Raw genomic sequence first — 56,013 nt, 5'->3', positions numbered from 1 at the left:
TGAACGACGTACTGTGGAACAGCGAGCGCGACTGCCGTTCGCTCGAATAGCGCACCGCGACGATCCGTTCGCCGTCGGTCGCGCAGATCGTCATGTTGAGCGGATCGGCCACCCGATGCCGCGCGGCGGTTTCCTCGACCACGCCGGCCATCCGCTCGAGCGCGGGCAGCGGCGTCTGCTCGAGGCCGTACGTGAGCGCAAGGCGGAACATCAGCTCGGAATCGGTCGAGCCCTCGAGTGTCGGGAACAGCGCGGGATCGACCTTCATCGTCAGGTCGCGGCGCAGTTTGTGGAAGTCGCGGATCAGCCCGTTGTGCGCGAACAGCCAGCGGCCGTGGCGGAACGGGTGGCAGTTGGTTTCCTGCACGGGCGTGTCGGTGGCCGCCCGGATATGCGCGATGAACATCCGCGAGCGGATCGCGCGTGCGGCCTCGCGCAGGTTGCGGTCGTTCCACGCAGGATGCACGGAGCGGTAGCGGAACGGCAGTTCGTCGGGGCGCCCGTACCAGCCGATGCCGAAGCCGTCGCCGTTGGTGGTCGTGGCGCCCAGCTCCGAATGCAGGCTCTGGTCGATCAGCGAATGCTTCGCACGGAACAGCACGGTCTCGAGGTGGATCGGATTACCCGTGTAGGCGAGCCAGCGGCACATGGAGCGCTCCTTCGCGATGGATCCTCCGCGCATGGTAGCCGACTTTGCGACGCGTCCGTGCCCGTGCGCGCCCGGCCGGCCATTCTGGCAGGTACGCCGGCCAATCTTCATACCTCGTTCGCCCGGATGCGCGAGGCGCAACCGGGCGGCCATGCAGCCATGCAGCCATGCAGCCGGGCGCCGCCGCGCGCGGGCAGCGCCGCGGCCGTCAGGTTCAGTCGCCGAGCGCGTCCATCACGCGCGCCGAATAGACGAGCGCGGCGCCCGCGTTCAGTGCCACCGCGACGCCGAGCGCTTCCGCCACTTCCTCCTTCGTCGCGCCATGCTTGACGGCTTCCGCGGTATGCACGGCGATGCAGCCGTCGCAGCGCGTCGTGACGGCCACGGCGAGCGCGATCAGCTCGCGCGTCTTGGCGTCCAGATGGCCCGTCTTGGCGCCGGCGCCGGACAGCGCCTTGTAGCCGGCCAGCGTATCGGGCGACAGCTTGGCGATCTCGCCGATGCGCGTCGAGAGTTCCTTCCGGTATTCGTTCCAGTTCAGCATGATGCGTCCTTTCGAGAAGTGGTGAGGAGTGCGGCGGGTGCCGCGATCTCGGGCGATGCACGGCTATTCTGATCGTTCGCGCGGAGGGTTTCGATACGCCGGCGCGTGAATTTTTTGCGCAACCGCGTCATTGCTGCCCCTGGGTCAATGGTTGCCGCCGGGCCGCCGCCGTGCGCAGCGGGAAATGCAACAGCGCGAAATGTAAGACTGTGGGCGTTGCCGTCTTTGCGGGTGTCAAAGCTGCTACCATGCGCGAAACGCAACTCAACGAAAACGTTTTCGAACAACAAGAAAGAGAGGGCAAAGCAATGAACCAGACCACCATCCAGCAGCCGTCGTTCGCGTTCGTGGCCGCGTCGTGGGCCGCGCTGCTCGCCGGTTTCGCGGCGTTCCTGATCGGGCTCTGGAATGCCGGCATGCAGCTCAACGAGAAGGGCTACTACTTCACCGTGCTGGTATTCGGCCTCTATGCGGCGATCTCGCTGCAGAAGACCGTCCGCGACCGCGCGGAAGGCATTCCCGTCACCGCCATCTACTTCGGCCTCAGCTGGATCGCGCTGCTGCTGTCGATCGCGCTGCTGATCGTGGGGCTCGTCAACGCGACGTTGCAGTTGAGCGAGAAGGGCTTCTATGCGATGTCGTTCGTGCTCGCGCTGTTCGGCTCGGTGGCCGTGCAGAAGAACACGCGCGACCTGCAGAGCGCAAAGCCGCGCTACAGCGAAGCCGATTCCGCGTCGTCCGTCCAGGAGTGACGGCCGCGAAGCGGGTGCCCGCGAGGCCGCCCGCTGCGTGACGACGGTCGCTCCGCATTGGCCGGTGCGCCCCCGGGCTGCCCGCCCGATCGTTTCATCCATGCCGTCGCGCATGACGATGGAGATATTCCGAATGGCAGACATTACAGAAGCCGCGCCGGGCACGTGCGCGGCCGCCCGTGCCGTGGCGCCGAAAGCCGCGCTCGTGCTGGAGACGAACAACCTGCGGGGCGGCGCGGGCCTCGCGCAGGCTGTCGACAGCCTGAAGCGCCTCGTGTCGGCGTTGTCCAGGCAGACCGTGCCGCCCGCGGCACTCGCGCAATGGATCATCACGCACGACGGCTTGCCGGCCGACGCGTGCGCGCAGATCGCCGCACTGGCGGGGCGCCCGGTCGACTTCGTCGAGATCGGCGCGAGCACCGGCTACTACGATGCGAAGAACGACGGCTTCGATCGCGTCGACGCGGACCGCTGCGACATCGTCGTGTTCGGCGATGCCGATTGCCGGCCGGCCGACGACTGGCTCGAGCACCTGCTGGCGCCGTTCGCGCGCGCCGGCGACGATGCGCCCGTCGCGGTGGCCGGGCGGACCAGCTATGCGCCGAACGTGCTCGGCACCGCGCTGACGTCGATCGATTTCATGTATTTCCCGAGCCCGCTGCGCGACGGCGCAACGCGCAACTTCTACGCGAACAACGTCGCGTTCCGGCGCGACGTGTTCGCGCAATTCCGCTACGAGCCGCTCGACGGCGTCTATCGCGCGCATTGCCAGGTGATGGGGCTGAGGATGCAGGCGGCCGGCGTCGCCGTCGAATTCGCGCCAGGCGCGCATACCGAGCATCGGCTGCCGGACACGCATCGCGAATCGCTCAAGCTGCGCTGGATGCGCGGCGAGGACAGCGTCGGGCTGACACCGTATCTCGTGAGGGCCTATCTGCCGCGCGGGTGGCAGTGGCTCGGCCGCAGCGGCCCGCTCGGCCCGTTCTGCGTGATGGCCATGCGGCTCGGCTACAGCCTGCGCGCGCTCGATCGCCAGCAGTTGCCGCCATTGGGCGCCGGCCGCTATCTCGCGGCCGTCGGCGTCACGATCGCCGCGTCGGCCGTCGATACGCTCGGCGCGCTCGTGCGCGGCTTCAGGCCCGGCAGGCGCGCATCGGCCCGGCGCGATCTCGAAGCACTGTCCTATCACCGTCATTGAAGCACCGCCGCGCCTCGCGGCGCGGCCGCGATACGCCGCCACCCTGCATCCATTCCGACGACGACCATGCCCTCACTCGCCACCCGTATTGCCTGTCTTGCCCTGTTTGCCGTCAGCGCCGGCGCCCATGCCGCGCCGGTCGATCATGCGGGGCGCGGGATTTACCATTTCGCGTCGCAAAGCGGCTGTCCGTTCGCGAGCGCTGCTGCGGAGGAGTGCAATCGCGTCGCCCTCGATGCGCCCGACGTGCATGCGAGCATCGATACCGACGCACGCGCGATCGTTTTCTCGAGCGACGCGACGCGCCACCCGCAGGACGTGCTCGGCGACGTACTGCTGCAGGGCACGGGTATCGACGCCAGCGGCCGGCGCGTGCCGCTGAGCGTGCACGTGCTGCTGCGCCGCGACGGCGCGAAATGGGACCGCGACGTGTACGTCCACGCACCCGTGCACGGCCGCTTCACCGATGTGCGGATCGATCCGTATCGCGTGCGCGTGAAGGAGGGCGACGCCGAGCGCGACGTGCTCACGCCGGACGAAACGCAGGCGCTGTTCGCGCATCCGTCGCTCGCGTCGCGCCTTGCGCGCCATCTGGTGCAGGTCAGTGCGACCGATCCGAAGCAACCGTCCGCGGACGACATCACGATCTCACTCGGCGTCAGCGGCCTGGCGAAGTCGGTTGCGCGCGCAAGCTTTACGTCGAATGCGCCGCGCGACGCCGACGTCGGGCATGCGCTCGCCTCCGGCACGTGGTCGATCCGTTTCGATGCGTTGAGCAATCACATTCCGGTCTGGGTCGCGCAGCGCGAGTTGTTCCTGTTCGGCCTCGACGGCAGCGCGCTCGTGAAGGACATCCGCGAGCGCGGCTTCCGGAAGAACGACCGGATCGAATTCGGCGCGCGCGACGGCAGCGGCTATCTGCGCGTGAACGGCCGCGAGGCGGCATTCGCCGGCGCGTCCGCGTCCGCGCATGCGTTCATGCAGGAAAGCTTCGTCGGCCTGATCCTCGGATGGCGTCGGGATCCGGCCGCCGCCGCGGGTGCCGCGACGAAATCCGCAGCCGCGCGCGGCGTGCCGGCATGATCGCGACCGGCGAACTGCCCGCGGTGCACGACGCGCGTTTCGGCTGTCTCGATGCGCCCGTGCCACGCGGCGCGGCGCGGGTGCGCGCGTATCTCGTCGATCGCATCAAGCGGGCCGCGATCCGGCGGCTGCATCGCAGCACGCATGGCGAGCGCTGGATGCTGCGCGTCTACCTGATCGGCGAGGAAGCGACCGAGTGCGCGTTGCACGAGGACTGGGCCGGACAGCCGCCGGATTGGCTCGCGCCGCGGATCGAGCAGCATCTCGCGGACGAGCGCCGTCACGCGGCCGCGTTTGCCGATGCGCTGCGTGCACGCGGCGTCGCGGCGTCGACCGGACCGCACGAGCCCGACTGGCTGAGCCGGCGCAAGATCATGCGATGGCGCGGGCTCGCGCGGCGCCACGCGCCGCATTTCGCGCAAGGCGTGCTCGTGACGGCCTACGCGACCGGCCTGTGCGCGGAACAGATGGCGATGCGCGTGCTCGCGCGCCACTGCGCGACGATCGGCGCCGCGCATCCGCTGTATCCGCTGCTCTCGCGCGTGCTCGCGGACGAGACGCGGCACGTCCGGCTGTGCTCGGACACGCTGCGCCGGCTTGTCGCGCCGTCCGAGGTCGTGCATCTCGCCGCATTGCTGAACGAGATCCGCGCGATCGAAGCCGGTTTCGGCGTGAGCGGCGCGCTGGCGATGTACGCGGCCGGCTGGTTCCAGTCGCTGCGCCCGCGCGCATGATGCCGCGAATCGTCTATCTGGCGACCGCCGATGCTCGCGGCCACCTGATGCGCGCGCAACTGCTCGTGCATGCGTTGCGCGCGGCCGGTGCGCAGGTCGACGTGCTGACGACGTCCGATGAAGGGCAGGCGTTCCTGGCCGCGTTCGGCATCGACGCGGCCGTGCTGTCCCGTCACTACGCGGTGCAGTTCGACGAACGGCAGAACATGCTGCGCGACGCGACCGATCGCAATGTCGCGCACTACGTGTTCAGGCCGACGCGCATGCTGCGCGACATCGCGCGGCTGCGGACGCTCGTTCGCGATGCGGCGCTCGTGATCAACGATTCGTTTCATCCGGCGCTGCTGTTCATGGGCGCGATGCCGGGCTGGCGGCGCCGTGTCGTTCACGTGTACGGCGGCAGCCTGCGCCGCGCGCTGACCGCGAATTTCGATGCACGGCTGCCGCCGGTGCTGGCGCGCGCTTTCGCGCGGATCGTCGACTGGCAGATCGATTCGGCGCTGGGCCGCATCGAGCACGATTTTGCGTACGAGGTTGCCGACGCCGCGCAGCGATCGCACCCGCATTGCCGCTTGCCGACGCCGGTGCCGGTCGTGAACGGGCCGCCGGTGTGCGAGCCGGCGGCCGCGGCCGTTTATCTGAATCCGCACTTTCGCGACGTCGCGCTCGCCGATGCACTGTCGGCCGGCATGCGCGACGCCGGGCTCGCCGCACACCGCGTGGGCGAGGGCTACGCCGGGCACGACGGCTGGAGCGGCGTTGACGCCGACTGGGCGACGCGCGCCGCGCACGCGCCGCTGATCGTATCGGCGCCCGGCATGGCCGCGCTGTCGATCGCGCGCGTGTATCGCCGCCCGATCCTGCTCGTGCAGTCCGACCAGCCCGAGCAGGCGAGCAACGCCGCGCGCGCGGCACGGCTGCAGCTCGTGCATCGCGTCGTCACGTGGCGCGGCGACGCGGCCGCGTTCCGGCGGGAGGTCGGGCAGGCCGCCGCCGCGCTGATGCGCGATCCCGGCACGCCGGCCGGGACGAGCGCCGGCCGCGAACAGGCGCGTGCGCGCGTGGCCGCATGGACGTCGCGCATCCTCGCGCTGCCTTTGCAGGCCCGTGCACGCGATTTGGATACGCGATGCGAGGCACCGGCGCGACGATGAACAGGCTTTCGTTTCGAGACGACCGTCGGGCCGCTATCCGCCAGATGCTGGCCGCGACGTTCGGCATGGCAGCCGGCCTCGCGATCTTCTTTCTGCTGGAGCGCGGCGTCACGCCGCGCTACGTGTTTGCGACGGCGCTCGACGAGCGGATTCCGTTCGTCGCGGCGTCGTGGTTCGTCTATGTCGGCTTCTTCCCGTTCGTGATCGCGCTTGCCGGGCAGGCGCGGCCGGCGGCGTTCGCCGCGTTCAGGGACGCCGTGCTGATCGCGTTCGGGTGCGGGGTCGTCTGCTTTCTGCTGTTTCCGGAAGCCGTGCCGCGGCCCGACGTCGCGGAGATCGGCAATGCGTTCGTGCGCCATCGCCTCGCGCGCATGTGGCAGCTCGATCTCGCGGCCAACGGCTTTCCGAGCCTGCATGTCGCGGTGACCTGTCTCGCCTGCCGGATGCTGGCGGAGCGGCAACGGCGCGCGGCAGCGGCGATCGGCCTGCTGATCTGCGTGTCGACGCTGACGCTCAAGCAGCATACGGTTGCCGACGTGCTGGGCGGCGTGGCGCTCGCGGCGGTCAGTGCGCTGTGGGTCGAACGGCGTTCGCTGCGCAGGGGGCTCGCGTGACGGATGTCCTGCTTCACCCTGCCGGGTCGAATGCCGGGCTCGCTCGGTTCGCGCCCGATGCCGCGCTGTTTCGCGTGAGCGCGTTGCGCGTCGGCGCGGCGCTGGCGGGCGACTGGCTGATGATTGCCGCTGCATTCGCGCTGGCGGTCGCGTTCGCGCATCCGCTCGGGTATGCCTGCGCCGCGATCGTGATCGCGCGCAGCCAGCTCGCGCTCGCGGTCATGATGCACGAGGGGGCGCACGGATTGCTGGCGCGGAACCGGCGCTGCAACGACGCGCTGGGCCAACTGTTCGCGGCCGGCCCGCTGTGGCTGTCGCTGCGCACCTATCGCGCGGGCCATCTGAAACACCATCGCGCGCCGATGCAGCCGGACGATCCCGTGGCGCTGCTGTTTGGCGTGCACGACTATCCGGTGACGCGCGCGCGGCTGATCGGCCGCCTGCTCGCGTACGCATGCGGGATCGGCTACGTGACGAGCGTCGTGAAGCTCGCGCGCGGCGAGTTTGCGCATGCGTTGCCGAAGGTCGGGAAGTCGCGCGCGTATGCCGTGTGGGAGGTCGCAACGATGCTGACCGGCAACGGCGTGTTGCTGGGCGCGCTCACGCTCGCCGGACATCCGCTGCTGTACGTCGGGCTATGGATCGTGCCGTCCGTCACGCTGCTGCCGCTCGCCGGGCAGGTGCGCGCGATCTTCGAGCACGCGGGGCTGCCGGCCGGCGACGACCAGAGCCGCAACGCGCGCACGATTGCGCGGCGTTCGTGGCAGACGTTCCTGTTCGGCCCGCACGCGATTCATTTTCATATCGAACATCACCTGTTCCCGCGCATGCCGTTCCATCAGTTGCCGGTCGTGCACCGGCAGCTCGCGCAGCGGCGGTTGCTGCCGGACGGCAATCTGTACGCGGGATACGGTGCGGTGCTGCGCGACGTGAGCGTGCGCTGATGCGTCCCGTCGCGCGGTGTTTTCCAATTTCCAGGAGCAAGCCAGTGAGAGTCGATTTCAAGCCGCGGGTCCTGCATCGGGCGGCGCTTTCCGTGGCGCTCGCAGTGCTGGCGGCCGGTGCGGCCGCGCAGACGGCGCCCGCGAAGGCCGGGGCGCCCGCCGTCATTGCGGTCGGGAACGGCCCCGCCGGCATCGCGTTCGGTCCGGACGGCAAGCGCCTGTACGTCGCGAGCAACGGCGACAACACCGTCGCGGTCATCGACGTCGCGGTCGGGCAGCGCATGCGCGATCTCGGCGATCGCCCGGCGAAGGCGCCGAAGGACGGCTGTCCCGACAATTTCTGTCGCGGCGTGGGGGCGACGGGCATCGCGATCGCCGCCGACGAACGTCATGCGTACGTGAGCTCGATGCGCCCCGATTCGCTGGCGAGGCTCGACCTCGACAGCGGGCAAGTCGACAGCGTCGCGAAGGTGCAGCGTTTTCCGCAAGCCGTCGCGGTGTCGCCGGACGGTGCGCGCGCCTATGTGCTGAACGTGGTCGCCAATTCCGTATCGGTCGTCGATCTCGCGACGTTCCGCACGCTCGGCAAGCCGATTGCATTGAGCGGCGGGAACGCCGCCAATCAGCCGTTCGGGCGGCCGGCGGCGCTCGCGCTGTCCGCGGACGGCCGGCGCCTGTTCGTGACGAACGGCGTGGCGGGCGGCATCGACGCCTTCGATACGCAAACGCGCGCGCAGGTCGGCACGATTCCCGATGCCGATGCGTATGACCTCGCGGTCGAGCCGGGCTCGGGCAATCTGGTCGCGCTGTTTCGCGACGGTATCGCGGCCTACGACGCGAACACGTTGAAGCCGCGCCAGGCCGCGCAATATTGCCGCGCGTTGACGAGCTATCACCTCGCGGTCAGCCCGGACGGCCGCATGGTGGCGTTCAGTCTGCCGCAGGAGAACACGGTGCTGGTTGCCGATCGCGCCACGGGCATGCTGCGCGCCGCCTACCGCACCGGCGAATGGCCGCTCGCGCTGGCGTTCAGTCCGGACGGCAGCCGGCTCGCGGTGCTCAATGCGAGCCAGGACGGCAGCGTGTCGCTGTTCGACGTGCGCGATCCGGGGCAACTGGCCGGCTATGTGGCCGCCAGCGGCGAGCTGTTCTGCCGGCCGGCCGCGCAGGCCGCTTCGGAGTGAACGACGGGAATCGTCCGGCTTGCAGTGCGCGATGCGCGTGCCGGCAGCGGGCATGAATGGAATGGCAAGGAGAAAAGGATGATCCGGATGACGAACGGATTCAGCGTGCGTATCGCCACCTGCGCGGCCGTGGCCGTGCTGCTGAGTGCATGCGGCAATGTTCCGCTGGCAGGCGGGCCGTCGCTCGAATGGGTGGCCGGCACGCCGGGTTCGGAGGGCAACCTCGACGGCGCAGGTGCGGCCGCGCGTTTCGCCGGCGGCTTGCGGCTGCACGCGGATCGCGACGGCGGCGTGCTCGTGGCCGACAAGTACGCGTCGACCGTGCGGCATATCGATGCGCAGGGCCACGTGACGACGCTGGCCGGCCGCAGCGGCGTGCGTGCGTATCGGGACGGCGCGTCTTCCGTTGCGCGCTTCGACCAGCCGGGCGATGCGGTGCGCGCGCCGGACGGCACCGTCTACGTGGCCGACGCCGGCAATTCACTGGTGCGCGCGATCCGTCCGGACGGCACGGTTGCCACGATCGCGGGCGTGCCCGGCCAGTCGGGCGATGCCGACGGTCCGCGCGGGGTCGGGCAGCTCGATCACCCGGACGTCATCGCACTGGACGGGCAGGGCCGGCTCTGGACGCTCGAGCAGTACACCGGCCATCTGCGCATCGTCGGCACCGACGGTTCGGTGGCCACATGGAAGCAGCCCGACGGCGATTGCATGCCGGCGGGAATCCGCGCGATCGCGGCGAGCCCGGACGGGGCGATCTGGATGACCGACGGCAAGACGTTCGGCCACGTAACGCCCGCCGGTTACACGCCACTGGTGTCGTGCGGGGCAGCCGATGCGCCGGGCGGCGCGAATGCCGCGAGCGACGCAGCCGCCGCGGCCGAGGCCGCCGCCGTGCGCGTGCCACCCGAAGCGGGCCCGGTTGCGGCGCTGGCCGGCAGCGTTCCGTTCATCGGGGCCGCGCCGGCGAGCGGGCATGACGAGAACACCGCAGCGAACGACACGCGCGACGATCCCGACTACCTTGCGCTTGCGTTCGATGGCGCAGGGCGGATGATCGCGGCCACCGCACGGTCGATCGTGACCGTCGGCGCCGACGGCAAGCCGGGCGCGACCGTGCGTATCGCGCAGCCGGAGTCGCGTCGCGGCGGTTCGGGCGATCGCGATCTGACGTCGCTGGCGGTCGACGGATCGGGCCGCCGGCTGGTGACGACCGGCAGCGGCGAGGTCGTCCTGCAGGCGGCGCCGGACGGCCGCCTGCTCGCGTACGCGGGGCTGAGCGGCAGCGGCGACGCGTTGCCGGCGGCCGAAACGGCCGACGCGAAGGTCGTCCGCCTGCCCGGTTCGGTCGACGACGATTTCGCGATTGCCGCCGACGGTACGATCTACTACGTCGACCGGCTCGACGACGCGATCTACCGGATCGCGCCGGACGGCAAGGGCGAGCTGTGGGCCGGTGCACCCGACGACAAGGGGCGCGCCGACGGGCCGCGGCTGAACGCGCGTTTCCGCTATCCGTCGGGGCTCGCGCTGGATGCGGCGGGCAACCTCTATGTCGCGGACAGCGGCAACGCGCTGATCCGGCGGATCGATCCGCAGGGCAACGTGCAGACCGTGAGCGGCAAGGCCAGCGACGAGACGCGGGTCGACGGCCCGTTCGCGCAGGCGACCTTCTGGCGGCCGCGCTACCTGCGTTTCGATCGCGATGGCCGGCTGTACGTGCTCGACGACAGTCCCTATGTGGCCGGCACCGGTGCGAGCATCCGTCGGCTGGATTTCTCGACGGGAACGGTGACGACGGTGGCGCGCGAGGCGCAGCAGTACAAGATTCCACGCGAAGACGTCGAGCGTTTCGTCGCGAGCAGGCGGCGGCCCGGCAGCTACGAGGATCTGGCGATCGGACCGCAAGGGCAGTTGTACGTGCTGAGTCGCGACGTGGTCTGGCAGATCGACCCCGCGACCGGCGCTCACCGGATTCATTTCCTGCCCGGGCCGTGGCCGGCCGCGGAGCACGCGTACTACGGCGCGCTTGCCGGCGCGAAGTCGCGCGACGAGGAAGACCGTCTGACGAACAACCTGATCAGTTGCGACTGGACGTGGTGCATGCCCGACCGGATCGCGGCCGATGCGAACGGCAACGTCTACGTGAGCGACAGCGGCAACCACACCGTGTTGCGGATCGACGCGCGGGGCGACGCGGCGGTGATCGCCGGGCAGCTCGGGCTGCGCGGCAATCGGCCGGGCGCACTGCCGGGATCGCTGAATCGTCCGGCGGGCATGGCCGTCACGCCGCAGGGCGATCTGCTTGTCGAAGTCGGGGAGAAGGGAATCGTGCGGTTGCGCGCGCCGGGCGCGGCGGCGGCCCAGGTGCCGGTGGCGGCAGCGACGGCGGAAGGGGCCGTGGCGGCGAGCGGGCGTCAGCCTTGATCGCCGGGGCGATTGCCGCCTGCCCGCCGGCGGGCGGGCCGTGCGTCGTCCGGACGTGGCAGGCCTGATGGCCGGCGTAGCGCGCAGATTCAATTGCGTTGCGCTGGCGCTCGGCGCGCTCGCGGCGTTCTGGAGCGTGACGTCAATCGACGAGCAACTTGCTTTCATGCGGACATCGGTCGCCGTCCAGGGGACGGTCGTCCGGTTGAACCACGGCGCACATCACCCGCAGATCGAGTTCGTGACGCGAAGCGGCGAGCGCGTATCGTTTCCGGGGAGCTTCGTGTCGACGGAGGTCGGCGATACCGTTCCGGTTCGCTACGATCCGGCCAGGCCGCGGATCACCGCGCAAGTCGATACGTTCACGAACAACTGGCTCGATTCGCTGATGGCGATCGCTTTCACGATCGCGCTTCTTTATGCCGGCCTGACGGGCCAATCGCTGCTTTCGCGGGCCGGCGGGACCGGACGCGGTTGAGCGCGCGGCGGGCTTGCAGCCGATGGTGCGCGAGTTCCGGCAGGGCGGGGTGCAAGGGGCTGGCGGGTCGTGCCTGGTTCGAACGCGTGCTCGCACTGCCGAGCCCGGCTGCACCAGGCGACAGACGCAAAAAAGCCTCCGCAGGGGAGGCTTTGATTGCACTATCGAAGATAGTTGGTAGGGTGGGAGGGACTCGAACCCTCGACTCTCTGATTAAAAGTCAGATACTCTAACCAACTGAGTTACCACCCCACGTTCTTGAAACCTGTCACTGTCAGGTCGTTGCCTCAACAACTTGGCTGCGACCCGAAGAGCAAAAGATTATAGTGGCGGGTTATTGGTCTGTCAACAACCCGCCGCCATAATTATTTGATGGTTTCGAGCTTGCCCTGTGCCGTCTGCGCTGCATTCGACCCGGCATACTGCGAAACGACCTGCTCGTACGTCTTCTTCGCGGCCGCTTTCTGGCCTTGCTCGAGCTGGTTCGTGCCGATGGCCACGAGCGCATCGGCCGCACGCGGGTGCTGCGGGAACTTGCTGACGATCCCTTGCCACGTTGCAGTCGAGCCGCGGTAGTCGCGCAGCGCGTATTGCGCATTGCCGTACCAGTACTGTGCGGTCGGCTGGTACGGACTCTGCGGATACTTCGCGATGAACGCGCGGAACGAAGCCGCCGCCGCCTTGAAGTTGCCGTTGCGGAACTGCTGCTGCGCCGCGCTGAGCGCGTCGGTTTCACCCGGCTGCACGGTGCCTTCCACGCCGTCGATCGTCGCCTGCTGCGGCTCGAACTTCTTGAGCCGCGTGTCGAGATCCTGGTAGTACTCCTTCTGCTGCCGCTCGAGCGTCGTCAGCCGGTTCGTCAGGTCCTCGTTCTCGCCGCGCAGCGTCGCGACCTGCTGGTTCAGCTGGTCGATACGGCCGGTTTGATCGATGATCGTCCGCTGGGCGGCCGACAGCTGGCTGGCCAGGTTGTCGCTCTTGCTGCGCAGATCGAGCACGGCGCGGCGCGCGTCGTTGTCGTCGAACATGCCGGCGTGCGCCGGCGCGGCCGACCACGCCGCGCCGGCGACGCAGAATGCTGCGGCAATGCGCAGCCAGGATACACGGTGCGTCATACGGCGATTCTTCCGTTACTTACTGTTGGTAGACGAGGTCGGCGCGACGGTTCTGCGCCCACGATGCTTCGTCGTGACCCGTTGCCTGCGGCTTTTCCTTGCCGAGGCTCACGGCTTCCATCTGCGAATCGGACACGCCGAGCAGTGCCATCGCACGGCGGACGGCTTCCGCACGCTTCTGGCCCAGCGCGAGGTTGTACTCGCTCGTGCCGCGTTCGTCGGTGTTGCCCTGGATCAGCACGTGGCGCTGCGGGTGGCTCTTCAGGTACTGGGCGTGTTGCTGCATCAGCGGCTGGTAGTCGTCCTTCACCGAATAGCTGTCGAAGTCGAAGTAGATGCTGCGCTTCGCGAGCGGGCTGTTCGGGTCGTTCAGCGGATCGACGTTCACTTGCGCGACATTGTCGGCGCTCGGCTGGGTGCTGACCGCGCCCGCGTTGTTCGCGTTTTCGTCGAGCTTCACGCCCGACTTGCACGCTGCGAGCGCGCTGATCATCATCACGGCCAAGGCCAGACGAGCTTTATTCGACATCATGGTTACTCTCCTTGTGGTCATTGCATGAAGGGCCCCCACGACGGCTCACGAACGGAGCCGCCCTGGACGGACAGGATTTGCGGCGGCGCGCTGCCGTCGGAGGGCACTGCAGCCAGAACGTTGCGACCACCCGACTGGGTGGCGTACAGAAGGTACTGGCCGTTTGCCGCGAAGCTCGGCGATTCGTCGCGATTCGTATTCGTGATGGCGTTCGCCGCGCCGGTCTGCAGATCCTGCACGTACAGCTTGAAGCCCCCACCCGTACGGGAGATATAAGCGAGCAGCTTGCCGTCCGGGCTCACGCGCGGGCTCGTGTTGTAGCTGCCGGTGAAGGTCACGCGCTGCGCGCCGCCGGCGCTTTCGCCCTGCGCGGACATCCGGTAGATCTGCGGCGCACCGCCGCGATCGCTCGTGAAGTAGATCCAGCGGCCGTCCGGCGAGTAGAACGGCTCGGTGTCGATCGAGCCGCTCTGCGTGAGGCGGCGCAGGCCGCCGCCGGTCGAATTGACCGTGTAGATCTGCGTGTTGCCCGTCAGCGACAGCGCGACGGCGAGCGTGTTGCCGTCCGGCGACCACGCCGGCGCGCTGTTGTTGCCCTTCTGGTCGGACACGATGTAGCGGCGGCCGGTCGGCAGGTCATGGATGTAGACGATCGGCTTCTTGCGCTCGAACGAGACGTACGCGACCTTGGTGCCGGTCGGCGACCAGGACGGCGAGATGATCGGCTCGGTGCTCGACAGCGCGATGCGCGGGTTCTGGCCGTCCGAATCCGAGATCTGCAACTGGTAACGGTTGCCGGTCTTGATCACGTACGACAGCCGCGTGGCGAACACGCCGCGCACGCCGAGCAGCTTCTGGTAGATGTAGTCGGCGATCTTGTGGCCGGCCGTGCGCAGCGTGGTGTCGGTGGCCGTCAACGACAGGCCGCCGAGGCTTTGCTGCTTCACGGTGTCGTACAGGATGAAGTTGACCTTGTACTGGCCGTTCGACTCGCGGTTGACGCTGCCGGCGACGAACGCGTTCGCGCCCTTGGCCTTCCACGCGCCGAGATCGACCGATGCGGTCTCGGGGACGGGCGTGCTGCCTGCGTCGATGTTGGTGAATTTGCCGCTGCGGGCGAGGTCGGAGCGGACGATCGACGTGACCTGCTGCGGCAGGTTCGCCTCGTTCGTGAAATTCGCCGTGGCAATGGGGAACTGGGTCGACCCGACACCGGTGATCAGCACGTTGACCTGGGCGTTAGCGGCGCTGCCCGCCGTAATCAGACACGAGGCCACGAGTGCCCTGAAACCTAGCTTTGTCATCAAACTCATGCTTCTTGCTTCCCGTATGACTTGAATCGCTGCGCAACCGCAGAGACAGTAAAAATACCCGATTCGTTCCCGTCTGACAGCGATGCCCGGAGTTTAAGCGCATTTCCTTTCACTCCGCAGCCCTGAAGGTAATCGTAATGTCCGACGGGGTACGACCGTTAGAATCGGGCGGCAACGGGACCGACGCGCGGATCGCGTTGATCACGGCTTGATCCCACCCCGAATTCCCGCTGGAGCGGGAAACCGATGCGCTCAATACGTCACCGGACGGCGTGCACCGAATCTTGACGACGGTGGTCAGGCCTTCTCGCTCGCCGCTCCAGAAGATGTTCGGTTTGACGCGGCGGCGCACCTTGTCGGCATAGCCGGGCGTCGCGGCATTGCCGCCGGAACCCGTGCCCGTGCCGCTCTTCGCGAGGCCTTCGCCGCCGCCTTCGCCGCCGCCGGACAGGCCCTGCATCTGCGCGAGACGTGCGCTGCGCTCGCGGTCGAGCTTCGCGTTCGCCGCCGCAGTTGCCTTCGCATGCGCTGCGGCTTCGGCCTTCGCCTTGGCCTGCGCTTCCGCCTTTGCCTTCGCGGCCGCGTCGGCTTTCGCCTTCGCCGCCTGCTGCGCGTCGAGCTGCGCCTGCTTCTGGAGTTTCTGCTGTTCGAGCTTCTGCTGCTCGCGCTTTTGCTGTTCGGCGAGCTGCTGTTGCCGGAGCTTGTCGGCCTGCTTCTGCCTGTCGCGCTCCTCGGCCTTCTGCGCGGCGAGTGCGGCGGCCTGTTGCGCCGCGAGCTGCGCGCGCCGGGCGTCCTCTTCCTGCCGGGCCTTCAACTGCTGCGCGCGGCGCTGCTGCTCGAGCAGCGCTTCACGCGCCGCCGCTTCCTGCTGCCGCTTCTTCTGCTGCAGCGCGATGTCGGCCTGCTCGTCGCGCACCGGGGGAGGGGGCGGCTCGGCCTTCACGGGCGGCGTCACGACCGGCGGCACGACGGGCCGCGGCGCGGGGACGTCGGGCACTTCGGTCCACAGCTCGGCTTCGGAGCCGGCCGGCGTGCTGTTCTGCCATTGCACGCCGTGATAGAGGAACAGCGCGAGCAGCACGTGCATCAGCGCGGCGAGCGCGAATGCGCGCCAGGTGCCGCGCTCGCGGGGAGGCTGAGGCGGGTAGGCGGTGCTGCGGTTGGGTTGCTGCCGGTTCATTGCGATTTGACGAGGAGGCCGACGCGCTTGACGCCGCGCGCCTTCAGATCGGACATCACGGTCATGACTGCATCGTACTGCACGGTCTTGTCGGCCGCGATGACGACCGGCTGGTCGGGATGGTCGGCCTGCCGGGCCGCGATGAAGCTGTCGAGCTCGGCCTTCGTCATCGTGTCTTCCTGGGTCGCGCCCGAGTCGCCCTTGTACTTGACGCTCATCGTGCGGTCGGCCTTGATGTTGACGACGACGGGCGGCGTCTGCTCCTGCGGCGCGGCGTTGCCGACGGTCGGCAGGTTGATGATCGACGGGGCGACGAGCGGTGCGGTGACCATGAAGATCACGAGCAGCACCAGCATGACGTCGATGTACGGCACGACGTTGATGTCGGCCATTGCACGGCGCGAGCGGCCGCCGCGCATGCTGGATCGGATGGGGCTTCCTGCCATGGCGCGCTCCTTACTGGGCCTGACGCTGCAGGATGTTCGAGAACTCTTCGATGAAGGTCTCGAAGCGGATCGCGAGGCGGTCGATGTCGTGCGCGTAGCGGTTGTACGCGACCACCGCCGGAATGGCGGCGAACAGGCCGATCGCGGTGGCGACGAGCGCCTCGGCGATTCCCGGCGCGACGTTCGCGAGCGTCGCCTGCTGTACGTTCGCGAGGCCGCGGAACGAGTTCATGATCCCCCAGACCGTGCCGAACAGGCCGATGTACGGGCTGACCGAGCCGACCGACGCGAGGAACGCGAGGTTCGCTTCGAGCACGTCCATTTCACGCTGGAACGACGCGCGCATCGCGCGGCGCGCACCGTCGAGCACGAGGCCCGGATCGCTGATGCGCTTTTCCTTCGCCTTCAGGAATTCGCGCATCCCCGATTCGAAGATCCGCTCGAGCGCGCCGATCGTGTGGCGGTTGTTGGCCGCGCTCTGGTAGAGCGCCTGCAGGTCGCCGCCCGACCAGAAATCCTTCTCGAAGCGTTCGGTCTGCGCGCGTGCGCGGCGGATCGCGAACCACTTGCGGAAGATGAAGGTCCACGACATCAGCGACAGCAACAGCAGGAGTCCCATCACGGCCTGGGCCAGCACGCTCGCGTTGAGGACGAGGGAAATGATCGACAGGTCTTGAGAAGTGTTCATAGAGGTTTGAGTAACGTCCCTTCGGGGGTGCCCGGCAAGGGCGTCCGGTCTGCGTACGGCGCGGCGCGCCGGCCATGCCTGACGCCGAACCTTGCTTAGTATCGAATCAGAAAGGCAAGTTCATGGGCTTTGTCTAAACGGCGCTCAGACGCGCTGCGTTGACAATACGGTGTGCCCGGTGTCGACGGCGGGCCCGCGCTGCAGCGCGGCGAGCACGGCCGGCGGGATGGCCGCGGGCCGGATGCCGGTACGGTCGACGCAGCCGAGGCGGATGTGCCCGGCCACGAGCAGCGTGTCTCCGCACCAGGCTTCCTGCGACAGTTCCACCGACGCGCGGCCGATGCGTTCCGGCCGGTTCGTGATCGCCAGCGTGTCGTCGAGTCGCGCCGGCGCGCGGTAGTCGAGCGACGTGCTGCGGACGACGAAGATCGCGCCGGTATCGTCGGCGAGCCGACGCTGGTCGATGCCGCACGCGCGCAGCCATTCGGTGCGGGCGCGTTCGAAGAACTTCAGGTAGTTGGCATAGAAGACGATGCCGCCTGCGTCGGTATCCTCGTAGTACACGCGTACCGGCCAGATAAAGCCGGAGGGCGCGTCCGGGGAGCGGGTAGGCTGAGTCATGGCGCGCATTCTACCGGAAGGCCGAGGCCCGATTCGTAACCGATTCGTAACGGAATGTAGTACGCCGTAGCACAACGCGGGCCGGCCCGAGGCCGGGCCCGCGGGGCTTCAGCCGCGGTAGACGGTCGGGCCGCCGGGTGCCTGCGCGATCGGCATCAGCTCGATCGTGTTGACGTTGACGTGTGCCGGGCGGGTTGCGATCCAGTAGATGGTGTCGGCGATGTCCTCGGGCATGAGCGGCTGTACGTTGTGGTAGACGTTCGCTGCTTTTGCGTCGTCGCCGCGATAGCGGACGTTCGAGAACTCGGTGCCGCCGCACAGGCCGGGCTCGATGTCGGTGACGCGCAGCGGCGTGCCGAGCAGGTCGGCGCGCAGGTTCAGGCTGAATTGCCGGACGAATGCCTTGGTGGCGCCGTACACATTGCCGCCCGCATAAGGGTACGAACCCGCGACCGAGCCGAGGTTGAAGATATGGCCGCGGCCACGCTCGATCATGCCGGGCAGCAGCGCGTGCGTGACCGTGACGAGGCCCGCGCAGTTCGTGTCGATCATCGTGTGCCACTCGTCGAGGCTGGCCTTTTGGGCCGGCTCGACGCCGAGCGCGAGGCCGGCGTTGTTGACGAGCACGTCGAGCGCCGCGAACTCCGCGGGAAGGGCGGCCGGCACCGCCTCGACGGCTGCGCGGTCGCGCACGTCGAGCTCGAACGGCAGAAGGGAATCGCCGAGCTCGGCGGCGAGTGCGTCGAGACGATCCTTGCGGCGCGCGGTCGCGACGACGCGGTGGCCGCCCTTGACGAAGGCACGGGCGATGGCGGCGCCGAAGCCGGCGGACGCGCCTGTGACGAACACGATCATTGCTGCTCCTGGTCGATGACAAAATAGCGGGTGAGATCCCGCAAGCCTACTGAGATTGCCGCACCGCGGCAAGGCGTCACAGCGTTCCGGCACGGGCGCGTAGAGTCTGGCCCCAATTGCCTCCGGCGGCCTGCCGCGCGGTTGCCTATTCATGACGCATCCAATACACTAACGCGCTCATCACCCCTGCGTGACTGGCGATAAGAACCCTTCGGGTTCAAGGTGGAGCATCCCACCGTGAAGCGCGGGGCGCCGTTTTTGCCGTTCGCCTGGGCAGCCGTTGTGCGCCGTCGCGTGCATTGCCGGTGGCTGTCCTGCCTCGCGTCATACGGATCCTTCCGCCACGTCGAGCCGGTCCCGCCTGCAACGCCTCGTACTCGGCCACTCCGGTCAACCTGTACACACTTAACGGAAACCGTATGTTTGACAGAGCCCAAAGCACCATCGCGAACGTCGATCCCGAAATCTTCGCGGCGATCGAGCAGGAAAACCGCCGCCAGGAAGATCACATCGAGCTGATCGCGTCGGAAAACTACACGAGCCCGGCGGTGATGGCTGCGCAGGGCTCGCAGCTCACGAACAAGTACGCGGAAGGTTATCCGGGCAAGCGCTACTACGGCGGCTGCGAATACGTCGACGTCGTCGAGCAGCTGGCGATCGACCGCGTGAAGCAGCTGTTCGGCGCGGAAGCGGCGAACGTGCAGCCGAACTCGGGTTCGCAGGCGAACCAGGGCGTGTTCTTCGCGATGCTCAAGCCGGGCGACACGATCATGGGCATGAGCCTCGCGCACGGCGGTCACCTGACGCACGGCTCGCCGGTGAACATGTCGGGCAAGTGGTTCAACGTCGTGAGCTACGGCCTGAACGAGCAGGAAGACATCGATTACGAAGCGGCGGAGAAGCTGGCGCAGGAACACAAGCCGAAGCTGATCGTCGCGGGCGCGTCGGCGTTCGCGCTGAAGATCGACTTCGAACGACTGGCGAAGATCGCGAAGTCGGTGGGCGCATACCTGATGGTGGACATGGCGCACTACGCGGGCCTGATCGCGGCGGGCGTGTACCCGAACCCGGTGCCGCACGCGGATTTCGTGACGACGACGACGCACAAGAGCCTGCGCGGCCCGCGCGGCGGCGTGATCCTGATGAAGGCGGAATTCGAGAAGCCGATCAACTCGGCGATCTTCCCGGGGATCCAGGGCGGCCCGCTGATGCACGTGATCGCGGCGAAGGCGGTGGCGTTCAAGGAAGCGCTGTCGCCGGAGTTCAAGGCGTACCAGGAGAAGGTGGTCGAGAACGCGCGCGTGCTGGCCGAGACGCTGGTGAAGCGCGGTCTGCGGATCGTGTCGGGCCGCACGGAAAGCCACGTGATGCTGGTGGACCTGCGCGCGAAGAACATCACGGGCAAGGCGGCGGAAGCGGCGCTCGGCGCGGCGCACATCACGGTGAACAAGAACGCGATCCCGAACGATCCGGAAAAGCCGTTCGTGACGAGCGGCGTGCGGCTGGGTTCGCCGGCGATGACGACGCGCGGCTTCGGTCCGGCGGAAGCGGAGCAGGTGGGCAACCTGATCGCGGACGTGCTGGAGAACCCGGAAGATACGGCGACGATCGAGCGCGTGCGCGCACAGGTCGCCGAGCTGACCAAGCGTTTCCCGGTCTATCGCTGATCGACGATGCGCTGCCCGTTCTGCCGGCATGACGACACGCAGGTCGTTGACTCGCGCGTGTCCGAAGATGGCGCCGCGATTCGGCGGCGCCGTCGCTGCTCGGCTTGCGACAAGCGCTTCACGACGTACGAGCGGGTCGAGCTGTCCCTGCCGTTCGTCGTGAAGAAGGACGGCAGCCGCACCGAATTCGACCGTCGCAAGATCGTCGCCAGCATGCAACTCGCGCTGCGCAAGCGGCCGGTTGCCGCGGACGCGATCGACGCGGCGGTCGCCCGCATCGAATATCAGCTGCTCGCCACCGGCGAGCGTGAAGTGCGTAGCGAGAAGCTCGGCGAACTCGTGATGAACGAGTTGCGCGGCCTCGATACGATCGCCTATGTCCGCTTCGCATCGGTGTATCGCCGGTTCGAGGACGTTTCCGAATTTGCCGACGTGATCGAAGAGTTCCGTCGCGCTTCTCCCGCCAAGGCGCCGCGTAAGCGCTGACGCGCTGCGTCCGTTCATCGTTTTCTCCGCTGGTTCAGTTCGCGCCGATTGTGTCGGTCGCGGCCGCATGCCGCCAGTCGGCCGTTCGGCAAATGGCGTTCACTCGCACGCGTCGCTACCCTTTTCGCATCATGTTGGCGAAGGACGACTGCGATGCGGCTGCGCTCTCACCCCCTGAATGAAGTGGCTCGACGCCCGGGCGGGTTCACGCTCGTCGAGCTGATGGTCGCGATCTCGCTGGCCGCCGGGCTCGCGCTGTATGCGGCGCCCGCGTTCGACCAGTGGCGCATGCGCGAACGCGTGGATGCACGCTCGCGCGCGCTGCTCGGCGCGCTGTCGTTCGCGCGCACCGAGGCGGCGCGTCTCGGTACGCGCGTCACGCTGTGCCGGGCCGGGGCCGGCGGCACCTGTCTGCGGGCCGGTGAGCGGTGCGATCCGGCCGAATGGTCGTGCGACTGGATCGTCAGCGGGCAGGTCGACGGGCAGTCGCGCGTGCTGCGACGCTATCCGCGCGATGCCGAAGTGGCCGTCGCGGGGGCCGCGCACGATCTGGCGTTCGCGCCGCCGGTCGGTCAGGCCATCGGCGGGATCCGGCGTTTCGAACTGCGGCCGCGCCGTAGCGGGCCGGACGCAGACGACGCGCGCGTTTCCCGTTGCGTGCGGATCGCGGCAGGCGGTCGGGCGCGCGTCGTCGCCGGCCGTTGCGACGCGGCGTGATCGCGATGGGTAATTTCATGCGCGGCACGTCGCTGATCGAGGCGACGCTGGCCATCGCGCTGCTCGCAACCGTGATGCTGGCTGTGGCCGGCAGCCAGCTCACGATGGCGCGTGCGCAGCAGGCGACGATCTGGCGCGAACGAGCGCTGTGGCTGGCCGATGCGCGGATCGAGCGCTCGCACGCGGCCCCGGAGGCCGGCGACGGTCTCGCGGCGCTGGTGGCGGCGTCGTTGCCGGGCGGTGCGATCTCGCGTGCCGACGGGCCGGATGGCATTCGCTACGCAATTGTCGGCTGGCGGAGCGGCAATGCGGCTGCCGCGTCGCGATGCGACGAGGCACGCGTATCGGCGCGGCCGCCGGCGTGTGTCCGGGTGCCGTTCCGGGAGGCAGGCGCCGATGAACGCTGATCGCCGCGGCCAGCGCGCGCATACGCTGCTCGAAGTGTTGATTGCGATGACCATTGGCCTCCTCGTGCTCGCGGCCGCCGGTGCGCTGTACCACGCACAGCGTGTCGCGCAGCGGCGTGCGGAAGACGGGTTCCGGATGCGCGACGCGGCCGCCTCCGCACTGACGCTGATCGGCCAGCAGATCCAGATGGCAGGATTCCGGCCGCTCGATGCCGACGCGGGGGCGTCGTTGCCGCCCGTGTTCGGCTGTTCGATGGCGCGCGTGAAGGGCGATGGCGCACGGGTGCGGTGCGAACCCGCACGCGCAGCGTCGGATGCGTTGCTGATCCGGTATGTCGGCGATGCCGTGTCGACATGGCCCACCGTGAGCGGCCAGGTGTCGGATTGCCTCGGACAGGGCGTCGGCGTGCCTGGCGAACGTGCGCCGGTCGAGAACCGCTTCGATGTGCACGTCAGTCCGTCGACGGGCGAGCCCGAACTGTATTGCGAAGGAAACGGCCGTGCCGGCACGCCGCAGCCCGTCGTGTCGGGAATCGATCAAATGCGGGTGCGCTATCTTCGGCGCGGCGGCACGCAGTTCGTCGACGCCGATGCAATGCGCATCGACGATTGGCGTGAGGTCGTGGCCATACATGTCTGCGTGCGGGCGCGTGGCGAACCGATGCGCGAGCCGGCGCGGCATGCCGACTGCGGTGGCCGCGCTGTCGTCGCGCAGGACGGCCGCGCGCGTTTGACGCTCGATCGTATCGTCGCGTTGAGGAATTCCACGGCCGCGTTCGACGATACGTTGCGTGCCTCGACTCTGGCCGGTGAGGCGCCGCGATGAACGGAGCGGGGCGGTACAGGCCGGAGCGGCTGCGATGCGTCGCGACAGGCCACCCACAACGGGGCCTCGCGACAAGCGGCGTCAAGCCGAGGCAGTCCGCCGGGGCGGATGTCCCGACGACGCGCGGGCACGAGCAGCGCCTACACTTGCGGTCAACTGGTCGTGGCCGGCGTCGCGATGTGGGCCTTGCATTGCCTGCGGTGATCGCGGTCGGGGCAGCGGTTGCAGCGCTGACGGGCACATGGTTCGAAGCCGCGCTGACGGAATCGCGCCGCACGCGCGCCTTGTCCGATCGGCTGGTTGCATTCCACGCGGCCGATGCTGCGCTGGCGGCATGTACCGCACGATTGCGCGCGGGCTCGGCGCCTTACGTGAGCGAAGGCGAATCGTACGCGGAGCCGCAAGCCTGGCGGCGCATGCCGGCGCTGGCGGCCGCCGAAGCGTTCGCGCCGTTCGCCGGATGGCCGATGGCCGCGCAGCCGCCGCGGTGCCTGATCGAGGCGTGGCGTGGGGCGGGGCCGGTCGGCGCCCGCGCGTATCTCGTCACCGCGCGCGGTGTCGGCGCGCATGCGTCGAGCGCCGTCTGGCTGCAGCATCAGGTCGCGATCCTCGACGGGCATGTCGTCGCGTTGCGCTGGCGACACGTTGCGACGGTGTTTCGATGAGCGGCCGCGTTTTCGCACCCCGGTCGCCGGGTCTCACGCTGATCGAGCTGATGGTCGCGCTTGCGATCGTCGCGGTGCTGGCCGGATGGGGCATTCCGTCGTATCGCGAGCATGTCGCGCGCGTTCATCGCGCGTCGGCGGCGGCCGCGCTGTTCCAGGCATCCCAATATCTCGAAATGCTGGACGGCGCGCCGCCTTCGACGCTGCCCGATGCGCTCGCGCAGGCGCCGCCGGACGGGCGCGCGGTCTACCGGTTGACGCTCCGGCGACCGGACGGCGACGATTCGCCGGTGAGCTACGAACTGCAGGCCAGCCCGCTCGACACGGGGCCGATGCGCGACGATGCCTGCGGCGTGTTCACGCTGCGTTCCGACGGGACGAAAGGCAATGCGCGAAACGAGGGCGCCGATGCGTCTGGCGCAGCTTGCTGGGGCGTGCGTTGAGCTTGCACGGGCGGCGCGCGGCGGCACATGGCCGTGCGCACCGGATGGCGGCGGTCAGTCGTCGCGCGCGTCGAGCCCGCGCTCGTCACGGGATTGCTTCCAGATCCGGTAGACCTCCCATGCGGCGAAACCGAGCGTGCCCCATTTCAGCGCGGGCCCCGCGCTCGCGCGCAGCAGCGAGCGGACCGGTTTCGCGAGCACGAGCGATGCGAGCGAACTCAGCATCGGGTACTGGTTGACGAGCTGGCCGAGGTTTGTGTTCAGGTTTTTTGCGGACTGGCTGAACTTGCTGCCGGACAGGCCGGGGACGAACACCTTGAGCCAGCTGAAGCGCGTGACCGCCTGGCGCATTTCGCCGGCTGCCTCCGCGAGTTCGAGCCGCTCGACTTCGGATCGCAGGATCAGCAGTTCCTTGCGGAGCGCGCGGTGCTGCGACGCGCTCCAGTTCGATCGCGACGAATGGGAGCGGGGTGAATTGCCCGTGACGTTCTGGCTCATGGCGCGTCGGCGAAGTAGGTGGGTGGGATGAGCGCGACTGCGTTCACGGCTTGCCGCGGAACAGTTCGCGGTCTTTCTCGATTTCGGCGAGCGTCGCCTCGAACACGATCGGCGCATTGCGCAGGCGCGTGCGCGCTTTCAGTGCGCACGCGATACCGCCGGCGGCGTACAGCGCGGTGATGGCCGCGAGCGATTGCCAGCGGTAGGTATCCCAGAACGCGATTGCGACGAGCACGGTCAGGCTGATGAACGCCATCGTGGCGAGCATCATCGCGGCGAGCCCGAGGAACAGCACGCCCATCAGGCGCTCTTTTTCCTCGGCGAGCTCGATGCCCACCAGTTCGAGGCGCGTTTGCAGAAGTCCGATCGCGGAGCCGACGAGGCGGCGCAGCGGTCCGTGGCCGGACGGCTGCGAGGTGGTGTCTGTCGTCATGGGTGAGAGGCTTGCGCGTGCAGTGAGCGGCTAGGACAAAGCCGGCCGGCGGGAACCGCCGGCTGGCTTCGACGCCCGTCGGCCGCGATGCGGCCAACGGGACGTAACGGCGCAGAACGCGTTACTTGCGGTTGATCAGCAGGCCGATCAGCACGCCGACGCCGGCGGCGACGCCGATCGACGTCCACGGATGCTCGTGCACGTAATCGTCGGTCGCGCGTGCGGCCTTCTTGCCTTTCTCGACCACCACGACCTGGACGTCGGCTGCCTTTTCCTTGGCCTGCTTCAGGCGCGACATGGCCTTCTCGCGCAGCTCGGCCGCACGGTCGCCCGTGCTGCTCGCGGCTTGCTTGAGCAGGTCTTCGGCGTCCGAGAGAACGGTTTTGATATCCGACATCAGTTTCTCCTTGTTGATTTCCGACATTGCAACTCCCTTCGTGCTGTCATGCTGCAGGTTCACATCGTAGCGAAACCCCTGCCTGCTGGCGAGCCGGGAAGATACACGGGGACAGTGCAAGACTGCATGGTAAACGACTTGTAATCATCAACAGAGCGGCAAACGGGGTGAAAAGTTTCCCACCGGCGCGTCCGTCTTGCGTCGATGCCGGTCAAAAATGACAAAAAAGTATGAATATCAAACGGAATAATCGTTCGCACGAGCCATTGCTTCCCGTAAGCTGACAGACTTTCCCGCGCCGTCCGGCGCGCGGTTTCAACCAGCATCGTTCGAGGAGGGAACACCATGAGTCTGCGTCTTGGCGACATCGCACCGGATTTCGAGCAGGAATCGAGCCTGGGCCCGATCAAGTTTCACGAGTGGCTGGGCAACAGCTGGGGCGTGCTGTTCTCCCATCCGGCCGACTACACGCCGGTGTGCACGACCGAGCTCGGGCTGACCTCGAAGCTGAAGGGCGAATTCGAGAAGCGCAACGTGAAGGTGATCGCGCTGTCGGTCGACGGCGTCGAATCGCACAAGGGCTGGATCAACGACATCAACGACACGCAGTCGACGGTCGTCGGCTTCCCGATCATCGCCGACGCGGACCGCAAGGTTTCGCAGCTGTACGACATGATCCACCCGAACGCGAACGAAACGCTGACCGTGCGTTCGCTGTTCGTGATCGACCCGAACCGGAAGGTGCGGCTCATCATCACCTACCCGGCCAGCACGGGGCGCAACTTCGACGAAGTGCTGCGCGTGATCGACTCGCTGCAACTGACCGACAACTACAAGGTCGCGACGCCCGGCAACTGGAAGGATGGCGACGATGTCGTGATCGTGCCGTCGCTGCAGGACCCGGAAGAGCTGAAAAAGCGCTTCCCGAAGGGTTTCAACGCGGTGCGTCCGTATCTGCGCCTCACGCCGCAGCCGAACAAGTAAGCAGCGGCTGCGCGTGAGCGCGCTACCGGGCCGGCGGCCCGGGGCGCGCCTCCGAAGCAAAGCGGCCCGCCCGGCAGTGATGCCGGGCGGGCCGTGTCTTTTGCGCGTGCGCGGCGCGGTTGTCGGGCGCGCCGCGTGCCCGGACGATCAGAAGAACGCCTGGATCCCGGTTTGCGCGCGGCCGAGGATCAGCGCATGGATGTCGTGCGTGCCTTCGTACGTGTTGACCACTTCGAGGTTCACGAGGTGGCGGGCGACGCCGAATTCGTCGGAGATGCCGTTGCCGCCGAGCATGTCGCGCGCGAGCCGCGCGATGTCGAGCGCCTTGCCGCACGAGTTGCGTTTCATGATCGACGTGATCTCGACGGCCGCCGTGCCTTCGTCCTTCATCCGGCCGAGCCGCAGCACGCCTTGCAGGCCGAGCGTGATTTCGGTCTGCATGTCGGCGAGCTTCTTCTGGATCAGCTGGTTGGCGGCGAGCGGCCGGCCGAACTGGTGGCGGTCGAGCACGTACTGGCGCGCGGTGTGCCAGCAGGACTCCGCGGCGCCGAGCGCGCCCCACGCGATCCCGTAGCGGGCCGAGTTCAGGCAGGTGAACGGGCCGCGCAGGCCGCTGACGTTCGGCATCAGGTTCTCTTCCGGCACGAATACCTCGTCGAGGACGATCTCGCCGGTAATCGACGCGCGCAGCCCGACCTTGCCGTGGATCGCGGGCGCCGACAGGCCTTTCCAGCCCTTCTCGAGGATGAAGCCGCGGATCGTGTCCTTGCCGTGCTCTTCCAGCTTCGCCCACACGACGAACACGTCGGCGATCGGCGAGTTCGTGATCCACATCTTCGCGCCGGACAATGCGTAGCCGCCGGGCACCGGTTTCGCGCGCGTGACCATGCTGCCCGGATCGGAGCCGTGGTTCGGCTCGGTCAGCCCGAAGCAGCCGATCCATTCGCCGGTCGCGAGCTTCGGCAGGTATTTCTGTTTCTGCGCTTCCGAGCCGAATTCATGGATCGGCACCATCACGAGCGACGACTGCACGGACATCATCGACCGGTAGCCCGAATCGACGCGTTCGACTTCGCGCGCGATCAGCCCGTAGCTCACGTAATTGAGGCCGGGGCCGCCGTATTGCTCCGGAATCGTCGGGCCGAGCAGGCCGATTTCGCCCATTTCGCGGAAGATTTCGGCGTCGGTGCGCTCGTGGCGGAACGCCTCGGTAACGCGCGGCGCGAGTTTGTCCTGCGCGTAGGCCTGCGCGGCGTCACGCACCATCCGCTCTTCTTCGGTCAGTTGCTGGTCGAGCAGCAGCGGATCGTCCCAATGAAAAGTTGCAGCACTCATCGTCTCATCTCCTGTCGGCCCGAGTTGGCGCTTCAGCGCCTACTCGGGCCCCATGCTTCGCGGTCGGTGCCGAGTCGGCGCTCGTTCGGGTCTCATGCTTCGCGGTCGGCCCCTGATTCAACCAGGCCTCTGCCCAAGGTTTGCTTGACTGAAGTTCCGCTGTGCGGAACAATGTTTTGCAAATCGAGCCCAGTGTAGCATCAGATGACACTTTCAACCATCGACGAAACCACGATCGACGAACGCAAGTTCGTCGTCGCGCTCGCACGCGGGCTGGACCTGCTGCGCGCGTTCCGGCCCGGCGAGACGATGCTCGGCAATCGCGACTTCGCGGAGCGTACGGGGTTGCCGAAGGCGACCGTCAACCGGCTCGCCTACACGCTGACCGTGCTCGGCTACCTGCGCTACGACGAGATGCTCGGAAAGTATGCGCTCGACGCCGGCGTGCTTTCGCTCGGCTACGCGCTGCTGTCCGGCTCGGGAACGCTCGACCTCGCGCGGCCGCACATGCAGGCGCTCGCGCGCGAGATCGGCGCGGCCGTGTCGCTCGGCTGCCGCGACGGGCTCGACATGATCTATCTGGAGACGATCCGCAGCGAGACCGCGCTGACGCTCGGGCTTGCGCCCGGTTCGCGGCTGTCGATGCTGACGAGTTCGATGGGGCGCGCGTACCTGGCCGTCCAGCCGGAAGACGTACGCCTGGCGCTCTACGCCGAATTGCACCGCGCGGCTGGCGGCGCGGCGGACGCCGATGCGCTCGTCGACGCCGCGCGGCAGGCGGTGGCCGAATTCCCGGCGGGCGGCTGCTGCTATTCGTTCCGCGCGTGGCACATGGACGTGAACGCGGCGGCCGTGCCGTTTCGCGAGCCGCGCGAGGGGCGCTGGCTGATCCTGAGCTGCAGCGGCCCCGCATCGTCGATGGACGAGGCGGTCTTCCGTACGCAGGTCGGGCCGAAGCTGAAGGCGCTCGCGCAGCGGCTCGGGCAGACGGCCTGAGCCGTACCGCACGCGGTAACCGTTCCGTCGCCGATGCCGGCGATAGCGAACGGCGCTGCCGCTGTTCCTGAACATTGCGCCGCCCGTCGGCGCCTGGCGCCGAGCGCGCCTTCTCGTCACGCGGCCCGCTCCCGAAAAGCCGCACGGCGTCCGATGCCTGCACCCGGCGGCGCGGCACAAGTCGTGCGCGCGCGCCGTTTCCCTCCGTTCAGGCCGTCACGACCTTCGCGAACACCGGCCCCTGCATGAAGCGCACGTCGTACTGACGCAGCAACTCGCACTGCGTCTCGTCGACCACGCCGTCGAAGATCAGCGGAATGCGCACGCGCTGCGCATAGGCGACGAGCGCCTTGACCATCCCGTCGCGCAACGCGATGCCCGCATCCATCTTGATGTAGTCGGGGCGCGCCATGTCCGATTCGACCGCGAGGATGCGGCCCGGATCGGGCAGCTTGTCCGCGACCTTGAAGCCGTGATGCTGGTAGCTGCGCGTCAGGTAGCCGAGGAAGGTCTTGTGCGCGACCGCGACGGCCGGCAGCTCGATCACGATCCGCTCGGTCGGCAGCCCGAAACGCTGCAGCACCGACGAGAAATGCTTGCCGTGGTCGTATTTCACGCTCTTGAGCAGCCGTTCGTGTACGCGCAGGAACAGCAACCCGTGGCGCTGCGCGCCGAAGAAGTTGATCGCGTGCAGCGCGCGCGACAGACGGTCGATCGCGACGAGCGTCTGGTCGTCGACGGCCGAGTCGACCGGGTCGTGCGGGGTGCCCGTGACCAGCGTGACGGCCTGGAAGCCGAGCTCGTCGCCGTAGCGCTCGATCGCGTCGGCGAACGACGTCGATTGCGGCGCGCCGGGCATCGTCACGTCGTAGATCGGTTCGTAGGCGCTGCCGAGCGTGCGCTCCGGCAGATTCGCGCTCGCGGTGCCGCCTTCGGCGAGCGCGAGGTGATCCCGCAGATACGGCAGTTGCCCGGCACGGGCGACCAGCTCGGGAATGGTGGGCGGAATCATCGGCGTAAGAAGGAAAAACGGCGGCCGAACGGGCCGCCTCGTAGTTCGATATTAGCAGCGCGCGCCACGCTCGGCTTGGCGTTTCGCTCATATGGTTATCCCGTTTCCCGGCCGTCGCCTAGGGTTTACGTCGATTTCACTATTCGTAATTGGTTTTACTATTCGTAAATCCAGAGTTTGTCGCCGATCAAGAAATGCGGCGTTCGGGCGCCGTGCGACGGCGCCGTTCACGAATCAACAGGAAGCGAGGAGCGAGACGTGGCGGTTGACAGGAAAGGCGGACAGGCGCGCCGGCGGGCGACGGGCGGGATGACGGGCGCGCCGGCGAGCGCACGGCGGGGTTGAGGAGCGGATGGCGACCATGAGCATCGATTACCAGACGCTGAAGTTCGAGTACCGCCCGAGCGCGCAGGACGCGACCGTTCACCCGGTGGTGGTGGTCGGCGCGGGCCCGGTGGGCCTGTCGGCCGCGATCGACCTCGCGCAGCAGGGCGTGCCGGTTGTGCTGCTCGACGACGACGACACGCTGTCGACCGGCTCGCGCGCGATCTGCTTCGCGAAGCGGACGCTCGAGATCTTCGACCGGCTCGGCTGCGGCGAGCGTTTCGTTGACAAGGGCGTGAGCTGGCACGTCGGGAAGGTGTTCCTGCAGGACGAGCAGCTCTACGCGTTCGACCTGCTGCCCGAGGAGGGCCACGCGCGCCCCGCGTTCATCAACCTGCAGCAGTACTACGTCGAAGGCTATCTGGCCGAGCGCGCGTTCGAGCTGCCGAACATCGACATCCGCTGGAAGCACAAGGTGACGGGCGTCGAGCAGGCGGCCGGGCACGCGGTGCTGACGATCGAGACGCCGGATGGCGCGGCGACGCTGCGCGCGCGGTACGTGATCGCGGCCGACGGGTCGCGCAGCCCGATGCGCACGATGATGGGCCTCGAAAGCCAGGGCCGCACGTTCAAGGATCGCTTCCTGATCGCCGACGTGAAGATGAAGGCGGAGTTTCCGACGGAGCGCTGGTTCTGGTTCGATCCGCCGTTCCACCGCAACCAGTCGGTGCTGCTGCACCGCCAGCCCGACAACGTGTGGCGCATCGACTTCCAGCTCGGCTGGGACGCCGACCCGGTCGCCGAGAAGCAGCCGGAGCGCGTGATCCCGCGCGTGCGTGCGCTGCTCGGGCCGGATGTCGAGTTCGAACTCGAATGGGTGAGCGTCTACACGTTTCGCTGCCAGCGGATGGAGACGTTCCGGCACGGCCGCGTGCTGTTCGCGGGCGATTCCGCGCACGGCGTGTCGCCGTTCGGTGCGCGCGGCGCGAACAGCGGCGTGCAGGACGCCGACAACCTCGCCTGGAAACTGAAGCTCGTGCTCGACGGCAGCGCGGCCGACAGCCTGCTCGACACGTATGCCAGCGAGCGCGAGTTCGCGGCGGACGAGAACATCCGCAACTCGACGCGCTCGACCGACTTCATCACGCCGAAGAGCCCGGTGTCGCGCGTGTTCCGGGACGCGGCGCTGAAGCTTGCGCGCGACTGCGAGTTCGCGCGCAAGCTCGTGAACAGCGGCCGCCTGTCGGTGCCGGCGGTACTGGCCGATTCTCCGCTGAACACGCCGGATCGCGGCGGCGACGCCTTCACGGGCGCGATGCGGCCGGGCGCCGCGGCGGCCGATGCGCCGGTGCGCGCGCAGGGCGTGTCGCGCTGGCTGCTGCAGCATCTGAGCGGCGGCTTCACCGGCATGCTGTTCGGGTTGCCGGGCGACGCGGCCGCACTCGCGCGGGCGGTCGAAGGCCTTGCGCTGCCGGTGCTGCCGGTGCTCGTCGTGCCGGCCGGGCACGCGAGGCCGGTGGCCGGCGTCGACGTCGTGGAGGACGTCGACGGCCTCGCGGCGCAACGCTACGACGCGCAGCCCGGCACGTTCTACCTGTTGCGCCCCGACCAGCACGTCTGCGCCCGCACGCGCACGCTCGACCGTCAGGCGCTTGCCGACGCGCTGGCGCGCGCGACCGGCGCACGCTGAACCCGCATTTGCCACGACAACGACACCGGAGACTCCGTCATGCCCCCCCTCGATACCCGTCCGCGCCTGGCCGATCCGGACGCGTTCTACGAAGCGCTGATCGACATGCATCGCGACCTGTCCGACAGCGACAGCCAGCTCGTCAACGCGAAGCTGATCCTGCTGCTCGCGAACCAGATCGGCGACGCCGACGTGCTGCGTGAAGCGATGGCGCTCGCGCGGCAGGGCGTGACGCCGCCCGTGCACCCGGTCGCCGAGGCCGTGCAATGAGCGCGGTGCCGACCCATGCGCGCGTGCTCGAAGTCGAGGGCGTGATCGACGAGACCCGTCGCCCGGGCTTTCACTGGATGCTGCTGGTGCTGTGCGGGCTGTGCCTCGTGATCGACGGTTTCGATGCGCAGGCGATGGGCTATGTCGCGCCGAGCGTGATCGCCGAATGGGGAGTGCCGAAACAGGCGCTCGGCCCGGTGTTCAGCGCGAGCCTGTTCGGGATGCTGCTCGGCGCGCTCGGGCTGTCGGTGCTGGCCGACCGGATCGGTCGGCGCCCGGTGCTGATCGGCTCGACGCTGTTCTTCGCGGTGACGATGCTCGCGACGCCGTTCGCGGGCTCGATTCCCGCGCTGATGGCGCTGCGCTTCGTCACGGGCCTCGGCCTCGGCTGCATCATGCCGAACGCGATGGCGCTCGTCGGCGAGTTCAGCCCGGCCGCGCATCGCGTGAAGCGGATGATGTTCGTGTCGTGCGGCTTCACGCTCGGCGCCGCGCTTGGCGGTTTCATCAGCGCCGCGCTGATTCCGGCGCTCGGCTGGCGTTCGGTGTTCTTCGTGGGCGGCGCGGTGCCGCTCGTGCTCGCGATCGCGATGGCCGCGCGGCTGCCCGAGTCGCTGCAGTTCCTGGTGCTGCAAGGGCGCGTCGCGCAGGCGCGCGACTGGCTCGCGCGCTTTGCGCCGCAAGCCGGCATCGATGCGGACACGCGGCTCGTCGTGCGCGAGCGTGCCGCGACCGGCGCGCCGGTCGCCGAGCTGTTCAGCCACGGCCGCCTGCCGGTCACGCTGCTGCTGTGGGCGATCAGCTTCATGAACCTGATCGATCTGTACTTCCTGTCGAACTGGCTGCCGACCGTGATGCGCGACGCCGGCTATTCGCAGGGCACGGCCGTGATGGTCGGCACGGTGCTGCAGACGGGCGGCGTGATCGGCACGCTGTCGCTCGGCTGGTTCATCGAACGTTACGGCTTCGTGCGCGTGCTGTTCGCGTGCTTCGCGTGCGCGGCCGTGTCGGTGGGGCTGATCGGCTCGCTCGCGCATGCGCTGCCGTGGCTGCTGGTGGTCGTGTTCGCGGGCGGCTTCTGCGTGGTCGGCGGGCAGCCGGCGGTCAACGCGCTCGCGGGCCAGTATTACCCGACGTCGCTGCGCTCGACGGGCATCGGCTGGAGCCTCGGCATCGGCCGGATCGGCTCGGTGCTCGGGCCGCTCGTCGGCGGACAACTGATTGCGCTCAACTGGTCGAACGGTGCGCTGTTCCATGCGGCCGCCGTGCCCGTGCTGTGCTCGGCGCTGTTCGTCCTCGGCCTGGCGGGCGTGACCCGGCGTGGCGGCGCGCAGGCGCCGAACGCCGCCTGAATTGATGGAGAAAGGAAACGATGACGCTTGACCTGTCGAAACCGGCGACCGCCGGCTACCTGAGCGGATTCGCGAACGAATTCGCGACCGAGGCGCTGCCCGGCGCGCTGCCGCACGGCCGCAACTCGCCGCAGCGCGCACCGTACGGGCTGTATGCGGAGCAGCTGTCGGGCACCGCGTTTACCGCGCCGCGCGGCCACAACCGCCGCTCGTGGCTGTACCGCATCCGGCCGGCGGCCGTGCACCGGCCGTTCGAGCCGTATGCCGGCCCGCAGCGGCTCGTGTCGGAATTCGCCGACTCGGCCGACGTGCCGCCGACGCCGCCGAACCAGCTGCGCTGGGATCCGTTGCCGATGCCGGTCGAGCCGACCGATTTCGTCGACGGGATGGTGACGATGGCCGGCAACGGTTCGGCCGCCGCGATGAACGGCTGCGCGATCCACCTGTACGCGGCGAATCGCTCGATGCGGGACCGCTTCTTCTACAGCGCGGACGGCGAACTGCTGATCGTGCCGCAGCAGGGGCGGCTGTTCATTGCGACCGAATTCGGCCGGCTCGACGTCGAGCCGTTCGAGATCGCGGTGATCCCGCGCGGCGTGCGTTTCTCCGTCGCGCTGCCGGACGGCGATGCGCGCGGCTACCTCTGCGAGAACTTCGGTGCGCTGCTGCGCCTGCCGGATCTCGGCCCGATCGGCTCGAACGGTCTCGCGAACCCGCGCGACTTCCTGACGCCGCAGGCCGCGTACGAAGATCGCGAGGGCGCGTTCGAGCTGATCGCGAAGCTGAACGGCCGCCTGTGGCGCGCGGACATCGGCCATTCGCCGCTCGACGTCGTCGCGTGGCACGGCAACTACGCGCCGTACAAGTACGACCTGCGCCTGTTCAACACGATCGGCTCGATCAGCTACGACCATCCCGATCCGTCGATCTTCCTCGTCCTGCAGTCGCAGAGCGATTCGCCGGGCGTCGACACGATCGATTTCGTGATCTTCCCGCCGCGCTGGCTGGCGGCCGAGGATACGTTCCGCCCGCCATGGTTCCACCGCAACGTCGCGAGCGAATTCATGGGGCTCGTGCACGGCGCGTACGACGCGAAGGCCGAAGGCTTCGTGCCGGGCGGTGCGAGCCTGCACAACTGCATGTCGGGCCACGGGCCCGACGCGGACACGTTCGAGAAGGCGTCCGCGAGCGACACGACGAAGCCGCACAAGGTCGACGCGACGATGGCGTTCATGTTCGAGACCCGCACGCTGATCCGGCCGACGCGCTACGCGCTCGACACCGCGCAACTGCAGGCGGACTACTTCGAATGCTGGCAAGGCATCAGGAAGCACTTCAATCCGGAGCAACGTTGACGTCTCCGCCTCCCTGACGGGGGGCGATTCCCGCGGCTGGCGATGCACGTCCGCACCGGAGAATGTTCAACGCAGCGTCGGTATCGCGATCGTGCACGACACCACGGCCATTGCAGCACCACGCGCTCGTTCGCAATCCCGCGATACCTTTCGGCCGCGTCGTGCCGTCGTTCGACCCGTGCGACGAACAGGACCGGGTAGAAGCGCTTTCGCCGGCTTCCTCGAACGGGGTTCCGTGCGCGATCGCGTTGTAACGGAGCGGGTGAGCGCGTGTCGTTGCAGACGTACTTCACCGCACGGCTCTGCGCGTCAAGCAGTCCGTCGGACGACTTCACCCGGTAGCGACAGACGAGCATCGTACCGGCCAACTTAACGATGAAATGCGGCTGTCAAACAGCGGCATTCCCTTCCACCTCGCCGTCAAAGGCGGGGTTACTCGGAGCATTTGATGAGCGATACCCAAGACTGGCGCGCGACGCTCGACCCGGCCCGCAAGAGCTGGGTCGAGTCGGCGAACGATCCCGCCTGCGATTTCCCGATCCAGAACCTGCCGTTCGGCATCTTCAGCGATGCGACGCACGCGGCGCGTCGCGCGGGCGTGGCGCTCGGCGACCAGATCGTCGATCTGGCGGCGCTCGCGCGCGCGGGCCTCGTGACGCTGCCGGCCGGCGCCGATGCATTCGCCGCGCCGACGCTGAACGCATTCATCGCGCTGGGTCGCGATGCGTGGCGCAGCGTGCGCGTGCAACTGTCGGACCTGTTCTCGCGCGACGACGCACGGCTGCGCGACGATGCGGCGCTGCGCGCGCAGGTGCTGGTCGCGCAGCGCGACGCGACGCTGCATCTGCCGGTCGAGATTCCCGGCTACACCGATTTCTATTCGTCGAAGGAGCACGCGACCAACGTCGGCTCGATGTTCCGCGATCCGAAGAACGCGCTGCTGCCGAACTGGTCGGAGATGCCGATCGGCTATAACGGCCGCGCGTCGTCGGTGGTCGTGAGCGGCACGCCGGTGCGGCGCCCGAACGGGCAACTGAAGCTGCCCGACCAGGAGCGGCCGGTGTTCGGCGCGTGCCGCAAGCTCGACATCGAACTCGAGACGGGCTTCATCGTCGGCCGCGGCAACGCGCTCGGCGAGCCGATCGCGTGCGAGGACGCCGAGGCGCATATCTTCGGGATGGTGCTGCTGAACGACTGGAGCGCGCGCGACATCCAGCAGTGGGAATACGTGCCGCTCGGCCCGTTCAACGCGAAGACCTTCGCGACGACGATCTCGCCGTGGATCGTCACGCTCGACGCGCTCGAACCGTTCCGCACCGCGCAGCCCGAGCAGTCGCCGCAGCCGCTCGCGTACCTGCAGCACGCGGGCCGGCACGGGTTCGACATCGCGCTCGAAGTGACGCTGCGTGCCGAAGGCGCGGCCGAGGCGACGTCGATCAGCCGCACGAACTTCAAGCACATGTACTGGACCATGGCGCAGCAGCTCGCGCATCACACGGTCTCGGGCTGCAACACGCGGGTGGGCGACCTGATGGGTTCGGGCACGATCAGCGGGCCGACGAAGGATTCGTTCGGCAGCCTGCTCGAACTGACGTGGAACGGCAAGGAGCCGGTTGCGCTGACCGGCGGCGGCAGCCGCGCGTTCATCGAGGACGGCGACGAGCTTGCGCTCGCCGGATGGTGCCAGGGCGACGGCTATCGTGTCGGCTTCGGCACGTGCGTCGGCAAGATCCTGCCGGCGTTGAACGCGTAACGCGCCGCGCAGCACGCTGGTGAGCATGACGGCCCGCATCGCGCGGGCCGTCGTCATTTGTGCGGAGCGATCGGCATGAGGGTGACCGGGCGGCGCGCGTTCGCGCCGTCGTCACACCGCGCGCTGCAACGCGGCGCGCCGCTCCCACAGCGCGGCCGCGACGAATGCCGCGACGCAGGCGACCAGCACGCCGACCAGCGCGTGGCTGCCCAGTTGCTCCATCAGCGCGCCGGCGACCAGCGGGCCGCCGAAGCTCGCGGCGCTCCACGAGGCCGACACGAGCGAACTCGCGGTGACGAGCGCCGCCCCGCGGAAGCGTTCGCCGCACGCGACGAGCGACAGCGTGTAGATGCTGCCGGCCGCCGCGCCGAGCACGAACAGCAGGGGCCAGCACAGCCACGGGTTCGCGATCACGAACGGCAGCAGCGGCAGGCCGGCCAGCACGATCCAGCCGGCGCCGAGGTGCACGCGTTCGCGGCCGAGCTTGTCCGCGAGCCAGCCGATCGGGAACTGCATCGCGGTGTCGCCGAACAGCATGATCGACGCGAGCAGCACGGCCGTGGCGCTCGCGACGCCGTGATCCATCGCGTAGAGCGGCAGCAGCGACAGCGCGAGCGTGTCGAACAGCGCGAAGAAGCCGGTGCCGATGATCAGCGCGGGCATGCGCGGCAGCACGTCGAGCCAGCGGTCGTGCGCCTCGTGATGCGCGTCGTCGCCGGCGAGCGGCGCGCGCCGGATCGTCGCGAGCGTCGGCAGCGCGAGCAGGAACAGCGCGCCGCACAGCGCGAAGCGGATGTGCGTCGCACCGGCGATCTGGCTCACGAGCACCGGGCCCGCCATCTGGAACAGCGTGAAGTTGGTTGCATAGATCGCGACGACGCGGCCGCGCGTCGAATCGTCGGCGAGCTGGTTGACCCACGCCTCGCCGATCGTGAACAGCAGCATCAGCGCGGCGCCGCACAGCACGCGCAGCGCGCCCCACAGGATCAGGTTCGACGTGAACTGCATCAGCGCGGTGGCCGTCGCGAGCAGCACGACCGACACGACGATCGCGCGGCGCGAGCCGATGTGCCGCGCCAGCGCGGTGACGAACGGGACGATCGCCAGGCCGCCGAGGGCCTGCGCGGCCGTCAGCATGCCGACCACGTTGGTGCCGTGTCCGGCTTCGGTCAGCGCGAGCGCGGTGAGCGGCAGCGTGGCGCCGGTGCCGAGGCCGACGACCGCGACGCTCAGGATCAGCGCGAGGAAATCGCGATTGAGAATGGCTTTCATCGGCCGGGATGCTACACCGTGGACCTTGAAAGGTCCATGAAGGCCATCAGGTTCGCGTGGAGTTGTGCGCGCAACGAATCGACGGCCGTCGCATTACACGTATTCGCTCGGCGCAACCATCGGGCGCCGCTCGAGCGATGCCGACCACAGCGTGAGCGCCAGCGCCGCGACGGCCATCGCGACGCCGACCCACGGCAGGTTCACGAGCGGCACGCCCGAGCCGATCGCCATCCCGCCGAGCCATGCGCCGGTCGCGTTGCCGAGGTTGAACGCGCCCTGGTTCAGCGTCGATGCTAGGTTCGGTGCATCGCTCGCGCGATCGACGATCAGGATCTGCAGCGGCGGCACGATCGCGAACGCGAGGATGCCCCAGACGAAGATCGTCGCGAGTGCGGCGAACGGCGCGTGCATCGTGCCGGCGAACAGCGCGAGGACGAGGCCGATCAGCGCGAGCGTGGCGATCAGCGACGGCATCCGGCGCCAGTCGGCGAGCTTGCCGCCGAGCGTGCCGCCGACCGTCAGCCCGAGGCCGAACAGCAGCAGCACGTAGGTGACCTGGCGCGGCGAGAAGCCCGTCACGTCCTCGAGGATCGGCGTGATGTACGTGAACACGCTGAACAGGCTCGCGGAGGCGAGCACGCTGATGCCGAGCACCATCAGCACCTGCGGGTGTTTCAGCACGCTGAATTCGCGCGTGATGCTGGTGTCGGGCATCGCGAGATGCTTCGGCAGGCACACGGCGAGCGCGGCGGCCGCGGCGATGCCGATGCCGGTGACGGCCCAGAATGTCGCGCGCCAGCCGAACGCCTGGCCGAGCGCGGTGCCGAGCGGCACGCCGAGCACGTTCGCGAGCGTGAGGCCGGTGAACATCAGCGCGATCGCCTGTGCGCGGCGGTTCGGCGCGACGAGGTTGCTCGCGACCACCGAGCCGATTCCGAAGAACGCGCCGTGGCAGAACGCGGTGACGACGCGCGCGGCCATCAGCACCGCATAGTCCGGGGCGATCGCGCAGAGCAGGTTGCCGGCGATGAACAGCCCGATCAGGCCCATCAGCGCGCGCTTGCGCGGCATTTTCGCGGTGACGACCGCGAGGATCGGCGCGCCGATCGTCACGCCGAGCGCATAGCCCGACACGAGCATCCCGGCGGCCGGGATCGACACGCCGAGATCGCGCGCGACATTGGGCAGCAGCCCCATGATCACGAACTCGGTGGTACCGATTCCAAATGCGGCGACGGCGAGGGCGAAAAGAGGCAGGGGCATCGCGGTAGGCTCGGGAAAGGCTGTCGCCCGGGCCGGGCGCAGGATGCGCGGGACGGGCGGACGGTGAAGCGGACGACGGACGACAGCCGCGATTCTACTTCAGTGAAAACCCCTAAGCGCGGGGTCAAAACGGATGTTGCCGGCGTGCGACGCGGCCGCCGCAGCGATGCTCACAATGTGGGATTTGCCCGGCTATGCGGCCGGAAACCGGCCGCGGGCGGCGGCGGGGGCGGGCGTCAGACGGCGCGTTTCAATGGATCGCCGGCGTTTGCGGTCGATGCGCCTGCACCTGCCGTATCGGCGTCTGCCGGTACGTCGACAAGCGTCGATGGCCCGCTGGCGCTTGCGGTCGATGTACCTGCACCTGCCGTATCGGTGTCCGCCGGTACGTCGGCAGGCGTTGATGGCCCGCCGGCGCTTGCGGTCGATGTACCTGCACCTGCCGTATCGGCATCCGCCGGCGCGTCGGCAGGCGTCGATGGCCCGCCGGCGGCGTCGAGCGCGGCCGGATCGTCCCAGCCGTTCTCGTACAGGCACGCTTCGAGCGGCATGCGCGCGGCCCAGCGCTCCTCCTCGAGCATCGGCTTCGCATAGAACGCGTCGACGTGCCCGATGCACAGCACGGCGATCGGCTTCGCGCCGTCGGGCATGCGCAGCAGCGCGCGCAGCGCATCGACGTCGAACAGCGACACCCAGCCCATCCCGAGCCCTTCGGCGCGGGCTGCGAGCCACATGTTCTGGATCGCGCACGCGGCGGACGCGAGATCCATCTCCGGCAGCGTGCGGCGGCCGAACACGTGGCGCTCGCGGCCGTCCGCGAGCGCGACGACCAGCAGTTCGCCGGATTCGCGCACGCCTTCGACCTTCAGCCGCATGAATTCGTCCTGGCGCTCGCCGAGCGCGTGGGCGGTCGCGCGGCGCTCGGCCTCGACCAGCGCATGGATCGCGGTGCGCAGCGCGGGATCGGTGATGCGGATGAAGCGCCACGGCTGCATGAAGCCGACGCTCGGCGCGTGATGCGCCGCGCGCAGCAATCGCGCGAGCGCGGCCGGATCGACGGGCGCCGGCGTGAAGTGGCGCATGTCGCGCCGTTCGAAAATGGCGCGATAGACGGCGGCGATGTCGGAGTCGTCGAAACGCATGGGCGGCACGGGCAGGGGAGAACGTCGGCGCAACGATATCAGACCGTGCGCGGGCCGCGTTACATCAGTCGAAACAAAGTGCGGAATTGTTGCCTGAATCCGGATAGGGAACCCGGACGCGCCGATTCAGCGGGCCGCGCTCACGACGTTGGCGGGCGTGCCCGCATGCCATGCCTCGATGTTCAGCAGCGTCGTGTGCGCGATCTCGGCCAGCGCCTCGCGCGTGAAGAACGCCTGGTGCGACGTGACGATCACGTTCGGGAACGTCAGCAGGCGCGCGAGCACGTCGTCCTGCAGCGGCAGGTCGGAGTGATCCTCGAAGAACAGCCCGCTTTCCTCTTCGTACACGTCGAGCCCGAGATGGCCGAGCTGGCCGCTCTTGAGCGCGTCGATCAATGCCTGCGCATCGACGAGGCCGCCGCGGCCCGTGTTGATCAGCATCGCGCCGTGCTTCATCTGCGCGAGCGTCCGCTCGTTGATCAGATGGTGCGTCGACGGCAGCAGCGGGCAGTGCAGGCTGACGATGTCGGCGTGGCGCAGCAACTCGTCGAGCCCGACGTAGCGTGCGCCGAACGCGATCAGCTCGTCGTTGTACGGCGGCACCGAGTGCGCGAGCACGTGCATCCCGAAGCCCATCATGATCTTCGCGAACACGCTGCCGATGATGCCGGTGCCGATCACGCCGACGGTCTTGCCGTGCAGGTCGAAGCCGAGCAGGCCGTTCAGCGAGAAGTCGCCTTCGCGGGTGCGCGCGACGGCGCGCGGCAGCCGGCGATTGAGCGCGAGGATCAGCGCGACCGCATGCTCGGCGACCGCGTGCGGCGAATAGGCGGGCACGCGTACGACCGTGATGCCGAGCCGCTCGGCGGCGGCCAGGTCGACGTGATTGAAGCCCGCCGAGCGCAGCGCGATCAGGCGCGTGCCGCCGTCCGCCAGCCGTTCGAGCACGGCCGCGTCGACGGTGTCGTTGACGAACGGACAGACGACGTCGTAGCCGTGCGCGAGGATCGCCGTTTCCGCGTCGAGGTGCGACGGCTGGAAGTGCAGCCGATAGCCGAACTGCCGGTTGGCGGCGGTAAACGAATCGCCGTCGTACTGCCGGCTGCTGAACAGGATCACGCGCACGCTGCACCTCCAATGGCTGACGCGCGCAGTTTACTGCAGGCCCGTGACGATGTCGGCGCGTTCGGGCCCGCGTGACGGCCGGATGAAGCCGTAGTCGGTCCGCTCGCGGGCCGCCGGTGCGCTGAAGTGATCGAGCGCGTGCTCGACGAAGCTGCGCGTGCGGGCCGGCACGTACTGGCGGTTCGGGTAGACGAGCGACAGCTGCGTGTCGGGATCGTCGATCCGGTAGCCGGCCATCAGCCGGACGAGCTTGCCGCTGGCGAGTGCGTCGGCGACGCACGGCTCGGGCAGCACCGCGATGCCGGCGCCGGCCACGGCGGCCGCCTGGACGAGCGCGAGCTGGTTGACCGTGCAGGCCGGGCGCACCGTGACGGAATGCGCGACGCCGTCGTGACCGACCAGTTGCCACGCGGGCGCGTGCTGGTGCGGCGCGAGCGTGACCCAGTCGTGGCCCGGCAGGTCGTCGGGCAGGCGCGGCTCGCCGCGTCGCTCCAGATAGGCGGGCGCCGCGCATGCGACGAACGGGTTCGGCGCGAGTGCGTGGCCGATCAGCGTCGGATTGCCTTCGAGCCGGTTGCCCGTGACGATGCCGACGTCGTAACCCGAATCGAGTACGTCGAGCGGCCCTTCGGCAACGGTCAGTTGCACGCGCAACTCGGGGTAGCGGTGCCGGAAGCTGCTGACGAGCGGCGTCAGCGCAAGCGGCGACAGCAGGCCCGACGCGACGACGCGCAGCGTGCCGGCCGGTTCGCGCACGGCGTGCGCGACGGACGATTCGAGGTGGTCGAATTCCTCGAGCAGCGCACGGCAGCCGTCGAGGTAGCGCACGCCGGCCTCGGTAAGCGACAGGTTGCGCGTGGTGCGGTGGATCAGCCGTGTGTTCAGGTGGCCCTCGAGCATCGCGATCGAACGCGTGACGAGTGCATTGGACACGCCGAGATGGTGCGCCGCGCGCCGGAAGCTCTGCTGCTCGGCGACGCAGACGAATACACGCATGGTCTGAATCTGGTTCATGGCTCGCGTATTTCTGGCCCGGTTGATTGATTATGGTAGTGATTTTTCGCCGCGCAACCTCGAAAGCGCATCGCACGGCCCCCAGTTCTCCTTCGTATCGAAAAATCGTTTTTTTCGATTCCGCAGATGATTGTTCAATACAGAAGCGATATCCGTCAACCTGAGAAAAGGGGCGGGTTGCGGAAAATCGAAATAGAAGGTACCGGTTAAACGCGGCGACGCCTCGGGCGCCTGCCGTTCAAAGGCGGCAGGATATTGGGATGTGCGTCGGCGTGACGAATATTTGTTATTTGAATCAATGACTTGATTGGAATTTCATCGGGCTCGCTCCGGTAATGGATGCAATCGATCCCCAATACATGCCGCGATAATAGATGTTTTTAGGCGCATGCGTGCATTGCGTTTTTGGATTCCATGCGGCGATTTTTATCGCGCATCCGGTCGATTTTTTCGATACGCAAGTCGTGCTGAACCGTCGGTATCGGGGAATCACGGCGTTATTGGCGGAGAAAATCGCGCGGATGGAACCGTTTCACTACCGGCCGGGATTGCCTTTCGAATCCCGCGCGCCGGCAGGCAATGCCGCGCGGCCGGCCGGCCCGGTCGGGCGACCGGGCCACCGGCGCGCTGTCCGGTCGCGTGTGCCTCTTGCGCGAGGCCGCGGAACGCGGAATGATCGATCAGTTCGCCAGGCAGCGCGGCGAGCGTCCGTGCACTTCCTTTCTTCACCTCTGACCAGCCATGTCCATCGATTACTCGCCGATTCCCTGTCCCGTCGTCGTGCCGCTCGACGCGATCCTGCCCGAAGAACCGCTGCTGATGATGGGGGCCGGCCCGGTTCCGATCCCGGCCGCCGTGGCGAAGGCGAACGCGGTCGTGATCAACCACCTCGGTGCGACGATGGCGAAGATCATCGAGCAGGTGAAGGAGATGGGGCGCTACGTGTTCCAGACGCGCACGAAGTGGGTGCTCGGTGTCGCGGGCCCCGGTTCGGCCGCGATGGAAATGGCGATCTCGAACCTGGCATGGCGCGGCACGCGCGTGCTGTCGATCCGCAACGGCTTCTTCAGCGCGCGGATGGCCGAGATGGCCACGCGCGTCGGCGCCGAGATCGCGACGCTCGAAGTGGCCGATCGCTCGGTCGCGAGCCTCGACGAGATTGCCGACGCGATTGCCCGCGAACGGCCCGAGATCGTCACGATCGTGCAGGGCGAGACGTCGAACACCGTGTGGAACCGCGACCTGCGCGACATCGCGGCGCTCGCGAAGGCGGCCGGCGCGCTGGTCGTCGTCGATGCGGTGTGCACGCTGTCGACGATGCCGCTCGAGATGGACGCGTGGGGCATCGACGCGGTGATCACCGGCGGCCAGAAGGGGCTGTCGTCGATCCCGGGCGTGTCGCTGATCGCGTTCTCCGATGCCGCGTGGGAGCGCATGAAGCATCGCCCGGAGCCGAACGCGCACTGGTGCCTCGACATGGCGCTCGCGGAGAACTTCTGGCACAACGCGGGCTACCACTACACGGCGCCCGTGTCGGGCGTGCTGGCGCTGCACGAGGCGTTGCGGCTCGTCTGCGCGGAGACGCTCGAAAGCCGCTTCGCCCGCCATCTGCGCTGCTCGCTCGCGCTGCAGGCGGGCGTCGAGTCGATGGGGCTCAAGCTCTATGCGCCGAAGGCGTGCCGTCTCAACTCGGTGGTCGGGATCGAGACGCCGGAAGGGCTCACGCCCGGGATGGTTTGCGGCCATATCTCGAAGCACTACCAGGTCGAGATTTCGGGCTCGTTCGGGTTGCCGATCGTACGGATCGGGCAGATGGGCGAGCAGTGCCGCGAACACAACCTGTTCCGCACGCTGCATGCGTTCGGCCGCACGATGGTCGACCTGAAGGTGCCGATCGACCTGCCGGCCGGCGTCGCGGCGCTCGAGCAGGAACTGTCGCGACGCGGCGCTTAAGCCGCCGGCGGGCCGCGCTCAGCGGCCCTGCATCGCGCGCCGGTAGGTATTCGGCGTCGTGCCGTGCGCATCGCGAAAGCGGTGGCTGAAGTGGCCGGCGTTCGCGTAGCCGCAATCGGCCGCGATCTGCGCGAGCGGCAGCGAGGTGGTGCGCAGCAACTCGCGCGCCCGCGCCAGCCGCTGTTCGGCCACCCACGCGTGCGGCGCGCGGCCGAACGACAGCCGGAACATCCGCGAGAAGTGGTATTCCGACAGCGCGGCGACGTCGGCGAGCTCGCCGAGCGTCAGCGGCTGAGTCAGGTACGTGTCGATGTAGTCGCGCACGCGGCGGCGCACGGCCGGCGCGAGCCCGCCGCGGAACGACGTGTCGGTGCGCGTCGTGCTCTGCCCGCGCAGCAGCAGGCTCATCACTTCGTGCGCGGTTTCGTTCACGCGCAGCCGTTCGTCGGCGTCGTCCCAGCCTTCGAGCGCGAGCCCCCGGAGCAGGGCGGCGACGCGCGCATCCTCGAAATAGGTGCGGTCGGCGAGCTTCAGTTCGCGCGGCTCGCGGTCGAGTTCGCGGATCGCGCGCTGCGTGAAGTGCTCGGGCAGGAAATACAGGTGGATGAAGTGCATCTCGCCGCGCACCCACCAGCGCGATTCATGGTCGCCCGGCAGCGCGCACAGCAGGCTCGGCGCGCCGTAGCGCGGCACGCGCTGGCGTTCCGTCCGGTAGCCGCCGTCGAGGTAGCACGACAGCGTGTGGTGGCCCGGCTGATCGTAGATCGTCTCGCTTTCGTCGGTGATGCGCGTCCATTCGGCGATCGCGAGATGGTCGCCGAGCCACGCGAAGCGCTCGAGCGTAGCGTTCGCTTCGGCGAGCGTGCGGCAGACCGACTGCAGGCCGAACGGCAGGTCGCCGCCGGCCAGGGCGGCGGCGCGGTCGACGGGCGGGGCGGAGAGGGAGAAGCTCATGATGCGCCGAGTATAAGCGGGCGCACGGCGGCGCGTGCGGCGGCCCGAAAAAGACCGCAAATCCGGACAATCGGCGCGCACCGGCCGGCGGCATAGTCGAAATCCCGTTTCACCCGATTTCCGGATGTCGCCATGAACCTGTCGCTTTATTTCGTCACCGTGCTGATCTGGGGCACCACCTGGATCGCGATCAAGTGGCAGCTCGGCTCGGTGCCGCCGCCCGTGTCGATCGCGTGGCGCTTCTGGCTCGCGGCCGCCGTGCTGTTCGCGCTGCTGCGCGTGATGCGCCGGCCGGCCCGCCCGCCGCGCGAAGCGTGGCGCTACCTCGTCGCGCAGGGCTTCGCGCTGTTCTGCCTGAACTTCCTGTGTTTCTACTATGCGGAGCAGGTCGTGCCGAGCGGCCTCGTCGCCGTGATCTTCTCGACCGCGCCGCTGCTGAACTCGATCAACGGCCGGTTGTTCATGGGCCGCCCGCTGCGGCCGTCGGCGATCGCCGGCGCGCTGCTCGGCCTGGCCGGCATCGCATGCCTGTTCTGGCAGCAGATGGCCGGCCATCTCGACGATCACGCGACCTGGACGGGGCTTGCGATCGCATTCGCGGGCACGATGTGCTTCTCGGCCGGCAACCTGCTGTCGAGCCGGATGCAGTCGATGGGGCTGCATCCGCTCGCGACCAACGGCTGGGCGATGCTGATCGGTGCGGCGATCCTGACCGTCGGCAGCGCGGCGGCCGGGTTGCCGTTTGCGCCCGACATGAGCCCGCGCTATCTGGGCGCGCTGGTCTATCTGGCCGTACCGGGCTCGGTGATCGGCTTTACCGCCTATCTGACCCTCGTCGGCCGGATCGGGCCGGAGCGCGCGGCGTATTGCACGGTGCTGTTTCCGATCGTCGCGCTGGCCGTGTCGACGGTGTTCGAGGGCTACCAGTGGTCGCCGCTCGCGGTGATCGGGCTGCTGCTCGTGGTGGCCGGCAATCTGGTCGCGTTCGACCTGACGCGCCGGTTGTTGCTGCGGACGGCGTGAGCGCGGCAGCCGGCATGCCGGCCGCAACACAAGAAAAAGCCCGCGCGATGCGGGCTTTTTCTTTGGGCGCTTGCCTCGGCGGCCGCTGCGCGACCGGCCGCCGTGCAACGGGCCGGCGCGCTCAGGCGGCCGCGCTGCTTCCCGCCATCCGGGCCTGCCGCTGGTACAGCACCATCGACAGCGCGACGCCCGCCGCCGCGGCGGCGGCCGCGAACAGGAACACCTGCGGATAGCCGAACGCGCCCGCGACATAGCCGGCGAGCGGGCCCGTGATGCCGAGCGACAGGTCGAGGAACACCGAATACGCGGACAGCGCCGCGCCGCGGCTCGCGGGCGGCACGAGCGCGACGGCCTCGACGCCGAGCGCCGGGAAGATCAGCGCGAAGCCGAAGCCCGTCAGCGCGGCGCCGACGAGCGCCACGTGCGGCACGGGCGCGAGCCACAGCAGCACGAGGCCCGCGCACTCGAACGCAAACGACACGATCGCGACGCGGAAACCGCCGTAGGTCTTGATCGTGTTCGCGAACAGCAGGCGCGCGCCGATGAACAGCGTGCCGAACACGGTCAGCGACAGCGCGGCGTTGGGCCAGTGGCGCGCCGCGTAATACAGCGTGACGAAGGTCGCGATCGACCCGAAGCCGGCGGAGCCGAGCGCGAGGCCGAGGCCGTGCGGCAGCACGCGCGTGAACACGCTCGCATACGACATCCGTTCGCCGTGCACGAGCGGCACGGAAGCGATCAGGCGCGCGAGGTAGAAGCCGGCGGCGGCCAGCGCGATCACGATCACGCCGATCAGCGCCGGATTCAGCGTATGCGCGATCGCGACGCCGACCGGCGCGCCGAGCGCGAGCGCGCCGTAGGTCGCGATGCCGTTCCACGAGATCACCTTCGCGTTGTGCGTGACGCCGACCCGCCCGATGCCCCACAGGATCGCGCCGGTGCCGCACAGGCTCTCGCCGACGCCGAGCACGAGCCGGCTCCCGACCAGCAGCACGAGGCTCGCGACCGGCCAGTGCGCCAGCAGCAGGGCCACCAGCAGCAGCACGCCCGACACGCCGCAGCCGATCAGCCCGCGCAGCACCGTCTGCTTCGGGCCGAGCGTGTCGGCCAGGCGCCCGGCGAGCGGCCGCGACGCGAGCGTCGCGAAATACTGGACGCTGATCGCGCCGCCCGCGACGATCGCGGAAAAGCCGAGATCGTCGTGGACGAAGCCCGGCAGCACCGCGAGCGGCAGGCCGATGGTCAGGTAGCAGATGAACGTGAAGCAGACGACGGACACGATTTGCAGCGTGACCGCGAACCCGCTGCGCGGCGGTATGGCGGAATCGGTGGACATGGGGTCGGAACGAATGGGTGAAACGTGACGGAACGGGAGGCGGCGAAAAACGGAATCGGGATTTTCCCATGGAACCGGTTTTCACGCAGGTACCATTTAGTTAATCGCGACCCGATTTCGTCGGGCGCGTCCCGGCGATGCGGATCGGCGCGCGGCGCGTCGCGGGGCAACGCGCCGGACGGCGCCGGCGCTTCGTCCGGGCCCATATCGCGGCAGTTATATGGGCCTCATGCGTGATGGGCTATGGGTTGCGAGATTTGACGGTGATAGCGTGCAAACTGTCAGAAAGACGTCGGTCGAGCGCACGCCGCAGGCCGCCTAGCCCCCATTTGAAGAATCATAGAGACATGAGTGAGCCGATCCGCTTCTACCATCGTCACGCGATCCGCGAAGTCAGCGGCGCGGACGTCACCCGCACCGTGCTGCAATACCTGCGCGAGGACGCGCATTGCACCGGCACCAAGGAAGGCTGCGCGGAAGGCGACTGCGGCGCGTGCACGGTCGTCGTCGGCGAGCTGACCGATACCGGCGCGGTCGAGTTCAAGGCCGTCAACGCTTGCATCCAGTTCCTGCCGACGCTCGACGGCCGGGCGCTGCTGACGGTCGAGGACCTGCGCCAGCCGGACGGCACGCTGCACCCGGTGCAGCAGGCGATGGTCGATTGCCACGGTTCGCAATGCGGGTTCTGCACGCCCGGTTTCGTGATGTCGATGTGGGCGCTGTACGAGAAGCACGGCCACGAAGGCTGCGGCGGCGGCGCGTGCGCGAAGGAGACGAGCGTGCCGACGCGCACCGAGATCGCCGATGCGCTGACGGGCAACCTGTGCCGCTGCACCGGCTACCGCCCGATCGTCGATGCGGCCGTGCAGATGTTCGGCGCGGCAGGCGAAGGCGCGTCGGGGCCGGTCGACGCGGCCGCGCTGGCCCGCACGCTCGCGTCGCTCCGGCGCGACGACACGTTCGACTACACGACGGCCGGCGGCGCGCGCTTCGCGGCGCCGCGCACGCTCGACGCGCTGGCGGCGCTGAAGGCCGCGCGGCCCGACGCGCGCATTCTCGCGGGCAGCACCGATATCGGCCTGTGGGTCACGAAGCAGATGCGCCGGCTCGACGACCTGATCTACGTCGGCCAGATCGCCGAACTGCGGCGCGTCGTGGAGCGCGACGACTGGATCGAGATCGGCGCGGGCGTGACGGTCGAGAAGGCATATGCGGCGCTCGCCGGCACGTATCCGGAACTGACCGAGATGTGGAAGCGCTTCGCGTCGCTGCCGATCCGCAATGCCGGCACGATCGGCGGCAACGTCGCGAACGGCTCGCCGATCGGCGACTCGATGCCGGGCCTGATCGCGCTCGGCGCGCGGGTCGTGCTGCGCGGCGGTGACACGGTGCGCGAGCTGCCGCTCGAGGCGCTCTATACGGGCTACCAGCAGAAGGACATGGCGCCGGAGGAATTCGTCGTCGGCCTGAAGGTGCCGACCCGCACCGGCGCGCGCGAGAAGCTGCAGTTCCGCACCTACAAGCTGTCGAAGCGGTTCGACTCCGACATCTCGGCCGTCTGCGCGGCGTTCGCGTTCATCGCGGACGGCGACACGCTCCGCGAGCCGCGCATCGCGTTCGGCGGGATGGCCGCGACGCCCAAGCGCGCGACCGCCACCGAAGCCGTGCTCGACGGCGCGCAGTGGCACGAGGCCACCGCGCAGGCCGCGATGCAGGCGCTCGAGCGCGACTATCAACCGCTTTCCGACATGCGCGCGACGAGCACCTACCGTCTCGATACCGCGAAGAACCTGATGTACCGCTTCTGGCTGGAGACGCGCCCGCACGACCCGCTGCCGCCGCACGCCCTCAGCGTGCGCGAAGTGGCCGCCGAAGCCGGCACCGGCGCGGCGTGCGTCTGAAGACGGAGAACACCGACGATGAACCAGCAAGCAGAACCGTTCCTGAGCACCCTCGATCCGCAAGCCGACGCCGCGCAGGTCCACGTATCGCGCGCGCATGAGTCCGCGCACCTGCACGTCAGCGGACGCGCCACCTACACCGACGACATTCCGACCGTCGCGGGCACGCTGCACGCGGCGCTCGGGCTGTCGGCGAAGCCGCACGCGCGGATCGTGTCGATGAACTTCGACGCGGTGCGCGCGACGCCGGGCGTGGTCGCCGTGTTCACGGCCGACGACATTCCCGGCGTCAACGATTGCGGCCCGATCATTCACGACGACCCGGTGCTCGCCAAGGGCATCGTGCAGTTCGTCGGCCAGCCGATGTTCATGGTCGTCGCGACGTCGCACGAAACCGCGCGGCTCGCCGCGCGCCGCGCGCAGGTCGACTACGAGGAACTGCCGGCGATCCTGACCGCGCAGGAAGCGCGTCGGGCCGAAACCTACGTGATCCCGCCGCTGAAGCTCGCGCGCGGCGACGCGGCCGCGCGGCTTGCCGCCGCGCCGCACCGCGAGTCGGGCGAGATGCTGCTCGGCGGCCAGGAGCAGTTCTACCTCGAAGGGCAGATCGCGTACGCGGTGCCGAAGGACGACGACGGGATGCACGTGTACTGCTCGACGCAGCATCCGAGCGAGATGCAGCACCTGGTCGCGCACGTGCTCGGCGTCGCGTCGCACAACGTGCTCGTCGAATGCCGCCGGATGGGCGGCGGGTTCGGCGGCAAGGAATCGCAGTCGGGCCTGTTCGCGTGCTGTGCGGCGCTCGCCGCGTGGAAGCTGCTGTGCCCGGTGAAGCTGCGCCCGGACCGTGACGACGACATGATGATCACCGGCAAGCGGCACGACTTTCATTACCGCTTCGACGTCGGCTACGACGACGACGGCCGCATCGACGGCGTGGCGCTCGACATGACGTCGCGCTGCGGCTTTTCCGCCGACCTGTCGGGCCCGGTGATGACGCGCGCGGTCTGCCATTTCGACAATGCGTACTGGCTGGGCGACGTCGACATCGCCGGCTATTGCGGCAAGACCAACACGCAGTCGAACACCGCGTTCCGCGGCTTCGGCGGCCCGCAAGGCGCGTTCGCGATCGAGTACATCCTGGACGACATCGCGCGTTCGCTCGACCGCGATCCGCTCGACGTGCGCTACGCGAACCTGTACGGCAAGACCGAACGCAACGTGACGCCGTACGGGCAGACGGTCGAGGACAACGTGCTGCAGGAACTGCTCGGCGAACTCGAGACGACGAGCGACTACCGCGCGCGGCGCGCGGGCGTGCGCGCATTCAACGCGCGCAACACGGTGCTGAAGAAGGGCATCGCGCTCACGCCGGTGAAGTTCGGCATCGCGTTCAACGTCACGCATTTCAACCAGGCCGGCGCGCTGGTGCACATCTATACCGACGGCTCGGTGCTCGTGAACCACGGCGGCACGGAGATGGGGCAGGGGCTCAACACGAAGGTCGCGCAGGTCGTCGCGCACGAGCTCGGCATCCGCTTCAGCCGGATCCGCGTGACGGCGACCGACACGAGCAAGGTCGCGAACACGTCCGCGACGGCCGCGTCGACGGGCTCCGACCTGAACGGCAAGGCCGCGCAGGATGCGGCGCGCCAGTTGCGCGAGCGGCTCGCGGTGTTCGCGGCGAAGCAGTTCGGCGACGGCAAGGCCGATGCGGCGGACGTGAAGTTCGGCAACGACGTCGTGTGGATCGGCGGTCACGGCGTGCCGTTCGGCGAAGTGATCGCGAAGGCGTACCTCGCGCGCGTGCAGCTGTGGTCGGACGGCTTCTACGCGACGCCGAAGCTGTACTGGGACCAGTCGAAGCTGCAGGGCCGACCGTTCTACTACTACTCGTACGGCGCCGCCGTGTCGGAAGTCGTGATCGACACGCTGACGGGCGAGATGCGCACGCTGCGCGTCGATGCGCTGCACGACGTGGGCGCGTCGCTGAACCCGGCGCTCGACATCGGCCAGGTCGAAGGCGCGTTCATCCAGGGGATGGGCTGGCTCACGACCGAGGAGCTGTGGTGGAACAAGGGCGGCAAGCTGATGACGCACGCGCCGTCCACGTACAAGATCCCGACGGTGAACGACACGCCGCCCGAATTCAACGTGCGGCTGTTCCAGAACCGCAACGTCGAGGACAGCATCCACCGTTCGAAGGCCGTCGGCGAGCCGCCGCTGCTGCTGCCGTTCTCGGTGTTCTTCGCGGTGCGCGACGCGGTCGCGGCGGTCGGCGATTACCGGGTGAACCCGCCGCTCGACGCGCCGGCCACCGGCGAATCGATCCTGCGTGCCGTGCAGGCGGTGCGCGCGGGTCGGGCAGGCTGAGATGAAACGCTCCCCGCCCGCTTCGTTCGCCGCCCCCGACGGGGCAGTCAGCCGCCCTGGTACGGCCCGACGGAGGTCGATATGAAACGACTTCCGCGCTCACTGCGTTCGCTGCCCCCCGAGGGGGTGGTCTGCTCCCCCGGGACGGCCCGACGGAGGCTGACGTGAACGGCCCCGCCCGCTCGCTTCGCGCCGCGCCGGTCCCGGCGTTCGCGCAGGGCACCGGCCGGCGCAACCGCACGAGCGGCACGCCGGTGCCGATGCACGTCGTGCTGTTCGGCGCAGGGCACGTCGGTCACGCGCTCGTCACGCTGCTCGGCGCGCTGCCGTGCGTCGTGCAGTGGGTCGACACGCGCGACGAACTGTTCCCGGACGAATGTCCGCCGAACGTGCAGCCGGAGCCGACCGACACGCCGGAGGCGGTGGTCGACGCCGCGCCGCCCGGCACGTACTTCCTCGTGATGACGCACAACCACGCGCTCGATTTCTCGCTCGCCGCGCGGATCATGCGGCGGCGCGATTTCGCGTACTTCGGGATGATCGGCTCGCGCACCAAGCGCGTGAAGTTCGAGCGCCGGCTGGCCGCGCGCGGCGTCGATCCGGCGAGGCTGGTGGAGATGGTGTGCCCGATCGGCGTCGCCGGCATCGTCGACAAGGCGCCGGGCGCGATCGCGGTGGCCGTGTGCGCGGAACTGCTGCAGGCGCGTTCGGGCATGCCGGTGGCCGATGCGAAGGCAGCCGCGTCGGCGCTTGCGCGCGACGACGCGGCCTGTGCGCGGTAACACCATGCCGCCGGCGCACCGCGGCGCGTTTTTGCATACACTGCACGACGACGCGCGGCAGCGGGCCGCGTCTTTTTTCGTGCACGCACCATGTCCGATCACCGGGTTTATCTCGACGCGCTCGAAGCGAGCCTCGTCGCCATCGAGCGCTGGTTGTCCGGCGCCGACACCGCGCCTGCGTCGCTCGACGCACTGCTCGCGCCGTTCTCCACCGATTTCACGATGATCCTGACCGACGGCCGCGCGGTCGACCTCGACGGCACGCGCGCGCTGTTCGCGAAGCTCGCCGGCGCGAAGCCGGGGCTGCGCATCGCGTTGTCGGAAACCCGCGTGCTCGCCGCCGACGCGTCGCATGCGACGATCACCTATCTCGAAGCGCAGCATGCGGCATCGGGCGCGCTGCCCGCCCGTCGCGCGACGGCCGTGTTCGAGCGCGACGCGGCGGGCGTCGTGCGCTGGATGCATCTGCAGGAAACGTTCTGCACGGCCTGAGCGGCCGCGCGGCGGCTTAGCGCTTGCGGCCGCGGGCGACCGTCAGCTCGTCGGACACGCTCTGCATCAGCGCGCACAGCCAGGCGACGTCGGTCGGGCGGTCGGGCTGCGGATGCGTGAGCAGGTAGCTCTTGATGCGCGGGAACGGCACGGGCGGCGTGACGACGACGAGCGGCAGCAACTGCGCATAGTGCGTCGCGAAGCGGCGCGTCGTCGTGAAGATCAGGTCCGCCTGCAGCAGTACCTGCGGCACGATCCCGAAATACGGCAGCGTCGTCACGATGCGTCGCGCGAGGCGCGCGCGTGCGAGGCCGATCTCGATCGCATTGCGCTTGTCGCCGGTGTACGGCGTGGGCGCGACATGTGCGGCCGACGCGTAGGCCTCGCGCGTGAGCGGCACGTGCGCTAGCGGGTGCGCATCGCGCATCAGGCACACGATCGTGTCGGAGAACAGGTCCTGGCGCGCGAACTGCGGGTCGGGCTTCGGCCAGTTGCCGATCACGAGATCGAGCGCGCCCGATTCGAGCGCGCCCGCATGGTCGAGCGCGGGATTCAGCGAATCGATTTCCAGATGCGCATGCGGCGCCGCGTCGCGAAAGCGCTCGATCAGCGTCGGCATGAAGAAATCGTTCAGGTAGTCGGGCGCGGCGACGCGGAACGTGCGTCGTGCGGAAGACGGATCGAAATCGCCGTGCGGCGTCGCGATGAAGTCCACTTCGCGCAGCGCGCGCGACGCGGCTTCGAGCAGCGACGCGCCATATTCGGTCGGCACCATTCCGGATTTGCCGCGCACGAGGATCGGGTCGTTCAGCGTCTCGCGCAGCTTGCGCAGCGCGGTGCTGATCGCGGGCTGGGTCTGGTTCAGCCGCAGGGCGGCCTGCGTGACGCTGCGCTCGAGCAGCAGCGTGCGCAATACGCGCACGAGCCAGATGTCGAGCGAGGCGGTACGGTCGTCGTCTTCCATCGATGCGGGGTGATTCGGGCGAAATTGGAGGCGGTCGGGATGCGAACCGGGCATTCCCGGGGCATGGATCCCGTCATGCGGGGTGGCCGCGAGAACGGCCCCTAACCTTACCGCAGCCGCGCGTTGCCGTGCGTAATACCGGCCATCACGCCCGCCCCTTGGGCAGCGTGCTGATGCGCGTGACCTCGTGCGATTCGAGCCAGTTCGGCGTGCGCGCGCAGTACAGCACCATCGGCAGCGCGTCCTCGCCCCAGAACAGTTGCCGGTTCATCCAGAAGGTCGGTACGCCGAACACGCCGAGCGCGATCGCGTCGGCGTTGTTGCGGGCCAGTTGCGCGGCGGTCCCCTCGAATTCGATCAGCGCGTCGCCGTGGCCGACGCCGACGCGCTCGCACAGCGCCGCGAAGCCTTCCGGCGTCGACGGATCGTTGCCGTCGCGCCAGATGAAGCGGAACATCTCCAGCACGGTCGCGATATCGGCGCGCAGCGCGATCGCGAGACGCAGCAGCTTGTCCGGATCGAACGGGTGCGCGGGCGGCATCTTGAAGCGGATGCCGAGCTGTTCCGCGCGGAACAGCGCATGACGGTACGTGAACACGCGTTTGGCCGGCACCTCGGCGCCCGGGCGCTGCCCCCAGTGGCGCTGCAGGTCGGCCAGCGATACGGCGACCGGCTCGAACGGCACGTCCGGCCACTTGTCGTGCTGCTCCAGCAGCAGATAGGAGAACGGCGACACGAAGTCGAAGAACCAGGCGGGCTGGGCGGTATCGAGGCCGGTTGTCATGGCGATCTCCAGTGGGGGCGCATGCCGCGCCCGGCGGCGCCGCCCTCCATGTTACGCGGCGGCGCGCGCATGCGGCAATGATCGCGGATCGTCCGCCTATGCGGAACCGGGAGTCGCCCGGGGGGGATCGCCGGCCGGCGGCGCGGCCCCGGCGCCGGCCGCCGGCGGGCCGCCCGTGCCGGGCGGATGCGCCGGCGCATCGTGGTCGTGCGCGGTGAGCCGCTCGCGCACGAAGCCGATGTGCTCGCGCAGCACGTAGAACTGCCCGGCGTACGCGAGCGGCATCTTCATCCGGTTCACGGCTTCCTCGATGTCGTCCAGCTCGTCGAGCAGCTGGACGCGTTCCTCGGCGGTGTGCTCGCCGAGCGCGCTGCGCTCGAGCGCGATCAGCGCGCCGTACCAGCGGTAGATGCGCGAGCGCACGCGCCAGCCGTACAGCGACGGCACGAGCCGCAACCCGGGAATCAGCACGACGATCAGCGGCACGACCACGACCAGCAGCCGGTCGACGAGGCTTGCGACCCAGAACGGCAGCCGCCGGTACAGGAAGGTCTTGCCCGACTTGTAGTAGCGCGCGGCGTCGTCGGACAGCGGGAAGCCGCGCGTGACGGGCGACGGGAACTCGCCCGCGTGCTGCAGGATCGTCGCATGGCCGTGCACCTCGCGCGCCGCCTCGATCAGCAGGTCGGACAGCGCGGGGTGCAGCGAGTCGCGTGCGACCAGCTCGATCGTCGGCGCGACCGTATGGATGTCGGCGGGCGGCAGGTTCCGGCCGAGATCGTAGACGCCCATCGGCAGCGTGATCGCGGTCAGGTACGGAAAGCGCCGCGCATACGCCTCGGCCTGCGTGAACGAATACACGTGCACGCCCGGCGCACGGAACAGCTTCGCCATCACCGGAATCTGCGTCGAGTCGCCGGACAGGAACGCCGCGTCGATCTTGCCCTCGAGCAGCGCGGTGGCGGCGTCCTCGCCGGCGGTCGGCAGCAGCTCGGTCGAGCCGCCCGGCACGATGCCGTTCATTTTCAGCAGGGCGAGGCTCAGCTCGCGCGCGCCGCTGCCTTCGGTGCCGAGCGCGAGCCGCTTGCCGTTGAAGTCGGACAGGCGCGCGACGACCGGGCCGCGATACATGATCGCGAGCGGCACGTAGCCGATGCTGCCGAGCGACACGAGGTGTTCGTCGCGCTCCTTCGGGCCGATGCCGCTCTGAACGAAACCGACGTCGACCGGCGCGTTCGGGTTCGACAGCCGGGCGAGATTTTCGGCAGACCCTTCGGACGACTGGACGTCGAGCGTGACGCCGTTCTTCGCGAGGATCTCCTTGTACTTCTGCGCGGCATTCCAGTACGTGCTGCCGGGCGGCCCGGACGAAATCACGAGGGTGGACGGCGGCGCCGGCTGGATCAGCCGGACCGCGAGCCAGACGGCCGCGGCGGCGAGCAGCACGGTGGGGCCGATCGACAGCGCGAGGTCGCGCCACGACACCGCGACGACCGTCACCGATGCGTCACGCC

Annotated in this window: 54 protein-coding genes, 1 tRNA gene, 2 pseudogenes and 1 riboswitch (1 of these 58 only partly in view); of the genes and pseudogenes, 30 read left to right on the top strand and 27 right to left on the bottom strand. The window is 68.7% G+C overall.

Features of this window, described 5'->3' with window-relative positions:
- Both GQ57_RS06810 and GQ57_RS06805 read right to left on the bottom strand, forming a co-directional pair.
- Positions 1-649 carry the 5' portion of a class II glutamine amidotransferase gene (locus tag GQ57_RS06810; protein ID WP_031399591.1) on the bottom strand. Its footprint begins 185 nt before the window's first position, so the window shows 649 of its 834 coding nt (coding positions 1-649); its start codon is at positions 647-649; its stop codon lies beyond the left edge, outside the window.
- Between the two features lie 214 nt (positions 650-863).
- Positions 864-1,193, bottom strand: coding sequence for a carboxymuconolactone decarboxylase family protein (locus tag GQ57_RS06805; RefSeq protein WP_031399590.1), 330 nt, complete (start codon positions 1,191-1,193; stop codon positions 864-866).
- 308 nt (positions 1,194-1,501) lie between these two features.
- Here GQ57_RS06805 and yiaA point away from each other — a divergent pair, with 308 nt between their 5' ends.
- The 10 genes from yiaA (at position 1,502) to GQ57_RS06755 (ending at position 11,761) form a co-directional block, all read left to right on the top strand.
- The gene (gene yiaA / locus GQ57_RS06800; protein WP_031399589.1) at positions 1,502-1,945 is read left to right on the top strand and encodes an inner membrane protein YiaA; all 444 of its coding nucleotides are present in this window, start codon (positions 1,502-1,504) and stop codon (positions 1,943-1,945) included.
- Positions 1,946-2,078: 133 nt separating this feature from the next.
- Positions 2,079-3,143: a glycosyltransferase gene (locus GQ57_RS06795; RefSeq protein ID WP_034197457.1), complete on the top strand. Its 1,065-nt coding sequence runs from the start codon at positions 2,079-2,081 to the stop codon at positions 3,141-3,143.
- Positions 3,144-3,209: 66 nt separating this feature from the next.
- On the top strand, positions 3,210-4,226 hold the full coding sequence (locus tag GQ57_RS06790; RefSeq protein WP_034197456.1) for a hypothetical protein: 1,017 nt from the start codon (positions 3,210-3,212) through the stop codon (positions 4,224-4,226).
- The gene (locus GQ57_RS06785; RefSeq protein ID WP_052001121.1) at positions 4,223-4,960 is read left to right on the top strand and encodes a hypothetical protein; all 738 of its coding nucleotides are present in this window, start codon (positions 4,223-4,225) and stop codon (positions 4,958-4,960) included. The genes GQ57_RS06790 and GQ57_RS06785 overlap by 4 nt, the downstream gene beginning before the upstream one ends.
- Positions 4,957-6,114 (top strand): hypothetical protein, encoded by a 1,158-nt coding sequence (locus GQ57_RS06780; protein WP_034197455.1) that lies wholly within the window; start codon positions 4,957-4,959, stop codon positions 6,112-6,114. Before GQ57_RS06785 ends, GQ57_RS06780 begins: the two co-directional genes overlap by 4 nt.
- Entirely contained in the window at positions 6,111-6,728 is a 618-nt protein-coding gene (locus GQ57_RS06775; protein WP_034197499.1) for a phosphatase PAP2 family protein, read from the top strand. The genes GQ57_RS06780 and GQ57_RS06775 overlap by 4 nt, the downstream gene beginning before the upstream one ends.
- Positions 6,725-7,672: a fatty acid desaturase family protein gene (locus GQ57_RS06770; RefSeq protein ID WP_034197454.1), complete on the top strand. Its 948-nt coding sequence runs from the start codon at positions 6,725-6,727 to the stop codon at positions 7,670-7,672. The genes GQ57_RS06775 and GQ57_RS06770 overlap by 4 nt, the downstream gene beginning before the upstream one ends.
- A gap of 44 nt (positions 7,673-7,716) precedes the next feature.
- Complete coding sequence (locus GQ57_RS38105) at positions 7,717-8,856, top strand: beta-propeller fold lactonase family protein (protein WP_160257504.1); 1,140 nt, start codon at positions 7,717-7,719, stop codon at positions 8,854-8,856.
- Between the two features lie 87 nt (positions 8,857-8,943).
- The gene (locus tag GQ57_RS06760) at positions 8,944-11,283 is read left to right on the top strand and encodes a hypothetical protein (RefSeq protein WP_152603207.1); all 2,340 of its coding nucleotides are present in this window, start codon (positions 8,944-8,946) and stop codon (positions 11,281-11,283) included.
- Positions 11,284-11,350: 67 nt separating this feature from the next.
- Positions 11,351-11,761, top strand: coding sequence for a DUF3592 domain-containing protein (locus GQ57_RS06755; RefSeq protein ID WP_052001110.1), 411 nt, complete (start codon positions 11,351-11,353; stop codon positions 11,759-11,761).
- A gap of 175 nt (positions 11,762-11,936) precedes the next feature.
- On the opposite strand, the gene GQ57_RS06750 is transcribed toward GQ57_RS06755, so the two are convergent.
- The 9 genes from GQ57_RS06750 to GQ57_RS06710 form a co-directional block, all read right to left on the bottom strand.
- Positions 11,937-12,013, bottom strand: a tRNA-Lys gene (locus GQ57_RS06750).
- Between the two features lie 113 nt (positions 12,014-12,126).
- On the bottom strand, positions 12,127-12,876 hold the full coding sequence (ybgF, locus tag GQ57_RS06745; RefSeq protein ID WP_031399579.1) for a tol-pal system protein YbgF: 750 nt from the start codon (positions 12,874-12,876) through the stop codon (positions 12,127-12,129).
- Positions 12,877-12,895: 19 nt separating this feature from the next.
- Positions 12,896-13,408, bottom strand: coding sequence for a peptidoglycan-associated lipoprotein Pal (gene pal, locus GQ57_RS06740; protein WP_031399578.1), 513 nt, complete (start codon positions 13,406-13,408; stop codon positions 12,896-12,898).
- A gap of 17 nt (positions 13,409-13,425) precedes the next feature.
- Positions 13,426-14,721: a Tol-Pal system beta propeller repeat protein TolB gene (gene tolB / locus GQ57_RS06735; RefSeq protein ID WP_031399577.1), complete on the bottom strand. Its 1,296-nt coding sequence runs from the start codon at positions 14,719-14,721 to the stop codon at positions 13,426-13,428.
- Positions 14,722-14,830: 109 nt separating this feature from the next.
- Positions 14,831-15,901, bottom strand: coding sequence for a cell envelope integrity protein TolA (gene tolA, locus GQ57_RS06730; protein WP_031399576.1), 1,071 nt, complete (start codon positions 15,899-15,901; stop codon positions 14,831-14,833).
- Positions 15,898-16,347 carry a protein TolR gene (gene tolR, locus GQ57_RS06725; RefSeq protein ID WP_031399575.1) on the bottom strand — a complete coding sequence of 150 codons (450 nt, stop codon included), beginning with the start codon at positions 16,345-16,347 and terminating at the stop codon, positions 15,898-15,900. The genes tolA and tolR overlap by 4 nt, the downstream gene beginning before the upstream one ends.
- Before the next feature lie 10 nt (positions 16,348-16,357).
- Positions 16,358-17,035 carry a protein TolQ gene (gene tolQ, locus GQ57_RS06720; RefSeq protein WP_021157170.1) on the bottom strand — a complete coding sequence of 226 codons (678 nt, stop codon included), beginning with the start codon at positions 17,033-17,035 and terminating at the stop codon, positions 16,358-16,360.
- 144 nt (positions 17,036-17,179) lie between these two features.
- Positions 17,180-17,665, bottom strand: coding sequence for a tol-pal system-associated acyl-CoA thioesterase (ybgC, locus tag GQ57_RS06715; RefSeq protein WP_031399574.1), 486 nt, complete (start codon positions 17,663-17,665; stop codon positions 17,180-17,182).
- A gap of 99 nt (positions 17,666-17,764) precedes the next feature.
- On the bottom strand, positions 17,765-18,511 hold the full coding sequence (locus tag GQ57_RS06710) for an SDR family NAD(P)-dependent oxidoreductase (RefSeq protein WP_034197452.1): 747 nt from the start codon (positions 18,509-18,511) through the stop codon (positions 17,765-17,767).
- Between the two features lie 180 nt (positions 18,512-18,691).
- Positions 18,692-18,793: riboswitch (ZMP/ZTP riboswitch) on the top strand.
- Between the two features lie 137 nt (positions 18,794-18,930).
- Between GQ57_RS06710 and glyA the strand changes: the two genes are divergently transcribed.
- From glyA to GQ57_RS06675, 7 genes are all read left to right on the top strand, one after another.
- A complete protein-coding gene (glyA, locus tag GQ57_RS06705) occupies positions 18,931-20,178 on the top strand; it encodes a serine hydroxymethyltransferase (RefSeq protein WP_031399572.1) in 1,248 nt (415 codons plus the stop codon).
- Between the two features lie 6 nt (positions 20,179-20,184).
- Entirely contained in the window at positions 20,185-20,664 is a 480-nt protein-coding gene (gene nrdR, locus GQ57_RS06700) for a transcriptional regulator NrdR (protein WP_031399571.1), read from the top strand.
- 153 nt (positions 20,665-20,817) lie between these two features.
- Positions 20,818-21,381 (top strand): GspH/FimT family pseudopilin, encoded by a 564-nt coding sequence (locus GQ57_RS06695; RefSeq protein WP_034197451.1) that lies wholly within the window; start codon positions 20,818-20,820, stop codon positions 21,379-21,381.
- Between the two features lie 5 nt (positions 21,382-21,386).
- Positions 21,387-21,788, top strand: coding sequence for a type IV pilus modification PilV family protein (locus GQ57_RS06690; RefSeq protein WP_235215031.1), 402 nt, complete (start codon positions 21,387-21,389; stop codon positions 21,786-21,788).
- Positions 21,778-22,614 carry a PilW family protein gene (locus GQ57_RS06685; protein ID WP_034197450.1) on the top strand — a complete coding sequence of 279 codons (837 nt, stop codon included), beginning with the start codon at positions 21,778-21,780 and terminating at the stop codon, positions 22,612-22,614. The genes GQ57_RS06690 and GQ57_RS06685 overlap by 11 nt, the downstream gene beginning before the upstream one ends.
- Positions 22,615-22,817: 203 nt before the next feature.
- Positions 22,818-23,279 (top strand): pilus assembly protein, encoded by a 462-nt coding sequence (locus GQ57_RS06680; RefSeq protein ID WP_031399567.1) that lies wholly within the window; start codon positions 22,818-22,820, stop codon positions 23,277-23,279.
- On the top strand, positions 23,276-23,722 hold the full coding sequence (locus GQ57_RS06675; RefSeq protein ID WP_034197449.1) for a type IV pilin protein: 447 nt from the start codon (positions 23,276-23,278) through the stop codon (positions 23,720-23,722). The genes GQ57_RS06680 and GQ57_RS06675 overlap by 4 nt, the downstream gene beginning before the upstream one ends.
- 54 nt (positions 23,723-23,776) lie before the next feature.
- Here the strand turns inward: GQ57_RS06675 and GQ57_RS06670 are convergent, their stop codons facing one another.
- From GQ57_RS06670 to GQ57_RS06660, 3 genes are all read right to left on the bottom strand, one after another.
- Complete coding sequence (locus tag GQ57_RS06670; RefSeq protein WP_031399565.1) at positions 23,777-24,220, bottom strand: DUF3318 domain-containing protein; 444 nt, start codon at positions 24,218-24,220, stop codon at positions 23,777-23,779.
- A gap of 43 nt (positions 24,221-24,263) precedes the next feature.
- A complete protein-coding gene (locus GQ57_RS06665; protein WP_031399564.1) occupies positions 24,264-24,653 on the bottom strand; it encodes a phage holin family protein in 390 nt (129 codons plus the stop codon).
- 121 nt (positions 24,654-24,774) lie between these two features.
- On the bottom strand, positions 24,775-25,077 hold the full coding sequence (locus GQ57_RS06660; RefSeq protein WP_006494044.1) for a DUF883 family protein: 303 nt from the start codon (positions 25,075-25,077) through the stop codon (positions 24,775-24,777).
- Positions 25,078-25,395: 318 nt separating this feature from the next.
- Here GQ57_RS06660 and GQ57_RS06655 point away from each other — a divergent pair, with 318 nt between their 5' ends.
- Entirely contained in the window at positions 25,396-26,034 is a 639-nt protein-coding gene (locus tag GQ57_RS06655) for a peroxiredoxin (protein WP_034197448.1), read from the top strand.
- A 147-nt stretch (positions 26,035-26,181) separates the two neighbouring features.
- On the opposite strand, the gene GQ57_RS06650 is transcribed toward GQ57_RS06655, so the two are convergent.
- Entirely contained in the window at positions 26,182-27,369 is a 1,188-nt protein-coding gene (locus GQ57_RS06650) for an acyl-CoA dehydrogenase (RefSeq protein WP_031399562.1), read from the bottom strand.
- 204 nt (positions 27,370-27,573) lie between these two features.
- Here GQ57_RS06650 and GQ57_RS06645 point away from each other — a divergent pair, with 204 nt between their 5' ends.
- Positions 27,574-28,365: an IclR family transcriptional regulator gene (locus GQ57_RS06645; protein ID WP_034197447.1), complete on the top strand. Its 792-nt coding sequence runs from the start codon at positions 27,574-27,576 to the stop codon at positions 28,363-28,365.
- 208 nt (positions 28,366-28,573) lie between these two features.
- Here GQ57_RS06645 and GQ57_RS06640 read toward each other — a convergent pair whose 3' ends face one another.
- Positions 28,574-29,377 carry an EAL domain-containing protein gene (locus GQ57_RS06640; RefSeq protein ID WP_031399560.1) on the bottom strand — a complete coding sequence of 268 codons (804 nt, stop codon included), beginning with the start codon at positions 29,375-29,377 and terminating at the stop codon, positions 28,574-28,576.
- 352 nt (positions 29,378-29,729) lie between these two features.
- Between GQ57_RS06640 and GQ57_RS06635 the strand changes: the two genes are divergently transcribed.
- From GQ57_RS06635 to hmgA, 4 genes are read left to right on the top strand one after another with little or no spacing between them, the layout of a single operon-like run.
- Positions 29,730-31,391, top strand: a complete 1,662-nt coding sequence (locus GQ57_RS06635) for an FAD-dependent oxidoreductase (RefSeq protein ID WP_034197446.1) — start codon at positions 29,730-29,732, stop codon at positions 31,389-31,391.
- A gap of 39 nt (positions 31,392-31,430) precedes the next feature.
- Positions 31,431-31,661, top strand: a complete 231-nt coding sequence (locus tag GQ57_RS06630; RefSeq protein WP_031399558.1) for a DUF2783 domain-containing protein — start codon at positions 31,431-31,433, stop codon at positions 31,659-31,661.
- Complete coding sequence (locus GQ57_RS06625) at positions 31,658-33,013, top strand: MFS transporter (RefSeq protein ID WP_034197445.1); 1,356 nt, start codon at positions 31,658-31,660, stop codon at positions 33,011-33,013. The genes GQ57_RS06630 and GQ57_RS06625 overlap by 4 nt, the downstream gene beginning before the upstream one ends.
- Positions 33,014-33,033: 20 nt before the next feature.
- Entirely contained in the window at positions 33,034-34,368 is a 1,335-nt protein-coding gene (gene hmgA, locus GQ57_RS06620; protein ID WP_034197444.1) for a homogentisate 1,2-dioxygenase, read from the top strand.
- Here hmgA and GQ57_RS38980 read toward each other — a convergent pair.
- Positions 34,349-34,627: pseudogene (locus GQ57_RS38980) on the bottom strand (zinc ribbon domain-containing protein); the annotation flags it as partial. The gene hmgA and the pseudogene GQ57_RS38980 sit on opposite strands and share 20 nt — an antisense overlap.
- A 189-nt stretch (positions 34,628-34,816) precedes the next feature.
- Between GQ57_RS38980 and fahA the strand changes: the two are divergent.
- A complete protein-coding gene (fahA, locus tag GQ57_RS06615; RefSeq protein ID WP_034197495.1) occupies positions 34,817-36,121 on the top strand; it encodes a fumarylacetoacetase in 1,305 nt (434 codons plus the stop codon).
- Positions 36,122-36,232: 111 nt separating this feature from the next.
- On the opposite strand, the gene GQ57_RS06610 is transcribed toward fahA, so the two are convergent.
- The 5 genes and pseudogenes from GQ57_RS06610 to GQ57_RS06590 all read right to left on the bottom strand — a co-directional run bounded on the left by GQ57_RS06610 (position 36,233) and on the right by GQ57_RS06590 (position 41,937).
- A complete protein-coding gene (locus GQ57_RS06610) occupies positions 36,233-37,393 on the bottom strand; it encodes an MFS transporter (protein ID WP_034197443.1) in 1,161 nt (386 codons plus the stop codon).
- A gap of 93 nt (positions 37,394-37,486) precedes the next feature.
- Positions 37,487-38,656 carry an MFS transporter gene (locus GQ57_RS06605; protein ID WP_034197442.1) on the bottom strand — a complete coding sequence of 390 codons (1,170 nt, stop codon included), beginning with the start codon at positions 38,654-38,656 and terminating at the stop codon, positions 37,487-37,489.
- A gap of 502 nt (positions 38,657-39,158) precedes the next feature.
- Positions 39,159-39,798 (bottom strand): annotated as a pseudogene (gene bluB, locus GQ57_RS06600) (5,6-dimethylbenzimidazole synthase); the annotation flags it as partial.
- Positions 39,799-39,924: 126 nt separating this feature from the next.
- Positions 39,925-40,923, bottom strand: coding sequence for a 2-hydroxyacid dehydrogenase (locus tag GQ57_RS06595; protein ID WP_034197441.1), 999 nt, complete (start codon positions 40,921-40,923; stop codon positions 39,925-39,927).
- 30 nt (positions 40,924-40,953) lie between these two features.
- Complete coding sequence (locus tag GQ57_RS06590; protein ID WP_031399550.1) at positions 40,954-41,937, bottom strand: LysR family transcriptional regulator; 984 nt, start codon at positions 41,935-41,937, stop codon at positions 40,954-40,956.
- Between the two features lie 741 nt (positions 41,938-42,678).
- Between GQ57_RS06590 and GQ57_RS06585 the strand changes: the two genes are divergently transcribed.
- Positions 42,679-43,890, top strand: coding sequence for a pyridoxal-phosphate-dependent aminotransferase family protein (locus GQ57_RS06585; RefSeq protein WP_031399549.1), 1,212 nt, complete (start codon positions 42,679-42,681; stop codon positions 43,888-43,890).
- Between the two features lie 18 nt (positions 43,891-43,908).
- Here the strand turns inward: GQ57_RS06585 and GQ57_RS06580 are convergent, their stop codons facing one another.
- Positions 43,909-44,844 carry an AraC family transcriptional regulator gene (locus GQ57_RS06580; protein ID WP_031399548.1) on the bottom strand — a complete coding sequence of 312 codons (936 nt, stop codon included), beginning with the start codon at positions 44,842-44,844 and terminating at the stop codon, positions 43,909-43,911.
- A gap of 132 nt (positions 44,845-44,976) precedes the next feature.
- Here GQ57_RS06580 and GQ57_RS06575 point away from each other — a divergent pair, with 132 nt between their 5' ends.
- Positions 44,977-45,867: a DMT family transporter gene (locus tag GQ57_RS06575; protein ID WP_031399547.1), complete on the top strand. Its 891-nt coding sequence runs from the start codon at positions 44,977-44,979 to the stop codon at positions 45,865-45,867.
- 121 nt (positions 45,868-45,988) lie between these two features.
- On the opposite strand, the gene GQ57_RS06570 is transcribed toward GQ57_RS06575, so the two are convergent.
- Positions 45,989-47,203, bottom strand: a complete 1,215-nt coding sequence (locus tag GQ57_RS06570; RefSeq protein ID WP_034197440.1) for an MFS transporter — start codon at positions 47,201-47,203, stop codon at positions 45,989-45,991.
- Positions 47,204-47,550: 347 nt separating this feature from the next.
- On the opposite strand from GQ57_RS06570, the gene xdhA reads away from it, so the two are divergent.
- The 4 genes from xdhA to GQ57_RS06550 all read left to right on the top strand — a co-directional run bounded on the left by xdhA (position 47,551) and on the right by GQ57_RS06550 (position 52,751).
- Positions 47,551-49,104, top strand: coding sequence for a xanthine dehydrogenase small subunit (xdhA, locus tag GQ57_RS06565; protein WP_034197439.1), 1,554 nt, complete (start codon positions 47,551-47,553; stop codon positions 49,102-49,104).
- Positions 49,105-49,122: 18 nt separating this feature from the next.
- On the top strand, positions 49,123-51,477 hold the full coding sequence (xdhB, locus tag GQ57_RS06560; protein WP_031399544.1) for a xanthine dehydrogenase molybdopterin binding subunit: 2,355 nt from the start codon (positions 49,123-49,125) through the stop codon (positions 51,475-51,477).
- Positions 51,478-51,641: 164 nt separating this feature from the next.
- Positions 51,642-52,259 carry a xanthine dehydrogenase accessory protein XdhC gene (xdhC, locus tag GQ57_RS06555; RefSeq protein WP_052001108.1) on the top strand — a complete coding sequence of 206 codons (618 nt, stop codon included), beginning with the start codon at positions 51,642-51,644 and terminating at the stop codon, positions 52,257-52,259.
- A gap of 90 nt (positions 52,260-52,349) precedes the next feature.
- Positions 52,350-52,751 (top strand): polyketide cyclase, encoded by a 402-nt coding sequence (locus GQ57_RS06550; RefSeq protein ID WP_034197437.1) that lies wholly within the window; start codon positions 52,350-52,352, stop codon positions 52,749-52,751.
- A 16-nt stretch (positions 52,752-52,767) separates the two neighbouring features.
- Here the strand turns inward: GQ57_RS06550 and GQ57_RS06545 are convergent, their stop codons facing one another.
- The 3 genes from GQ57_RS06545 to GQ57_RS06535 form a co-directional block, all read right to left on the bottom strand.
- Positions 52,768-53,715, bottom strand: coding sequence for a LysR family transcriptional regulator (locus GQ57_RS06545; RefSeq protein ID WP_031399541.1), 948 nt, complete (start codon positions 53,713-53,715; stop codon positions 52,768-52,770).
- Between the two features lie 145 nt (positions 53,716-53,860).
- Positions 53,861-54,499, bottom strand: a complete 639-nt coding sequence (locus GQ57_RS06540; protein WP_031399540.1) for a DsbA family protein — start codon at positions 54,497-54,499, stop codon at positions 53,861-53,863.
- Positions 54,500-54,595: 96 nt separating this feature from the next.
- Complete coding sequence (locus GQ57_RS06535; RefSeq protein WP_063934560.1) at positions 54,596-55,999, bottom strand: TAXI family TRAP transporter solute-binding subunit; 1,404 nt, start codon at positions 55,997-55,999, stop codon at positions 54,596-54,598.
- Between the last annotated feature and the right edge of the window lie 14 nt (positions 56,000-56,013).

Origin of the sequence: Burkholderia sp. MSh2 (genome assembly GCF_000731655.1) — a bacterium.
GTDB classification, from domain to species: Bacteria; Pseudomonadota; Gammaproteobacteria; order Burkholderiales; family Burkholderiaceae; genus Burkholderia; species Burkholderia paludis.
Note: the sequence above shows the minus strand (reverse complement) of the source record. Positions and strands in the feature narration are given on the sequence as shown.

Coding starts and splice junctions, on each gene's coding strand:
- pal (WP_031399578.1), bottom strand. CDS start 13,408: ATGATGTCGAATAAAGCTCGTCTGGCCTTGGCCGTGATGATGATCAGC.
- GQ57_RS06580 (WP_031399548.1), bottom strand. CDS start 44,844: ATGAGCTTCTCCCTCTCCGCCCCGCCCGTCGACCGCGCCGCCGCCCTG.
- GQ57_RS06575 (WP_031399547.1), top strand. CDS start 44,977: ATGAACCTGTCGCTTTATTTCGTCACCGTGCTGATCTGGGGCACCACC.
- GQ57_RS06685 (WP_034197450.1), top strand. CDS start 21,778: ATGAACGCTGATCGCCGCGGCCAGCGCGCGCATACGCTGCTCGAAGTG.
- GQ57_RS06625 (WP_034197445.1), top strand. CDS start 31,658: ATGAGCGCGGTGCCGACCCATGCGCGCGTGCTCGAAGTCGAGGGCGTG.
- glyA (WP_031399572.1), top strand. CDS start 18,931: ATGTTTGACAGAGCCCAAAGCACCATCGCGAACGTCGATCCCGAAATC.
- yiaA (WP_031399589.1), top strand. CDS start 1,502: ATGAACCAGACCACCATCCAGCAGCCGTCGTTCGCGTTCGTGGCCGCG.
- GQ57_RS06605 (WP_034197442.1), bottom strand. CDS start 38,656: ATGCCCCTGCCTCTTTTCGCCCTCGCCGTCGCCGCATTTGGAATCGGT.
- GQ57_RS06710 (WP_034197452.1), bottom strand. CDS start 18,511: ATGATCGTGTTCGTCACAGGCGCGTCCGCCGGCTTCGGCGCCGCCATC.
- tolR (WP_031399575.1), bottom strand. CDS start 16,347: ATGGCAGGAAGCCCCATCCGATCCAGCATGCGCGGCGGCCGCTCGCGC.
- ybgF (WP_031399579.1), bottom strand. CDS start 12,876: ATGACGCACCGTGTATCCTGGCTGCGCATTGCCGCAGCATTCTGCGTC.
- tolQ (WP_021157170.1), bottom strand. CDS start 17,035: ATGAACACTTCTCAAGACCTGTCGATCATTTCCCTCGTCCTCAACGCG.
- GQ57_RS06650 (WP_031399562.1), bottom strand. CDS start 27,369: ATGAGTGCTGCAACTTTTCATTGGGACGATCCGCTGCTGCTCGACCAG.
- GQ57_RS06660 (WP_006494044.1), bottom strand. CDS start 25,077: ATGTCGGAAATCAACAAGGAGAAACTGATGTCGGATATCAAAACCGTT.
- hmgA (WP_034197444.1), top strand. CDS start 33,034: ATGACGCTTGACCTGTCGAAACCGGCGACCGCCGGCTACCTGAGCGGA.
- GQ57_RS06755 (WP_052001110.1), top strand. CDS start 11,351: ATGGCCGGCGTAGCGCGCAGATTCAATTGCGTTGCGCTGGCGCTCGGC.
- GQ57_RS06610 (WP_034197443.1), bottom strand. CDS start 37,393: ATGAAAGCCATTCTCAATCGCGATTTCCTCGCGCTGATCCTGAGCGTC.
- GQ57_RS06550 (WP_034197437.1), top strand. CDS start 52,350: ATGTCCGATCACCGGGTTTATCTCGACGCGCTCGAAGCGAGCCTCGTC.
- GQ57_RS06760 (WP_152603207.1), top strand. CDS start 8,944: ATGACGAACGGATTCAGCGTGCGTATCGCCACCTGCGCGGCCGTGGCC.
- GQ57_RS06675 (WP_034197449.1), top strand. CDS start 23,276: ATGAGCGGCCGCGTTTTCGCACCCCGGTCGCCGGGTCTCACGCTGATC.
- tolB (WP_031399577.1), bottom strand. CDS start 14,721: ATGAGTTTGATGACAAAGCTAGGTTTCAGGGCACTCGTGGCCTCGTGT.
- GQ57_RS06775 (WP_034197499.1), top strand. CDS start 6,111: ATGAACAGGCTTTCGTTTCGAGACGACCGTCGGGCCGCTATCCGCCAG.
- GQ57_RS06790 (WP_034197456.1), top strand. CDS start 3,210: ATGCCCTCACTCGCCACCCGTATTGCCTGTCTTGCCCTGTTTGCCGTC.
- GQ57_RS06640 (WP_031399560.1), bottom strand. CDS start 29,377: ATGATTCCGCCCACCATTCCCGAGCTGGTCGCCCGTGCCGGGCAACTG.
- GQ57_RS06630 (WP_031399558.1), top strand. CDS start 31,431: ATGCCCCCCCTCGATACCCGTCCGCGCCTGGCCGATCCGGACGCGTTC.
- GQ57_RS06570 (WP_034197440.1), bottom strand. CDS start 47,203: ATGTCCACCGATTCCGCCATACCGCCGCGCAGCGGGTTCGCGGTCACG.
- xdhA (WP_034197439.1), top strand. CDS start 47,551: ATGAGTGAGCCGATCCGCTTCTACCATCGTCACGCGATCCGCGAAGTC.
- GQ57_RS06695 (WP_034197451.1), top strand. CDS start 20,818: ATGCGGCTGCGCTCTCACCCCCTGAATGAAGTGGCTCGACGCCCGGGC.
- GQ57_RS06795 (WP_034197457.1), top strand. CDS start 2,079: ATGGCAGACATTACAGAAGCCGCGCCGGGCACGTGCGCGGCCGCCCGT.
- GQ57_RS06665 (WP_031399564.1), bottom strand. CDS start 24,653: ATGACGACAGACACCACCTCGCAGCCGTCCGGCCACGGACCGCTGCGC.
- GQ57_RS06690 (WP_235215031.1), top strand. CDS start 21,387: ATGGGTAATTTCATGCGCGGCACGTCGCTGATCGAGGCGACGCTGGCC.
- GQ57_RS06780 (WP_034197455.1), top strand. CDS start 4,957: ATGATGCCGCGAATCGTCTATCTGGCGACCGCCGATGCTCGCGGCCAC.
- fahA (WP_034197495.1), top strand. CDS start 34,817: ATGAGCGATACCCAAGACTGGCGCGCGACGCTCGACCCGGCCCGCAAG.
- GQ57_RS06590 (WP_031399550.1), bottom strand. CDS start 41,937: ATGAACCAGATTCAGACCATGCGTGTATTCGTCTGCGTCGCCGAGCAG.
- nrdR (WP_031399571.1), top strand. CDS start 20,185: ATGCGCTGCCCGTTCTGCCGGCATGACGACACGCAGGTCGTTGACTCG.
- GQ57_RS06540 (WP_031399540.1), bottom strand. CDS start 54,499: ATGACAACCGGCCTCGATACCGCCCAGCCCGCCTGGTTCTTCGACTTC.
- GQ57_RS06545 (WP_031399541.1), bottom strand. CDS start 53,715: ATGGAAGACGACGACCGTACCGCCTCGCTCGACATCTGGCTCGTGCGC.
- xdhB (WP_031399544.1), top strand. CDS start 49,123: ATGAACCAGCAAGCAGAACCGTTCCTGAGCACCCTCGATCCGCAAGCC.
- tolA (WP_031399576.1), bottom strand. CDS start 15,901: ATGAACCGGCAGCAACCCAACCGCAGCACCGCCTACCCGCCTCAGCCT.
- GQ57_RS06655 (WP_034197448.1), top strand. CDS start 25,396: ATGAGTCTGCGTCTTGGCGACATCGCACCGGATTTCGAGCAGGAATCG.
- GQ57_RS06645 (WP_034197447.1), top strand. CDS start 27,574: ATGACACTTTCAACCATCGACGAAACCACGATCGACGAACGCAAGTTC.
- ybgC (WP_031399574.1), bottom strand. CDS start 17,665: ATGCGCGCCATGACTCAGCCTACCCGCTCCCCGGACGCGCCCTCCGGC.
- GQ57_RS06670 (WP_031399565.1), bottom strand. CDS start 24,220: ATGAGCCAGAACGTCACGGGCAATTCACCCCGCTCCCATTCGTCGCGA.
- GQ57_RS06805 (WP_031399590.1), bottom strand. CDS start 1,193: ATGCTGAACTGGAACGAATACCGGAAGGAACTCTCGACGCGCATCGGC.
- GQ57_RS06585 (WP_031399549.1), top strand. CDS start 42,679: ATGTCCATCGATTACTCGCCGATTCCCTGTCCCGTCGTCGTGCCGCTC.
- GQ57_RS06635 (WP_034197446.1), top strand. CDS start 29,730: ATGGCGACCATGAGCATCGATTACCAGACGCTGAAGTTCGAGTACCGC.
- GQ57_RS06785 (WP_052001121.1), top strand. CDS start 4,223: ATGATCGCGACCGGCGAACTGCCCGCGGTGCACGACGCGCGTTTCGGC.